32 protein-coding genes and 1 pseudogene (1 of these 33 cut by a window edge) are annotated in these 41,844 nt (G+C 40.6%); 16 read left to right on the forward strand and 17 right to left on the reverse strand.

Annotation, left to right across the window (positions count from 1 at the left end; genetic code table 11):
• From RMY00_RS22575 to RMY00_RS22605, 7 genes are all read left to right on the forward strand, one after another.
• Positions 1-1,332, forward strand: the 3' portion of a protein-coding gene (locus RMY00_RS22575; protein WP_322649675.1) for a glycoside hydrolase family 10 protein. It extends 723 nt beyond the left edge of the window; only the last 1,332 of its 2,055 coding nucleotides appear in the window; the start codon falls outside the window, past its left edge; its stop codon occupies positions 1,330-1,332.
• 230 nt (positions 1,333-1,562) lie between these two features.
• Positions 1,563-7,427 (forward strand): AAA family ATPase, encoded by a 5,865-nt coding sequence (locus RMY00_RS22580; protein WP_322649676.1) that lies wholly within the window; start codon positions 1,563-1,565, stop codon positions 7,425-7,427.
• Between the two features lie 144 nt (positions 7,428-7,571).
• The gene (locus RMY00_RS22585; RefSeq protein ID WP_322649677.1) at positions 7,572-7,736 is read left to right on the forward strand and encodes a hypothetical protein; all 165 of its coding nucleotides are present in this window, start codon (positions 7,572-7,574) and stop codon (positions 7,734-7,736) included.
• 148 nt (positions 7,737-7,884) lie between these two features.
• A complete protein-coding gene (locus tag RMY00_RS22590; protein WP_322649678.1) occupies positions 7,885-9,186 on the forward strand; it encodes an efflux RND transporter periplasmic adaptor subunit in 1,302 nt (433 codons plus the stop codon).
• Positions 9,187-9,629: 443 nt separating this feature from the next.
• A complete protein-coding gene (locus RMY00_RS22595; protein ID WP_322649679.1) occupies positions 9,630-10,088 on the forward strand; it encodes a hypothetical protein in 459 nt (152 codons plus the stop codon).
• A gap of 502 nt (positions 10,089-10,590) precedes the next feature.
• Positions 10,591-13,764, forward strand: a complete 3,174-nt coding sequence (locus tag RMY00_RS22600; protein WP_322649680.1) for an efflux RND transporter permease subunit — start codon at positions 10,591-10,593, stop codon at positions 13,762-13,764.
• A gap of 110 nt (positions 13,765-13,874) precedes the next feature.
• The gene (locus RMY00_RS22605) at positions 13,875-14,615 is read left to right on the forward strand and encodes an SDR family oxidoreductase (protein WP_322649681.1); all 741 of its coding nucleotides are present in this window, start codon (positions 13,875-13,877) and stop codon (positions 14,613-14,615) included.
• Between the two features lie 230 nt (positions 14,616-14,845).
• Here the strand turns inward: RMY00_RS22605 and RMY00_RS22610 are convergent, their stop codons facing one another.
• The 3 genes from RMY00_RS22610 to RMY00_RS22620 are packed head-to-tail and all read right to left on the reverse strand — an operon-like array spanning position 14,846 to position 18,460.
• A complete protein-coding gene (locus tag RMY00_RS22610) occupies positions 14,846-16,675 on the reverse strand; it encodes a PAS domain S-box protein (RefSeq protein WP_322649682.1) in 1,830 nt (609 codons plus the stop codon).
• The gene (gene glsA, locus RMY00_RS22615) at positions 16,665-17,696 is read right to left on the reverse strand and encodes a glutaminase A (protein WP_416212091.1); all 1,032 of its coding nucleotides are present in this window, start codon (positions 17,694-17,696) and stop codon (positions 16,665-16,667) included. The genes RMY00_RS22610 and glsA overlap by 11 nt, the downstream gene beginning before the upstream one ends.
• Positions 17,697-17,701: 5 nt before the next feature.
• Positions 17,702-18,460 (reverse strand): MinD/ParA family protein, encoded by a 759-nt coding sequence (locus RMY00_RS22620; protein ID WP_322649683.1) that lies wholly within the window; start codon positions 18,458-18,460, stop codon positions 17,702-17,704.
• Positions 18,461-18,733: 273 nt separating this feature from the next.
• Between RMY00_RS22620 and RMY00_RS22625 the strand changes: the two genes are divergently transcribed.
• Positions 18,734-19,447: a rubrerythrin family protein gene (locus tag RMY00_RS22625; protein ID WP_322649684.1), complete on the forward strand. Its 714-nt coding sequence runs from the start codon at positions 18,734-18,736 to the stop codon at positions 19,445-19,447.
• Positions 19,448-19,543: 96 nt separating this feature from the next.
• The gene (locus RMY00_RS22630; protein WP_322649685.1) at positions 19,544-19,708 is read left to right on the forward strand and encodes a hypothetical protein; all 165 of its coding nucleotides are present in this window, start codon (positions 19,544-19,546) and stop codon (positions 19,706-19,708) included.
• Between the two features lie 109 nt (positions 19,709-19,817).
• Here RMY00_RS22630 and RMY00_RS22635 read toward each other — a convergent pair whose 3' ends face one another.
• The 5 genes and pseudogenes from RMY00_RS22635 to RMY00_RS22655 all read right to left on the reverse strand — a co-directional run bounded on the left by RMY00_RS22635 (position 19,818) and on the right by RMY00_RS22655 (position 22,720).
• The gene (locus RMY00_RS22635; protein WP_322649686.1) at positions 19,818-20,393 is read right to left on the reverse strand and encodes a TMEM175 family protein; all 576 of its coding nucleotides are present in this window, start codon (positions 20,391-20,393) and stop codon (positions 19,818-19,820) included.
• Between the two features lie 124 nt (positions 20,394-20,517).
• Positions 20,518-20,853, reverse strand: a complete 336-nt coding sequence (locus RMY00_RS22640; protein ID WP_322649687.1) for a XisI protein — start codon at positions 20,851-20,853, stop codon at positions 20,518-20,520.
• Positions 20,841-21,256 (reverse strand): annotated as a pseudogene (locus tag RMY00_RS22645) (XisH family protein). Before RMY00_RS22645 ends, RMY00_RS22640 begins: the two are co-directional and overlap by 13 nt.
• A 31-nt stretch (positions 21,257-21,287) precedes the next feature.
• Positions 21,288-21,926 (reverse strand): Uma2 family endonuclease, encoded by a 639-nt coding sequence (locus RMY00_RS22650; protein WP_322649688.1) that lies wholly within the window; start codon positions 21,924-21,926, stop codon positions 21,288-21,290.
• 158 nt (positions 21,927-22,084) lie between these two features.
• Positions 22,085-22,720 carry a transaldolase family protein gene (locus RMY00_RS22655; RefSeq protein WP_322649689.1) on the reverse strand — a complete coding sequence of 212 codons (636 nt, stop codon included), beginning with the start codon at positions 22,718-22,720 and terminating at the stop codon, positions 22,085-22,087.
• A gap of 194 nt (positions 22,721-22,914) precedes the next feature.
• Between RMY00_RS22655 and RMY00_RS22660 the strand changes: the two genes are divergently transcribed.
• On the forward strand, positions 22,915-23,070 hold the full coding sequence (locus tag RMY00_RS22660; protein WP_322649690.1) for a hypothetical protein: 156 nt from the start codon (positions 22,915-22,917) through the stop codon (positions 23,068-23,070).
• Between the two features lie 60 nt (positions 23,071-23,130).
• Here the strand turns inward: RMY00_RS22660 and RMY00_RS22665 are convergent, their stop codons facing one another.
• The 4 genes from RMY00_RS22665 to RMY00_RS22680 all read right to left on the reverse strand — a co-directional run bounded on the left by RMY00_RS22665 (position 23,131) and on the right by RMY00_RS22680 (position 31,898).
• A complete protein-coding gene (locus tag RMY00_RS22665; RefSeq protein WP_322649691.1) occupies positions 23,131-26,769 on the reverse strand; it encodes an AAA-like domain-containing protein in 3,639 nt (1,212 codons plus the stop codon).
• Between the two features lie 212 nt (positions 26,770-26,981).
• Complete coding sequence (locus RMY00_RS22670; protein ID WP_322649692.1) at positions 26,982-27,905, reverse strand: hypothetical protein; 924 nt, start codon at positions 27,903-27,905, stop codon at positions 26,982-26,984.
• Between the two features lie 572 nt (positions 27,906-28,477).
• Positions 28,478-29,893, reverse strand: coding sequence for an AAA-like domain-containing protein (locus tag RMY00_RS22675; protein WP_322649693.1), 1,416 nt, complete (start codon positions 29,891-29,893; stop codon positions 28,478-28,480).
• Between the two features lie 832 nt (positions 29,894-30,725).
• Complete coding sequence (locus RMY00_RS22680; protein ID WP_322649694.1) at positions 30,726-31,898, reverse strand: AAA-like domain-containing protein; 1,173 nt, start codon at positions 31,896-31,898, stop codon at positions 30,726-30,728.
• Positions 31,899-32,526: 628 nt separating this feature from the next.
• Here RMY00_RS22680 and RMY00_RS22685 point away from each other — a divergent pair.
• Positions 32,527-33,423: a hypothetical protein gene (locus RMY00_RS22685; RefSeq protein ID WP_322649695.1), complete on the forward strand. Its 897-nt coding sequence runs from the start codon at positions 32,527-32,529 to the stop codon at positions 33,421-33,423.
• A 50-nt stretch (positions 33,424-33,473) separates the two neighbouring features.
• Here the strand turns inward: RMY00_RS22685 and RMY00_RS22690 are convergent, their stop codons facing one another.
• The gene (locus RMY00_RS22690; protein WP_322649696.1) at positions 33,474-33,644 is read right to left on the reverse strand and encodes a hypothetical protein; all 171 of its coding nucleotides are present in this window, start codon (positions 33,642-33,644) and stop codon (positions 33,474-33,476) included.
• A gap of 20 nt (positions 33,645-33,664) precedes the next feature.
• On the opposite strand from RMY00_RS22690, the gene RMY00_RS22695 reads away from it, so the two are divergent.
• Positions 33,665-34,174 (forward strand): GNAT family N-acetyltransferase, encoded by a 510-nt coding sequence (locus RMY00_RS22695; RefSeq protein ID WP_322649697.1) that lies wholly within the window; start codon positions 33,665-33,667, stop codon positions 34,172-34,174.
• A gap of 178 nt (positions 34,175-34,352) precedes the next feature.
• Here the strand turns inward: RMY00_RS22695 and treS are convergent, their stop codons facing one another.
• Positions 34,353-37,739, reverse strand: coding sequence for a maltose alpha-D-glucosyltransferase (gene treS / locus RMY00_RS22700; RefSeq protein ID WP_322649698.1), 3,387 nt, complete (start codon positions 37,737-37,739; stop codon positions 34,353-34,355).
• A gap of 94 nt (positions 37,740-37,833) precedes the next feature.
• On the opposite strand from treS, the gene RMY00_RS22705 reads away from it, so the two are divergent.
• Complete coding sequence (locus tag RMY00_RS22705; RefSeq protein WP_322649699.1) at positions 37,834-38,043, forward strand: hypothetical protein; 210 nt, start codon at positions 37,834-37,836, stop codon at positions 38,041-38,043.
• Between the two features lie 215 nt (positions 38,044-38,258).
• On the opposite strand, the gene RMY00_RS22710 is transcribed toward RMY00_RS22705, so the two are convergent.
• Positions 38,259-38,468: a hypothetical protein gene (locus tag RMY00_RS22710; RefSeq protein WP_322649700.1), complete on the reverse strand. Its 210-nt coding sequence runs from the start codon at positions 38,466-38,468 to the stop codon at positions 38,259-38,261.
• A 445-nt stretch (positions 38,469-38,913) separates the two neighbouring features.
• Positions 38,914-39,810 (reverse strand): SDR family oxidoreductase, encoded by an 897-nt coding sequence (locus tag RMY00_RS22715; protein WP_322649701.1) that lies wholly within the window; start codon positions 39,808-39,810, stop codon positions 38,914-38,916.
• Positions 39,811-40,462: 652 nt separating this feature from the next.
• On the opposite strand from RMY00_RS22715, the gene RMY00_RS22720 reads away from it, so the two are divergent.
• Genes RMY00_RS22720 through RMY00_RS22730 form a run of 3 tightly spaced genes read left to right on the forward strand, consistent with a single transcriptional unit; the run spans position 40,463 to position 41,189 of the window.
• Positions 40,463-40,639 carry a hypothetical protein gene (locus RMY00_RS22720; protein ID WP_322649702.1) on the forward strand — a complete coding sequence of 59 codons (177 nt, stop codon included), beginning with the start codon at positions 40,463-40,465 and terminating at the stop codon, positions 40,637-40,639.
• A gap of 17 nt (positions 40,640-40,656) precedes the next feature.
• Positions 40,657-40,899 carry a hypothetical protein gene (locus tag RMY00_RS22725; protein ID WP_322649703.1) on the forward strand — a complete coding sequence of 81 codons (243 nt, stop codon included), beginning with the start codon at positions 40,657-40,659 and terminating at the stop codon, positions 40,897-40,899.
• Positions 40,900-40,919: 20 nt separating this feature from the next.
• Positions 40,920-41,189 carry a hypothetical protein gene (locus tag RMY00_RS22730; protein ID WP_322649704.1) on the forward strand — a complete coding sequence of 90 codons (270 nt, stop codon included), beginning with the start codon at positions 40,920-40,922 and terminating at the stop codon, positions 41,187-41,189.
• A gap of 232 nt (positions 41,190-41,421) precedes the next feature.
• On the opposite strand, the gene RMY00_RS22735 is transcribed toward RMY00_RS22730, so the two are convergent.
• The gene (locus tag RMY00_RS22735) at positions 41,422-41,700 is read right to left on the reverse strand and encodes a hypothetical protein (RefSeq protein ID WP_322649705.1); all 279 of its coding nucleotides are present in this window, start codon (positions 41,698-41,700) and stop codon (positions 41,422-41,424) included.
• Positions 41,701-41,844: the final 144 nt, after the last annotated feature.

Here is a 41,844-nt window from a genome sequence, read left to right on the forward strand (position 1 = left end):
AATAGTAATTGGCCTTCCAAGGCAGGACTTTCTGTTGCCCAACAAAAAGCTGAACTTAGCGAGATTATTAGTAAATTACAAGCCCTAAACTTCAATGCCCTCATCTTTCAGGTGCGACCGGAGGGAGACGCTTTATATGAATCTAAATTAGAGCCTTGGAGTGCTTGGATTACAGGAACTCAGGGGAAAGCACCAGAACCATTTTATGATCCTTTAGCGTTTGCGATCGCAGAATGTCATAAGCGCAATATTGAACTCCATGCTTGGTTCAACCCCTACCGCGCCAGTACTTCCACCGACCCAGCTAAAACAGTCCGTCCCCACATAGCTGCTACCAATCCAGAAAGCGTTTATTTGTGGAAAACTCAACGTTGGATGGACCCAGGACTGAAAATAGTTCAGGATAGAGCTTATAACGTAATTCTCGATGTAGTGAAGCGCTACGATGTTGATGGCATTCACTTAGATGATTATTTTTATCCATATCCCATTGAGGGGCAACCATTCCCCGATGATAAAACCTACGCTGCATATAAGGCAGGCGGGGGGACACTCAGCCTTGGCGATTGGCGACGAGACAATGTTAACAGAATGGTACAGCGTCTCTACCAGGGAATTAAAGCAACTAAATCCGACGTTAAATTTGGTATTAGTCCTTTTGGCATTTATCGCCCTGGACAACCCACTGGTATTACTGGGTTGGATGCTTACAACGTGCTGTATGCAGACTCGAAGAAATGGCTAGCAGAAGGCTGGATTGATTATATTGCTCCTCAACTTTACTGGCGCACAGACCAACCACAACAAAGTTATTCGGCGTTGCTAAAGTGGTGGACAGAGGTAAACACAAAACAAAGACACGTTTATGCTGGTAACAATTTGACGGAACCAAGCAACAAGAGTCGGGAGAGTGATGAAATTGAAAAGCAGGTGAAAATTAGTCGTAGCCAAGCTGGAAACTTATCACTGGGGAATATCTTCTTTAATGTCGGTGTTTTGACAGAAAATAGTCAGGGCATTGCTGATAAATTCCAAAGTCTGCTTTATAACAAACCTGCGTTACCGCCTACTTTGTCTTGGCAGGATACAACACCGCCGCCTCCGCCTATTCAACTACAAGTCAATAACCGCAAACTGAGTTGGGAACCTGGAGACAATCAGCCCGTTCGTTCTTGGACACTTTATCGACAAACTGGCGATACTTGGGCAATTCAACGAATTTTGTCTGCTGGCACAACCTTCGCTACCGTCCAACTAGCGGGAACCTATGCTGTATGTGCAGTGGATAGATTGGCAAATGAGAGTGCGGGAACAGTTATTACAGTGAGTTGAACCAAACCCGGATTTCGTTGAATCTGCAATTGAAAGTGCTTCTACCTCAGCTTAGTCTTTATTGCAGAGGTAGAAATTTGCTCATAGGCGCTTTTTATACTATTGGTTAGTCCATATATTGCCGCGACTAGAACAGCCATCAATTCCTCTCGATAGGTTATCTAACATCAAGTTAATGGGAATACTAATGTCAGTAAGGAAAACCAAATTCTATTATAAGGTATGTATAGATGGTGACTATAAATTCTATCCCCATCATTCCGGGATATCAAATTAACTCTCAACTGTACGCTGGCTCCAGAACCAACGTATATCGAGCTATCCGCCTATCAGACCAACTTCCAGTTGTTATTAAACTTCTGACCTTAGAGTATCCCAGTTTTAACGAATTACTACAATTTCGCCATCAGTATACAATCAGTAAAAATCTCAATATTGCTGGAATTATTCATCCCTTATCGCTAGAAACCTATGGCAATGGCTATATTTTGGTGATGGCAGATACCGGAGAAATTTCTTTAAAAGAATACATTAAAAACTCGAATATATCCTTAGTAGAAGTTTTAAATATTGCTATTCACCTAGTCCGCATTATCTACGATTTACACGAAAGTTGCATTATTCATAAAGATATTAAACCAGCAAATATTCTGATTAATCCTCAAACAAAAAAAATTAAAATCATTGACTTTAGTATTGCTTCATTACTACCTAAAGAAACCCAAGAAATTAAAAGTCCAAATGTTTTAGAAGGAACTCTCGCCTATATTTCCCCAGAACAAACAGGCAGAATGAACCGTGGTATCGACTACCGCAGCGATTATTATTCTCTGGGTGTAACATTCTATGAAATATTAACTGGAAAGTTACCATTTAATTGTGATGACCCGATGGAATTGGTGCATTGTCATCTGGCGAGAATGCCATCGCAGCTAGAAGTCAGAAGCAAAGAAATACCAAAAGTCTTATGGGATATTGTCATGAAGTTAATGGCGAAAAACGCCGAAGATAGATATCAAAGTGCCTTGGGATTAAAGCATGATTTAGAACTTTGTTTAGCCCAACTCCAAGATACAGGAAAAATTAGAGATTTTGAAATCGGTCAGTGGGATGTCTGCGATCGCTTCCTGATCCCGGAAAAATTATATGGCAGAGAAACAGAAGTAGCTAGCTTATTACAAGCATTTGAGCGTGTGACTCACGGCACATCAGAAATCATGCTAGTAGCCGGATTTTCCGGGATTGGGAAAACTGCTGTAGTGAATGAAGTCCATAAACCAATTACCCGTCAGCAGGGTTATTTTATCAAAGGTAAGTTTGACCAATTCAATCGTAATGTTCCCTTATCCGCCTTTGTGCAAGCTTTCCGTGACTTAATAGCGCAATTGTTGTCAGAATCAGACGCACAATTGATACAGTGGCGCAATCAAATTCTTCAAGTTGTTGGAGACAATGGGCAAGTTTTGATTGAATTAATTCCAGAATTAGAACAGGTAATTGGTAAACAACCGCCTGCACCAGAACTAGCGGGAACAGCGGTACAAAATCGGTTTAATTTACTCTTTCAAAAGTTTATTGCTATCTTCACAACAAGGGAACATCCACTGGTAATGTTTCTAGACGATTTACAGTGGGCAGATTTGGCTTCGCTACAGTTAATTAAACTGCTGACGGAAAATCAAAAACATCTGCTTTTGTTAGGTGCTTATCGAGATAATGAGGTGTCAGCTACACATCCATTTATGTTGAAGGTGAAGGAACTCAAGAAAGCTGGTAAGATTGTTAATACTATTACTCTTGCCCCCCTTGACTTGAGTGATACCAATCAGTTAGTGGCTAATACTTTACATTGTACGACACAGATATCGCTGCCTCTAACAGAATTAATCAATCGCAAAACTAAAGGCAATCCCTTTTTTATCACGCAGTTTCTCAAGGCTTTATACGAAGATAAACAAATTAAATTTAATCACCAACAAGGTTATTGGGAATGCGATTTTGCTCAGGTCAATGCGCTATCTGTGACTGATGATGTGGTAGAATTTATGGCTACTCAGTTACAAAAATTACCCCAGCAAACGCAAAATGTCCTGAAGTTAGCTGCTTGTATTGGTAACTCTTTTGATTTAACGACTTTGGGAATTGTTTCACAACAGTCGCTACAGCAGGTGGCAGATACTTTGTGGAAGGCTTTACAGGAAGGATTGATTTTACCGCAAAGTCAAGTTTATAAGTTTTATCTCAGCCATGAGCAAGAAGTTAATACTAACAATATCAAAAATGTTGCTTATCGCTTTCTGCACGATCACGTCCAACAAGCTGCTTATTGTTTAATTCCCGAAGACCAAAAACAAGCTACTCATTTGGCGATCGGTCAATTATTGCACGCTAACACGCCTGCAACTCAACTAGATACATATATCTTTGAAATTGTCAATCACTTCAATATAGGCATTGATTTGATAACTGAGCCTGATAAAAAATTGGAGTTAGCACAACTGAATTTGCTGGCGGGGCGCAAAGCCAAAGCAGCGATCGCCTATAATCTTGCTGTCAAATATTGCACCCAAGGTATTGACTTACTGCCCTTCGATGCCTGGATGGAACATTACAAATTAACCCTGAATCTGCATAATGAACGTTTAGAAGCTGCCTGCCTAAATACAGACTTTGACAAGCTGGCAGGATGGGGTAACGTTGTGTTAGAATCTGCCACTTCTTTGCTTGATACTATCAAAGTCTATGAAACCCGAATGACGGCATTCCGGTCTCAAGGTCAATTTGCTAAAGTAGTTGAGACTGGGTTGCAAGTGTTGAAGTTACTCGATGTAGAATTTCCCGAACAGCCAACTATGGCTGATATTAGCGCAGCAACTCAACAGACAAGGCAACTATGGATGGGGCGCGCACCCCTAAGTTTGTTGGATTTGCCTGCAATGAGCGATCCGCATCAACTGGCAGCCATGCAAATAATGACTACACTAGTGTCCTCTGCGTACATCGGTAAACCCACACTGTTACCATTACTCACATCTAAGCAAGTGGAGATGGCTATCCAGTTTGGCAATTCATCTATTGCTATTTTTTCTTATGCAGACTACGGAGTGACTCTTTGTGGTTTGATTGGAGATATTGATGCTGGGTATGAGTTTGGACAGCTTTCATTAAAGTTACTAGAACAACACCAGATTAACGCTTTTAAAAGTAGAGCTTACTTTATTGTCAACAGCTTTATTCGACATTGGAAAGAACCATTAAATCACAGTATCCCATCTTTGTTAGACGCTTATCAGAGTGGCTTAGAAACCGGAGATTCGGTATGCATGGCGTTGAACTTAGTGTCATATAGTCAGTGTAGCTATTGGAGTGGTCGAGAATTAAATGATTTGGCTGAAGAAATGGAGACTTATCGGCAAGTCATCAGCCAAGGCAAACAAGAAGCAACGTTAAAATATCAAGAGTGTTACCAGCAAGCGATTCTCAATTTATTAGGACAAGCGGAAATTCCCTATTGTTTAGAGGGCAAAGTCTTCAGTGCCGCCCAAATCTTGCCCAGCTTACAAGCTGCTAGCAATCGCACGGGGTTATTTTATCTTCATCTCAATCAAGCTGTTCTGTGTTATTTGTTCGGAGAATACCAAGCAGCCTCACAACAAGCAGCCTTAGCAGAACAGTATAGTAATGCTGTAACTGGCTACTTCGTCGTAGCTGTCAGAGTTTTTTATGATGCTTTAATTCATCTAGCACGCTACACCGATGTTAATGCCCAAGAACAATCAGCCATTTTAGAGCGAATCAATGCCCATCAAAAAAAACTACAAACTTGGGCTACTTATGCTCCATTCAATCATCAACATCGTTGGCAACTTGTAGCAGCAGAACGCTATCGAGTGCTTGATCAATTTACTGAAGCGATGGAACATTACGATTTAGCTATTGCCCAAGCCAAAACACATGGTTATCTGCAAGATGAAGCACTCAGCAATGAACTGGCCGCTAAATTTTATCTAAGTTGGGGCAAACAGAAAGTAGCGGCAGGTTATATGCAAGAGGCATACTACTGTTACGCTCGTTGGGGCGCAAAAGCCAAAACCGAGGATTTGGAAAACCGCTATCCCGATTTACTGCGCGTTATTCTCCAGCAGAGAGTACAATCACTGCATATGCTGGAAACAATATCGAGCAGCGTTAGTCGTCAGATTTCGGTTCATAATTCCACTAATTTGGGTCGTTCTTCTAGCACCGACATCAGTACTTTTGATTTTGCTGCTATCCTCAAAGCCTCCCAAGCTATTTCCGGCACGATTCAATTGGATGAACTACTGCACAAATTAACACAGATTATTCTGCAACATTCTGGGGGCGATCGCTGTGCCTTAATCCTACCTAATACTCAAGGAAAATGGTTGGTAAGAGCCATTGCTACACCCGAAACTACAGAACTTTGTGCCGAACCTTTAGAGGGCAACCCCGACTTACCAATTAAGTTGATACAGTACGTCAAAAACACCGAAGAAATTGTGGTGATTAACGAACTCAAAACTAATTTACCTGTAATTGATGAGTATTTAAGTCAACGACAACCAAAAAGTTTGTTGTGCTTGCCAATTCTTAATCAAGGACACTTAATTGGGATTTTGTATTTAAAGAATCGCTCCACTAGTAATGTGTTTACAAGCGATCGCATCCTCATTCTCAACTTTCTTTGTACCCAAGCGGCCATTTCTCTAGAAAATGCACGTCTTTATCAATATTCACAAATTTATGCTCAACAGTTAGAACAATCTTTAGAAAAATTACGGCTTAGTGAAGCCCGCTTTCAGAAACTAGCAGATAATATTCCTGGAATGATTTATCAGATCCGAATTAAAGCCGATGGTTCAGCTTCAGTACCCTACGTCAGTTCTGGATGTCAAACTCTTTACGAAGTCCCAGCAGAAGATTTCCTGTCAGGGAAATGTAGCCTGCGTGATTTTGAACATCCCGACGATGGAGCAGAGGCCTTTCGCGCAGTTGTTGAGTCAGCACAAAATCTTACCCCATTTCAGCATGAGTGGCGCATTGTTACACCCAATGGAAATATCAAGTGGGTAAAAGCTGCTTCTCAGCCAGAACGCGGCGAGGATGGTGAAATGGTATGGGATGGAATTCTAATTGATATTAGCGAACAGCAAGCTGCACTTCGTGAACGCAAACTTGCTGAAGCTGCCATTGAGCAAAAATCTCAAGAACTAGAAAATGCTCTTCAAGAACTACAACAAGCTCAACTACAAATGATACAACAGGAAAAAATGTCTGCACTAGGTAACTTAGTTGCTGGGGTAGCTCATGAAATGAACAATCCCCTCGGCTTTATTTCGGCTAGCCTTATACAAGCTAAACCTACCTTTACTGATATCACTGAACACCTAAAACTATATCAAAAAGCTCTACCAAATCCTGAAGAAGAAATTCTCAATCATGCTGAAGAAATTGACTTAGACTATAGCTTAGAAGACCTACCAAAAATTATCGACGCAATGGTCATAGCTTCTGATCGATTAAAAAATATTAGCACCAGTTTAAGAACTTTCTCCCGTGCCGATAAAGATTATAAAGTGTCATTTAACATCAATGAAGGCATTGATAGTACAATTTTAATTCTCAAACATCGCCTTAAAGCGAGTGAGCAACGTCCAGAAATTACAGTTGTAACCGAGTATGATAATTTGCAGCCAGTTAAGTGCTTTCCTGGGCAGTTAAATCAGGTATTTATGAATATTCTAGCTAATGCAATTGATGCTTTAAATGAGTCAAGTATAGGCAGAAGTTTTGAGTATCTAAAACTAAATCCTCACAAAATTATAGTAAGAACTGTCATTGAAAATCATCATTTAAAAATATCAATTGCTGATAATGGTACAGGAATAAGTGAAGATGTCAAAGCACGCATATTTGACCATTTATTTACTACAAAAGGAGTAGGTAAAGGCACAGGATTAGGACTAGCGATCGCGCGGCAAATTGTGGAAGAAGTACATTTGGGCAAAATTGAAGTTAATTCTGTTTTAGGAGAAGGGACAGAATTTGTAATTTATATTCCCATTACTGAGTAGATATAACACAATTAACACAATTAATTAATAGGATTTTGGCAAATATCTGTGACTGTATTTTATTATTAAAGTATGTTTTAAAAGGCGAAACCAGTCAAAAATTATGCCAATCGTCTGACCATAATACGAATCATGGCGATATAGATGAATGTCTCTGAAGTTTCAGGAAGGTGGACATTTCATTTAAAACCACCTACCTCGCCACTACCCTACCACTGTTGTAGCGATCGCTGTGGGATGGGTATGCCATCATCACCAAACCCTGCTCATGATAACTGGATAGAAAATGAGGGATTCACCTTTGGGTAGATTTAGAGGGAATGATTAAAACTGTATATTTGGATGGGGTAACACATAATTTGCCACAACACCTCATGCCAAATCAGTAATTTCTATATCAACAGATGAAATATTGATTGAATTCTAGTTAATTTGTTCCTTAAGTTCCTCATAAGCCATGACATCCCCTGAGCCTCAAACTGATTTTGGAGAAAAAGCTCCACAAACCTCATTTGAGCCACCTTCTGGAAAACGGCGGTGGCTTTGGGTTTTAGCTGCATTACTATTGTTAGGGGGCGGAGCAGCTCTAGTTTGGCGTCCGCAAAATTCAGCACCTTCAACTACTAATGCTCAACCTCAAGGGGTAAGAGTCAAAATATCGACAGTACAAAGTGGCATTATTGAGGAAAGCTCAGATTTTATTGCTAGCTTAAAATCCCAGCGCTCAGTCATACTCCAGCCAAAGATTCAGGGTCAAGTTACTCAGATATTTGTCAAATCGGGAGATCCAGTCGCCCAAGGAGCGACAATTCTGCAAGTAGATTCTACATCACAAGCAGGTGTAAGTGGAAGCAATGCTGTGGCTCAAGGATTTTTAGTGCAACTGGAGAATGCCCGCGCTACACTCAAATCTCTGGAAGCACAACGACCATCCTACGTTGCAAATGTGCAATTTTACCAGCAAAATTACGAAAAGTTTGTCGCCCTAGCCCAGGAAGGAGCCGTGTCTCGACAAACTCGCAATCAGTTTGCCGATCGCCTCGCTAATGCTAAAACTAATCTTGATGCAATTGATTCTAGAATTCAAGCACAACGAGCCAACATATTACAGGCTGAAAGAACTTTGCAGCAAGCTAATGTAAATATTCCACAACAAGGGAACATCCAATCCGATAAAATTACCGCCCCCTTTAGTGGCACAGTTGGCAAAATCGCTGTGAAAGTAGGTGATTTAGTTAATACTTCTACACAATTAGTTAATATCGCGCAAAATCGACCTTTAGAAGTCAACATCTCTGTGCCATTACAGCAAGGGCCTCAATTGCGTAAGGGAATGCCAGTGGAGGTTATGAACACACAAGGTCAAAAACTTGGTAGAAGTAGGGTATTTTTCATTGCACCTACTGCTAGCAATGAAACCCAAGGAATACTGATAAAAGCCCTTTTTGATAACCCTAATGGTCAGTTACATGCAGATCAATTGGTAAGGGCTAGAGTGTTTTGGAATCAGCGCCCCGGAATTTTAATCCCCACAACAGCAATGACTCGTGTAGGTGGAGACACTTTTGTTTATGTAGTTGAAACAGAAACATCTCCCCAAGGTGTATCTCAACAAGTAGCTCGGCAAAGGCGAGTGAAGCTAGGCGAAATCAAAGATAATAATTACCAAGTTATTGAAGGTTTACAGCCAGAAGATAAAGTTATTATTTCAGGTTTGCTCAATCTTAGGGATGGTGTTGCGATCGTTCCAGAAACTTAATTAAGGGGAGTGGCAAAGAAGTCCTCAATCTTGTCTTTTACCAATCCCCACCCAAGAGCGTTAACTATAGCGATCGCTCTTACCCTGTGGGTACTCCGTTAGAGAACTCGTAGAGTAGCCCCTATAGGTCTATGAAAGTTTAAGATATAACTCGTTTTGTCAATAGTAATTACGCTGTAAATTATCCATGCTATTGAGTATTTAATTAAGCTTTATACTAAATTTTAAGGCAAGGATGAACGATGCTTTTAAATATGCGTAGGCGTAGCCAGACTTGTCTATGAGACGCTATGGAAACGGCATCACAGGCTGAAAATTTGCGTTTCTGACCTCGGAATGAATGTTAAGCACCATTACTTATTGACAAATGGTTAATTACCTTAACCTGTCAGCAATGAGTGAAAGTAAGCAATTACTTGATTGCATAACGGAGGTAAACAATTATGTTAGTGAAAATCATCCAATCTAATTGGGGTTTAGTTTTAACTTGTTTACTCGGACAAATAATGTTGTTTGCTGCGCCAGTACAAGCTGGAGTAGAGGGCAAAAGCTACGATGTGAATGTTCAGTCGAGTCTAGGAGATAATTTTACTACTTGTTTTGAATTTAACGCCAATGGTAGCAGCCTACGCTTTAGTGGACTAGATGCTACTTATAGTCGTACAAATCTAGGTCAGGATCGGAGAAATTGGCAAGCAGTCACAAATCCACCTTCAGACCAAAATATCGCACTTAACGGTGAAGTAACAGGAGATTTTGTTTCAGATCGGAGGATAAGTGGTAATGCTATCAATTCCAACGGCACTACTTTTACATTTAATGGAACACGCTTATCTGGGACAACATGTCCGCAGTTTAGTACGATTCAAGGGGAAGGTGTAGAAAATCCCTTCTTCAGATAATTTTAATCTAGGCAGATTTAATAAACCAGATGAGCTTTTGGTTAACGAAGACAAATAATTTATCAAAGATGTTTGTAGCCTATGGTCAAGACAATACCTGCGTCATTAGCACTTAAATTCTGTCAAGTTCGGTAGGGCGTAGTTTACCGCCATAAGTATCGCGTTTACATCAAAGAACACTCAGGCATTCAACAATATTCGCCAAGCCGCATCAAACCTTAATCTGCCGCCAAGAAGGGACGTATCCTTACCTCTTGTAAAGTATTTTCATTTCTCCCGCCTGACGTTTACTTGAAGTCGCTGGCGGGATTTTGCCTTGAATGAAGTTGGCATTTTACAACGCGATCGCTAAATTTAACCTTCTGCCTCCTGCCTTCGTTAATATTTCAGGGTTGCTCAATCTCAGGGATGGTGTTGCCATCGCTCCAGAATATTAAAGATGGATGCTAAATTGTAGTATGTTACTGCCAAGCATACTACCAAATACCTACCACCAATCCCCATGTTTGTTGATTTCTTTATTAAGAGACCTGTATTTGCAAGTGTTTGCTCCATTATCATTTTGTTGGTAGGAGCCATTAGTATCCCGACACTACCGACAGATCAATATCCAGAGATCAGCCCAACTCAAATTAATGTTACAGCTAACTATGTTGGTGCTAATGCTGAAATCGTAGAAAATACCGTCACGACTATCTTAGAGCGGCAAATTAATGGCGTTGAAGGCATGAAGTACATGACTTCAAACAGCAGTAATAATGGCAATAGTACGATTACAGTTACATTTGATGCATCGCGCAATAAAGATATTGCAGCAGTTGATGTGCAAAATCGGGTGTCGATCGCTCAACCGCTCTTACCAGAAGCTGTACAGCAAACTGGAGTCACTGTCACTAAGCAGTCTAACAACATTCTCTTAGCGATCGGGCTGTACTCAGATAATAAAGAATACGACAACGTTTTTTTAAGTAACTATGCCGACCTCTACATAGTAGATGCCCTCAAAAGAATCAAAGGTGTAGGTGAGGTGCAGATTTTTGGTGAACGCCGCTATGCGATGCGCTTGTGGCTCAACCCCAGTAGCCTTGCTAGTCGTAACCTCACCCCCCAAGATGTGATCGATGCACTCAATGAGCAAAATTTACAGGTGGGGGCTGGGCAAATTGGGCAGCAGCCAACATTACCAGATCAGATGTATCAAATAGATTTGCAAGCTATTGGCAGACTAAGTGGGGCAACAGAATTTGCCGACATGGTGCTCAAGACATCTGAGGATGGCACGCTGGTAAAGTTGAGAGATGTGGGTCGGGCGGAATTGGGAGCAGAAAATTACAGTACTTTTCTGCGATTTAGAGGCAACGAGGGTGTGGGACTAGGGATATTTCCCAGCCCTGGAAGTAACGCTTTAGACGTTGCTAAGGCAGTAAAAACCGAAATGCTGCGGCTAGAGCAAAGTTTTCCCCCAGGACTGAAATATCAGGTGGCGTTTGATACAACACTTTTTGTGGAAGCGTCGCTAGCAGAAGTAGTTAAGACTTTGATAGAAGCGATCGCTCTTGTAGTTTTAGTAATTTATATCTTTTTACAGGATTGGCGGACTACGCTGATTCCGGTGATTGTCATTCCCTTAACCTTGATTGGTACTTTTGCCTTTATCAAGGTTTTTGGATTTTCGATCAACACCCTGACCATGTTTGGTTTAACTTTGGCAACGGGATTGGTGGTTGATGACGCAATTATCGTCGTCGAGAATATCTCTCGGTTAATTGAGAATGAGCAGATGTCGCCCCGCCAAGCTGCCTCTGAGTCAATGCGAGAGCTGTTTGGAGCAGTGATTGCCACATCTCTAGTGTTAATGGCTGTATTTGTACCCGTGGCATTCTTCCCAGGAGCTACGGGACAGATATATAAGCAATTTGCGCTGACCATTGCTTTTTCAATGGCGATTTCTACCTTTCTGGCCATTACCTTAACTCCTTCCCTCTCAGCCTTGCTGCTGCGCCAGGGACAAAGACCAGGCGGTTGGTTAGGCTGGATTTTTGAGCGGGTTAACAGGTTTATTGATTGGACACGCAGGAAGTATGAACGCATACTCAATGGTTTGACACGGATAAAAGCGATCGTAGTGGGGATATTTATATTGTCCTTGGGGGTAACGGGCTGGCTTTACATCAACGTACCTACAGCGTTTATCCCTGATGACGACCAAGGTTATTTCATCACCATTATCCAAGGGCCAGAGGGAGTTTCACTCAACTACACTAGCGAAGTCATGGCTAAGGTAGAAAAAGAAATCCTCAAATTGCCAGAAGTCACAGGTACTTTTGCGATCGGTGGCTTTGGTTTTAGCGGTAACTCTGCCAATAGTGGTGCGATCTTTTCCACTCTCCAGCCTTGGGACAAGCGTCACGAACCGGGACAGTCAGCACAGGCAATCATTGGTAAGTTGAGTGGAGTGTTTGGGGGAATTTCTGAAGCGAGAATTTTCGCGGTGAATCCACCATCTATTCAGGGTTTAGGCAGTTTCGGCGGTTTCCAATTTGAGCTACAAGACAGAACGGGGAACAGTGGTTTAAATAACTTAGTGCAAGTTATGGGTCAGTTACTCCAACGCGGTAATCAGACGCCAGGATTGCAAGCTGTGTTTAGCACTTTTAGCGCAAATACACCGCAGATGTTAATTGAAGTAGACCGTAACAAAGCTAAATCCCTGCAAGTTGGAGTAAACGATATCTTTAATACCCTACAGTCTTACTTAGGTTCGCGGTATGTCAATGACTTTAATTTGCTCCAACGAACTTATCGAGTGTATGTTCAAGCAGACGCTCAGTTTCGCTCTAATCCTGCGGATATCGGTAAATTATACGTGCGTTCTGCTAATAATCAGATGGTTCCCCTGAGCAATCTTGTGAAAATTACTTCTGCCACTGGGGCGCAAACGATTAATCACTACAACTTGTTCCGCTCCATTGAAATCAACGGTTCCGCCGCTCCTGGTTATAGTTCTGGTGAAGCAACAGTCGCAATGGAGAAATTAGCAAAGCAGGTTTTGCCAGCAAGTATGGGCTATGAATGGTCAGGGATCGTTGCCGAAGAAAAACAGTCTGGCGGTCTAGCGCCCGTAATTTTTGGATTGGGACTTGTCTTTGTCTTTTTGGTGCTGGCTGCTCAGTATGAGAACTATGTTGACCCACTAATTATTATGCTGTCAGTTCCCCTAGCTATTTTGGGTGCGTTGTCGGCGCAGATGTCGCGGGGTTTAGCTAACGATGTATTTTGCCAGGTTGGTTTAGTAATGCTGATTGGTCTGGCAAGTAAAAACGCCATTCTGATTGTGGAATTTGCCAATCAACTGCAAGAGCGGGGTCTTTCAATTACTAAAGCAGCAGTGCAAGCATCACAAGAACGTTTGCGACCGATTCTGATGACTTCCTTCGCTTTTATCTTGGGTATTTGGCCATTGGTAAATCCCGAAGGAGCAGGAGCAGCTAGCAGAAAATCTCTTGGTACTGCCATCGCTGGTGGTACAATTGTCTCTACTTTCTTGACTCTGTTTTTTGTACCAATTTTATATATCGTAATTGGCAAAATTCGCGATCGTTTGAGTCCACGTCGTCAGCCTCATGAGCTAGATGTTAGTCAAAATAGCAAAGTTCCTTCTACCAGCCGTCGGTAAGGAGTTCGGAGTTAGGGCAGGGGGGAGAAACTAGTTGTGTTGAGTCCGGAAATTGGGATAATTTATTTTTTGGAGTTCCCTTAATAACTGAAACAACAACAGGTGAATTTATGGCATCAATAGCCGGTAAAGTTGCAATTATCACTGGTGCATCGCGGGGAATTGGACGAGCGATCGCACTAAAATTAGCTGGTAACGGCGCATCTATTGTCGTTAACTATGCAGGTAATGCAGGCAAAGCACAAGAAGTTGTTGCAGAAATTGAAAAATTGGGAGTAGAGGCAGTTGCTATACAAGCTGATGTTAGCAAAGTAGCCGACATCCAACGGTTATTTGAGCAAACACTTGAGCGCTTCGGTAAAGTGGATATTTTGGTTAACAACGCCGGAATCGCCTTCTATAAACCAATTACTCAGGTGAGTGAAGAAGATTTTGACGCGATTTTTGCTATTAACGTCAAAGGTACTTATTTTGCTTGTCAACAAGCCGCGCAACACATGGCAGAAGGAGGACGGATTATCAACTTTTCTTCATCAACTACGGCGATGATGTTGCCAACTTATAGTGCCTATGTCGGAACCAAGGGTGCTGTTGAACAAATCACGCGGGTACTAGCTAAAGAATTAGGTGCAAAAGCGATCGCAGTTAATGTTATTTCTCCTGGCCCCACCGATACAGAACTATTTCGAGAAGGCAAAACACAAGAACAGATAGACCGTTTAGCCCAAATGGCTGCGTTTGGCAAACTGGGAGATGTGCAAGAAATCGCTGACGTAGTAGCATTTCTGGCTAGCGACGAAGCTAGGTGGATCACTGGGCAAAATATTCGTGTAAACGGTGGAATCGCATGAGATAATCAAAGCTCTTCTCATGAACGCCATATTCTCCGTTTCAAAACCTCAGCCAATAACTTGAGCCTTGCTAGAGAGACAGTCCAGTAGAGTTTATTGACAAATAAACATAATTATGTATTACCCGTAGATTGGATTCGGAAGTTGCATTTGAGCCAAAACATGGAGATTGTGTACAGCAGCCATATCTACTTGTCAACTACTTTTCCTGAACTGCCTCTATAGCACGGCTAACTCCAAAATTCATCTAGGTTCACGTCTGCCATCTCTTGCTGCACCTCCTGAAAATAGCTGCTTTGAGTCAGCATTGCTACTTCTTTTTCGCGTTTCTTATGGTCAATTTCAATCTTTAATTCCTCTAATTGCCGTCTCAATTCATCTTCTCGGCGTTTGCGCTCGCTGATATTCTGTACAATACCCTCGTAGTACAACACCTTCCCTTGACTAGTTGTTACCGCCCGAGCATCAATTTGTGTCCAGATAATACTACTATCTTTGCAGTAAGAACGGTACTCAAAATTCTTTGCAGTGCCTTGTGTTTTTAGTAGTTCTTTAAATTCAGTGCGTTTGTCTCGCTCAACATAAAGCTGCTCACTAATGTTCGTGATGCTCTCTATCATCTCAGCAGGTGAGTTATAACCATAAATCTTTGCCAGTGCCGGATTGACATTGATAAATCGTCCTTCTGGTGAGGATTGGAAGATACCTTCGAGGGCGTTTTCAAAGATGCTGCGGTAGTTTTCTTCGGCAATACGTAATTCTTCATTTTTGGCTTCCAAACTTTCAAAGGAGTTTTTCAATTGTCCTGCCATGCCATTAAAAGAATCTGCCAAAGTATCAATTTCAATAATCGGGCTAGGTGCAATTTGCTGATTGAGGTTGCCCTGAGCCAGTTCATTAGATGCCTGAGAAACGCGCAGAATCGGATGAGTTATCCAACGTGAAGTATACATACCAAGCGCGATCGCTACAGCCAATGCTGCTAAACATAGTAAAATAGTATTTTGGGTATTGGTATTGATTTGTGCCATGAAATCATTTTCAGGAACAATCACCACTGCTAACCAATCAATTCCTCGCCCATCTCGAATCGGCACTACTTCAATGTAATACCGTTCTCCATGCACAAAAAGTTTTAAATTCTGTCGCTTATTGATGTTATTAAAACCACCAAACTGATTTTGCAAAGATTGGGTGATTCCTTGAACTATAGCATTGCTACTCTTAATCGCTGGAAGCCGCTCTATCTCTTTATTATCGCCTTTAACCACAATCTTAAAAGGCTGGGAAACTGTCGAGCTTGCAATCAAATCACCCGATCTCTCAATAATAAAAGTTTGTCCATTTGGGCTGATGTACAAATCTTTCAGAAAATCTGAAATCAGTACTAACCGCATATTGATAGATAGAACCCCTAGCAGCTTTCCATTTGAGTCATAAACTGGTTTTACCGGAGAAATTTCTAAGGAATTGTTATGGCGAGAAAATGATGCATAAATTTTGCTCCAAGTAGACTTACCTGTTGCTTTCGCCGCCTCATACCAGGGACGGGGACGAGGATCGTACTTTAATAATTTTAGGAGTTTTTGTGGTTGTACCTGCTCATTTAATAAATAGGTTTTACGGTTTGGTGCTGATGCCTCTGTCCGAATTTTGAGTTGAACTGTGCCATCTTCCATTTGCTCAACACCAATAAACTCCCCTTGCTCGTTGCCATAGTAGAAATAGTCGATCAACCTTTGCTGATGAACAATTTGCCAAAGATAACGTCCCAATGCTTCAAAATCCTGCGGATTTAAATTGCTACTTTGAATGGCTGAGTAGGTTGCATCAATGAGATGATGGGGTTCTTCGAGGTAGTTTAAAACCCCCTGTTCAATCCGCTTACCAATCTCGCTGTTCAACTGGTTGGCTAAATTATCAACCGATCGCTGTCCATTACGGAGGGAGAGATAGCCTATCAGTCCAACGGCAATTACAATTTGCAGCACAAAAGGTACTACCAAGGTGATACGAAGAGGAAATTTACGGGGTGTTTTCTCAATAGCTTTACCAATCATTAATGCCGTCTCCTCCTACCAGCCATTGTTGTAAATCTCGCTCTGGCTTGGCAACGTTAAATAGATGTAAGCCAAAATCTTTAGATAGGTATTCACACACCTTAATGCCTCGTATACTGTTTCCCTTGGCATCTAAAGGTGGGGAGAACGTACCAATGCCTAACTTGCCAGGAACGACTGCTGTAATCCCGCCACCTACTCCGCTCTTAGCAGGTATCCCCACTCGATACGCCCACTCGCCCGACGCATCGTACATTCCACAGGTAAGCATGATGCTAATCACATCCTGAACATAGCGCTCATCGATTGCCCTTTCCTTCGTAACTGGGTTGATACCCCCATTTGCCAGTGTTGCCGCCAGCATTGCTAAATCTTTAGCGTTAACTAAAATCGAACATTGCTGAAAATAGAGATCCAGTGTTTCGTCAATCTTGTCGCTGATCATGCCAAAGTTCAGCATTAGGTAAGCCATTGCTCGGTTGCGGTAGCCAGTCGATTTCTCCGACAAAAAAACGGGTACATTGATGTCGTGTTCCCTTCCGGTATAGAGTCTGAACATTTCCAGTAGTCGTTTCAAGCGTTCCGTGCTGTTTTTGCCTTTGATCAGATCCGCAGTGGCGATCGCCCCTGCATTCACCATCGGGTTATAGGGACGGTTGGTAGCCTCGTCTAACACAATCGAGTTAAATGCTTCCCCTGTAGGTTCAACACTGACTTTGCTATTTACATACTCGCGTCCATGATCCTCTAATGCCAAGCCAAACACAAACGCCTTTGAAATGGACTGAATTGTGAATAGTTGTTGACATTCTCCCACCTCAAACACCTGTCCATCGGCAGTGACGACACAAATGCCAAACCACTCTGGTTTTGCCAGTGCTAATTCGGGAATGTAGTCAGCAACCTTGCCCTCGTTTAGCGATCGATATTTTTCGTACAGATCGTTCAAATAATTCCGAAAGGGCGACGTAACTGCACTAATGGAACTGGCAAGGGACTGCATATCTCCTAAATTTGGCATTGTGCTTACCCCTCTATAATTTGCTGTGCTACTTTGCGAAACTCCTGACTCACTGAGTGTTCTGGATATTTCACGCAAAACACTCCTTCACTGGCAAGCTGTACCATATCTTCCGACAAAGAAAACATACCAGCAACAGTTTCACCGTAGGTTTCCTCAACTTTTTGCTTCAGTGCCTCTAAATTGAGTTTGCTGTGTGCCTTGTTGATTGCCAACAGCATTTTTCGGACTTTCAGTTGCCGCGCCACATCCACGGTGATCGCAGTACCTTGGTAATCTTGCTTGTCGGGGCGCAAAATCAGGATCAGCACATGGGAGATGGCGATCGAGAGAAATGTCTCTTTCGACAAACCAGGATGGGTATCAATAAATAAATAATCAAGCTTGAGTGCTTTTACCAAGCTACGAAATCCATCATTCAGCAGCTTGACATCATAGCCGTCCTTCAAAATTCTGGCGATTTCATCTGCTTTGACACTGGAAGGCACCAAAAACAGCTTGCCTGGAATATCTACATCAATGTTGACACTGACATCGTAGGCAGCTTCTTCGATCGAACTTTCACCCCACAAATAGTTATTCAGGGTTTTGCCTATCTGCTCTGACTCTAGACAGAATAAATTGTGTATGCCAGGAGAAGGTATATCGGTATCAACTACGCCAACGCGGTTGCCCAGTGAAGCTACTGTGGTTGCTAGGTTGGCAGTAAAGTTAGATTTACCCGTACCGCCTCGATAGGAATGAATTGAAACAACTTTAGGCATTGGTTATGAAACTATTAATTTTAATTGGTTATACCACCATTTGCGATGTCACCAGTGGCAGAATATATAATTTGTCAGTTGCAAAACTTTTCGGTTTTATAATTGTCTAAGTAGGGGAACACAGCCGTGTTACCCTACTAAGAAAACGGATTGCAATATTTGGGCTGAAAAAGTTTGTATAAACCGTTTCTATTTTATACAAATAACGGCTCATATTATCCGGTTGTAGAGTCTGTGTTCTTGCACTAAATTACTTCGCAGGCATCCAAAATTATGGATTTGTCCAACTTTACTACACTCCAAAACTTAGAAGCTGCTTTCGGTGGTGAATCGATGGCAAATCGCAAGTATCTGTTTTTTGCTGAGGTGGCGCGTCAACTTGGGTTTACAGACTTGGCGAAACTTTTTAAAGAAACAGCAGAACAAGAAACCGAACACGCTTTTGCACATTTTAAGTTGCTGCATCCAGAACTTGTGGTAGAAGATTCGGCTGCTTTAACTGATGAACAAAAGCGCGAAATTGTATCTCGCTGTTTATCTTTGGCAATTGAAGGGGAGACTTACGAATATACCACAATGTATCCAGAGTTTGCCGCAGATGCTCAACGCGATCGCGACAATCCTGCGGCTGAAGAATTTCTCAAACAAGTTAAAGAATCTACCGATCATGCCAACACGTTTCGGGAAGCTGCACACCGTTTTGGCTTGTTAAAATCTATCGAAAATTACCACGCCGATCGCTACGCTGAAGCTTTAGAAGTATTAAATGGAGGACAAACAGCAACCAGAGTTGCAGGTGAAGATCCTAAAACTCGCAAATGGATTTGTAAACAATGCAGCATGATTTACGATCCGGTTGCTGGCGATCCTGATTCAGGAATTGCACCTGGTACACCTTTTGAAGAAATTCCCGATGACTGGGAATGTCCGATTTGCGGTGCTAGCAAAAAAACTTTTAAACCATTTGAGGAAAAAGTTGCAGCTTAAGGCGACAATCAATTAGGCACTCTTTTTTGCACATAAACGCGAAGCATCTTTTAAGACGCTTCGCGTTCTTTATTATTTATCCACTAAGGTAAAATCATGAATTTACCAGAAGATAACAGCCAATTTCAACAGCAAAGACCAATTTATTTAGAGTTAAATTTTCAGATTATTTGTGCAGTTGCATTGATTGCTGTTATCGGAGTTTCTAGCGTGACTCCGGCTTTTCCCAAGTTAGCCAAAGATTTAAATATCTCTGCTTAATTGGGTGGGGGTTTTAGTTTAGATAAAGGACAAGAAAGGGTAGGTTTGTTTTTGCTAGTCGATGCAATGGCATTGTCAGCCGATGCAATGGCATATTGAACAAATACGTTTAGGGAGTGATAGTGTTTTCAATGCGACGGTCGGGGATGAGCCACATAACTGCAACCAGAACGTATAGTATACAGGCAAGCCATGAGCTTACAAAGGCAAGGGGAATTGCTACTGCATACAACATCATCGATATTTTTCCTTTAAAATCTCGACCCACTGCGATCGCTAATGTCGAATCGCTGCCATGATAAGAAACTAGGGTGCGGGTAAGAATGAAGTAAGCGATCGAAGACAACAACAACACCACACCATAAAGTGCTACTGGCATAGCAGCAAAGCTATTCTCACCCATCCAGCCAGTGACGAAGGGGATTAGCGATAACCAAAACAGCAGGTGCAGATTAGCCCAAAGGATACGCCCATTAACGTGTCGGACTGCTTGTAAGAGATGATGGTGATTGTTCCAGTAGATGCCAAGAAAGATAAAACTCAGCACATAGCTGAGAAATACCGGAATCAGGGGACGCAGCGCCGCTAAATCGAACCCATGTGGCACTTTGATTTCCAGCACCATAATGGTGATGATGATGGCAATCACCCCATCGCTGAATGCTTCTAACCTCCCTTTCCCCATGTACGCATTCCTTTTTGATTTACTTGAAAGTAAGTTGTGACACTCTGCACTTTATCGTATCAAGTAGCCGCCGTTGATGAAAATTGTCTACGGGTGATTTTTGATATGCTATGGTTACTTTCTCTTAAGCTACTCCATACCCTGTATACGGACGCTTATACGGCGGATGTAAACCGAGAATAATATTTTCTTTCGGCACACCAATTTCTACTAATTCCCGCGCAATATCTACATCAGTCATATTACGCTGAATCCAAATCTTTCCATCTTTAATATCCAAATGGATGATACAGTTGTAAACTCGCTTAAATCCCTCCCAGCCCACTTCTAAAAGCTGGTAGTGGTCATGTTCTGTATCAAACACAAGCTGAGACTCAATGTCTGAATTGCCAATCTCAAAAGTAGCGTGAGACGTTAATATTTGGCGGATGCTTTGACGGTATCGTTCTATTCTTTCCATTCGACAATCACCTCCTGAAGTGGATCATAACTCACCAACTTCACTTGATAAAGCTTGACAGCTTCCTGAGTGAATCGCTCCTGAAAAAACGACTCAAATGTATCGACGGGAACTGCTAAATATAATGTTCTATCTGGTTCACTCATTTGTAATGCAAGGCGATAGTTCAAAAACTGCCCCAGTGCTGAGTGAAAGTTAGTGATGACAGAGCTATTAAGAAAGCTTTTGATTTCAACTGCTATTTTTCGCCCTGCCTTATCAGCTGCAAGGATTTTTCTGCCGCTAAATCAATCTCAAACTTTACACGCTCAATTTTGATTTTTAGCGGATCTGCTGTAATTACCCATTGCTCTTTTAACAATGCTTGTTTGACAGCATCATGGAATAGGTCTTTGGCAGCCATTTCTCCTCACATAGAAGCGATCGCACAATATTTAATTTTCACTGGCTAATTTCCGGCGCAATTCCCGAATAGCAGCACTAGTATTACGTTCGTAGGCAATTTTCAAAGACTCTGTAACTACCTCTGACACATTGATGTTAGGAAAATAGCGGCTACTAGTTTCAACAGTGTAGACATCGCCTTGCAATCTGTAAATCACAAGCTGGTTTTTCTTGAACAACCAAACTTCTGGTACTCCATAAGACAGATAGTCATTTACATCGGTGTAGCTGGTGATATCTATCTCTACCACTAAATCGGGGGATGGATCAACGCCCCAATTGATGCGATCTTTACCTGCGATTGCCTCCCAGTTTTCAATATAAAAACAGTAATCTGGTTCTATACCACTTTCCTGTGGCAGTTCCATTGTGATTGGGGTAAATGCTTCGTATTCTCGTCCTAGATGATCGAGCAAAACTTTGACTACATCTGCAATTACACTTACTTTTCGCCCATATTCTGGTAGCGGTGCCATCAAAAGAATTTCTCCATCTCGGTATTTAATGCGGGGAGAGGAGCGATCGCCTAGTTGTTCATTCAGTGCTTGATAGTCTTGCCAACTTCCAAGTAGGCGTATTACTGCGCCTGGGGACAAATGGATTGTATCGGGTGTGACAACAGCAAACATAGAACTTGAACCTCCATCTCCACTGTAATAGTTAAATATCAACTGCTACGGCTAAAAAATACAGCAGCAACAATAATAAAACCTAAAAGTGCTAAAGGAACCCAAAGATTAGGAATATCTGACAAACTCATATTTAATTACGAATTACGAATTACGAATTATATTAAGCCAATACCTCCTTTAGCAAATTCTTCAACAGTTTTCTGTGAGAATTCGTGAGTTGCGATCGCTTGTAACATTGCCAATGGTAAAGTCAAATGATCCGCCCCAGCTTGCAATGAAGCGGCTGCTTCTTCGGGAGATTTGATACTAGCTGCCAAGATTTTTGTATCACTGCTTTTGAGTACGCTAGCCATATCTCGCACCAAAGCAATACCATCACCTAACAACCGTGTAGCGCGATTTACATAAGCTATGGCAATTTTAGCTCCTGCTTCCCGTGCTACTGCTGCCTGTGCTGCACTGTAAATTGCTGTCACTGAACAGGTAATTTTTGGTGATAGACTTGCCACTACTTCAAAACCTAAGGATGTTGCGGGAATCTTCAAAATTGTTTGTGAACCAATAATCTCGAAAGCTTTTCTACCTTCAGCTAACATCCCAGCTTTATCAGATGCTACAAGTTGATAGTATAACGGGCCATTCGTCAAGGCGACCAATTTTTTGAGCGTGGTTTCTGGTGGGGTATCGCTTTGAGACAACAGCGTGGGATTTGTGGTAATGCCTTTCACCCATCCCCAAAGCTTAACAACTTCAGCTTCAGATGCGATCGCTGAGTCTAGATATAGTGCCATAATCTTTCCTGAATAGATGGTTAAAATTAATTCACCAGATGTGTAACTTAGACTTTCTTACGTAACAAAATATTCTGCACTATTTCCTAGCCCTTGGCATACCATTAATTCAGGACTGCCATTGGGAGGTAGTTCAGGAGCAAAATATTTTCCAAATCTATATCCCGAAGATGTTCATAATTATATTCGACGTAATGAGCTTTTCTTTGATGGCAAAGATTATCCTCAATCTTGGATGGAACGTTGAAAAGGCTGTTCCAGAACATCAATGTCACAGCGAAGCACGAGTCCGTAAACGTCGTCCAAAAGCTGCTTACCGCTTACCCCTTCATGATCAAACCCCGGCATGAATTACGCAAGCAATTCCAAACCGCTTAAATTACAAGTGTTTCGGCTTTTCTTATTGCTATTCAGTTCTCAGAGTGATTGCACAGTGAGCGATCGCGCAGCGACTGTGCAGGAGTTTCGCCTTTCTCAACTGCTGTGTTAGTTTTCAGATAATCCTGCACCAACTTGCAACCATAAGTCAGTGCATTTATATGGAGAATTCGCTGCAAATTCCAAAGAATGAGCGTGTTGTCATCACCCCCTGAAGCTAGAAAACTCCCGTCGGGGCTGATAGCAATTTGCCTAATCGCTGCGGTATGTCCTTGTAGGGTCGTTATTTCTGTACCATCAAGCTTCCAAAGTTTGACAGTACCATCTACGCTACCAGAAGCAAGTATTTTTCCATTGGGACTAAACGCAACTCCCCAAATCGCAGCACTGTGACCAATGAAAGTTTTCAGCAACTTCCCATCCAGTGTCCACAATTTAACGGTATTGTCACCACTTCCAGAAGCTACCATTTTACTGTCAGGGCTAAAAGCAACTCTCCATACTGCCGCCGAGTGTCCTACAAGAGTTCTGAACAATCTGCCATCAAGTGTCCATAGCTTAACAGTACTGTCGCCACTGGCTGAAGCAATGAATCGACCGTTTGGACTAAATACAACTTGCCACACTTCGGCCTGATGTCCTTTGAGAATCTGTAATGCAGGCTGATCGTGCCGCCATATCTGAACAATCTTATCAACAATTGCGATCGCAACTGTTTGACCATCAGGACTTAATAGCGCTCCGATGATTTTGCTATAAGGAACTTTGTAAGTAGCAACATTGGTGCCGTCTGGCTTCTTGAGTTTTATCGTATCATTGTTAATTTTAAGAGCAATTAATTTACCATCTCCACTGAATGAAACCTGAGAGATTGAGCCTCTAGATTCAGTCCAAGTTTTGAGCAATTTGCCTTGGCGACTCCAAAATTTCGCAGTATTTTCGTGGCTGGCTGTGGCTATGGTTGAACTGTCGGAGGTGATAGCAATTGACCAAATCCCGGACTGATGGGCAATGATAGACTTTTGGAATGGGTTCTCAGTCTGCCAGAGTCTGACAACGTTTTCTGCGCCTGCGGTTGCAATAAAGCTGCCGTCTTTGCTAAAAGTTACTCCCCAAACGGATGCAGTGTGCCCTCTGAGTGTCCTCAGTGCTGTACCATCAATGTTCCAAAGTTTAATTGTTTTGTCGAGACTAGCGGAGGCAATAGTCTGACCATCGGGACTAAAGGCAATTTTCCAAATCCCGGCACTGTGTCCTTGAAGAGTTTGATATTGGTGGTAGCTTCCATCTGTGCTATTTCGCTGCCAAAGTTTGACAGTTTTATCTTCACTTGATGAAGCAATAGTCTTACCATCAGGGCTGAAAGCTACCGCTACAACCCAACTACTGTGACCTTGAAGAGTTTGTACTATCTTGGCATTTTGCCAACCTCTAGTGTTTCGTTTCCAGAGTTTTACTGTTTTGTCTAGATTTGTGGCAGCAAGAAGCTGACCATCGGGACTAAATGCTACTCCGCTAAATCCCTCTGTGTAAGCTTGAAAGGTGTTGAGCCTTGTACCGTCTCGCTTCCAAACTATCACCGTTTTGTCCCAACTCGTAGAGGCAAGGAACTGACCATCGGGACTAAAAGCTACTCCCCAAATCAAAGCCGTGTGACCTTTAAAAGTTTTTAGCAGCTCACCGTTAAGCTTCCACAGTTTAATAGTGCCATCTTCACCCGCCGAGGCGAGTGTTTGACCATCAGGGCTAAAATTGACTGTCCTAACTGCTCCCTTATGACCTTTGAGAGTTGCAACTAGTGTACCATCACGTCGCCAAAGCTTGATTGTTTGATCTACACTTGCTGAGGCTATTAGAGAACTGTCAGGACTGACATCCACAGATAGAACAGCTGCTGTGTGACCAGAAAAACGGTTGTACTCATCTGCACCATAAACTGCTTGTTGCAGTGCATTCTCCACTTGAGGTGCAAGATTTATATTTAATTTACCTAATTTTTGCAGTCTTTTTTTTGCTCTGATTGCTTCTACAAGTGCATCCAATTTGCGATTTGAGGCAAACAATCCAACAGAAGAAGATATAAGTGCTTGAATTTCACTGTTTCTAGCTTGAGTTTCGCTTTTTTGAGTCTGGCGATACAAAATGAAAGTTCCTATTCCCAAACTACTAGAAACGAACAACCCAATACTTACTGCAACTAGTAAATATCTCTGTAATAAAGCCGTTCTTTTCTCTTGTGCTAGTCGTGCTTCTACCTCTAAAGCAATTTTTTTCTCTTGTTCGAGTCGTGCTTCTACCTCTTTGGCCCGTGCTGCCTCTAATGCCATTTGCACTTCACGCCTGCCGCATTCAATACTTGCGGCTAAAAATTGATAATCTAAATCGCTCAGACTCTTGCCTTGCGACCAATTTTGAGTATCTTTTAAGGCTTGTCCTCGCAACAGACGCGATTCATCTTTGTAACGCGATGCTACCCAAGCGTTAAATGTTTGCGAGTAGGGGCGGAGATTATCTAGTTGTCTTAACACCCATTGGGCATTAAAAACATTTCGATAGATAGGATTTTTAATTTTGAGATAGCCGTTGTGTTTTTCTATTAAACCGGACAACAACAGTTGTGTCTGTTCTCGACTATCATCACTTGGAACAGAATGAAGAGGCAAAGGGGAAAACTCTTCTCCCCCTTGTAATACCTGTTGATAAATACCCAACAACCGCCCTGCCTGTTGTTCGTCAAATAGCAGGCGATCGCGAATAGTACGCAAATGTTCGGGTTCGTCTTGTGACTGCCAATTTTGAATAATCTGCGATCGCACTAATTGCTCAACCCATAATGCTTCTATACCTGGAGGTAGAGTAATCTTCCCTCTAGTAGTTTCAAAGGCTACTTGAGTAATTAAGTTACAGAGTTTTTGTGTCAAAAAGGGTTGTCCGCCTGTCCAATAAATAACCTCTTGCAGTATTGCTTGTGGTTGACTGACTACTTCTTCTAATCCTAGAAGCAAGGGCGTCGCTTCATCTAGTCCAAAACCCTGTAACTCAATTGCTTCACCAAGGTTAAAGGGCGTGCGGCGTTTATCAGCAATTAAGTCGGAGGGACTTGCTACACCAAATAGTGCAAATCCCAAGCGTTCAAAGTTTGAGTTATACGGCCGTAAATTATAGCACTGACGAATCCAAGCAAAAAAGTCGTTAATTGGGAAACTTAAACTCAATAGGCTATCAATCTCATCAATAAAGATAAAAATGCGTTTGGCTTTGCCGTCTCGCAGAGAATCACTTTTAATATTTGGTAGTAAGATATCTTCAACAAATAGCTGTAGTTTTTGCACCGAGGAAATACCTGCTTGCATTTCCCACCAGCGCTGAAAATCAATTTTTGACGCTAATTTTAAGCTATATAATAAGCTGATAATAATGCCTTTGTACCATTGATCTGGTGTAGTATCTTCAATACCCAAGCGAGTCATATCTAAGTAAACACAGCTATGCCCTTCTTGCTTCAGACGATAACTTGTGCGTTGTAGTAACGATGACTTACCCATCTGACGGGAGTTGAAGACATAACAGAAATTTCCAGCTTTCAAACTGGCATAGAGTTGTTCATCTGCCTGACGTGTAACGTATGTGGGGTCGTCACTACGAAGGCTACCCCCTACTTGATATCTCATATCTAAGTGTAATTATCAAACAAAGACCTTAACATAATGACTAGTAATTTGTAGATAATTTATTAAAAGTAAATGTTATAAATTTTACAGCATAACTTTATGTAATAATTCAGTTTATTCTATGGAAGTAGTCAAATCGTCTTGTTTCCTGCTTTTTATCGAAAGAGAGATAATAACTGCGTTATATGAAAAATACCTGAAAAAAGCTAGCATCAATTCTTAGAAAGACCGCAAATTTCAATTTCTTCTGTTTTTAAGTAGAACTCATCCAGGATAAAGTAAATGACTTCAATCAAAACATTGCTAATAAAATAAACCCCAATAATCTGCACAATTCTAGGGGTATAAGCACTTATCCAAGCAATAGGTTCTATTTCTGGAACAACAAGATTTACTATGCAAACATAGAGGACGTATTCCAAAGATTTTTTGAGGAGGGGAATTAAATGGCGTAAACGCTCGTATAAACGCAGTAGATTGTCAGAATTGGAGTATTTAAGACTTAATGCATCAAGAGTATCAACGATGGTAGCAACAGCCTTAATAATTAGTAAACCAATTGTAATTATGATGTATATTTTTAAGGCAATGTAAATATATTTGGTAACAACTTCTGGGATGTAAAGAAATCTAGCACAGATGATCAAAGAAGATACCCAGATAGCATGAATAATTCTTTTTAAGACTTTAAAAAAAGCCTTAATACTCTCATCGTTAGCTTTTATTTTATCGGCTTGCTTTGCGTAATTGCAGACCCAATCTATACCCTGCTTTAACGGTGGGATGCTAAATTTAACTAGCAATAGCAAACTCACACTTCTTAAGCTTGCCGTAAAAATATTGATCCAAAATTGGGTAGGAAGACTATGAATTAGATTAAGTTGAAATTCCTGAATTTTTCCATCTCGATAAATCACCATCCCATTCACACCAACCAGCACCAGACACATAATCACACAAATTAAAATTAAAATTTTGCTGATGCTGCGGCGCAGGAAAGTGATGTTTGCAGTTCTTCCTTGAAGGAAAGAAACTTTAGTGACCTGCTTGAATATTATACCAATTAGCCAGTTCAACAGCGAGAAAATAATTATTAAAAATATGACTTCGCCCAGAATAATTAGTATATTATTCATTTTATAAATATCAGTTGGTTAATTTATTAAATTTGAGCAGGGAACTAGGACAAACGTACTTAAAATTTGCCTTTATCTGTGTGCATGGATGTAGTCTACAAAGTGAAATCTTGGACGAAGCCAGAATCTCAGCCAAGTATAAGCTCCTAGACCTAGTAGTGCGATCGCAATTAAGGGTAAACTACCTCTTTGTTTTTTTTTGAGAATTTATTATTTAGCAGATGCAATTTATAAATGAAAGAATTATTGCCCAGGTTTATAATTACTATTTACCCATTAAATTCTTTTTATAATTGCTGATGTACTGCTATTGGTATTTAAGCATTTAGATATTCTCAACAAAGAAGTGAAAATGCAAGGAAAGTTAAGAAAGTTAAGAAAGTTAGCAAAAAATTATTTTAAACTGAAAATAGATTATAGCTAAATACTTGATATCAAACAGCTGTTAACTGCTCTTGTTGAAAACACGGAACTAAAATTTTCTCGAATTTGCTCCTGTACTACTGTGATGCTTAGGTTGGGCTGCGCCTACGCAGTACCTGATATTGAGTGAGTGCCTAATAATTGCTTTATCAAACAATTGTCGATAGCTGTTTTGCAAAATATGTCTGGTATAGTCCGTAACGGGGTAAGACGCGATCGCCCTCAAAGCGAATTAATCCCAAACCTTCAAGCTTGTAAGTGTCAATAGGATTAAGAGAAATACCTTGCTTTGCTGCCAGAATTTCAGCATAAGTCTTTGCCAGTCTGGGATTTTTTTGCAGTTGGATCAACTGTCGCCATAAATGATCGCGGTAGATGCCACCATTGGCGATCGCTTCCTCTATTATTTCTTGCAGGGTCATTTCTTGAGACTTAAGATAGTATAAACTAACATGAATTAGTGCTGGATGTCCCCCTATTAGTGACATTAGTTGAGCAAAATCTTTAGCTTTAAATGAATCTAAACTATACCGCCTAGCTAAATCTTCTACTTGTGGTTGAGTAAAATCGTTCAGACGAATAGGTAGACCAATATTAAAAGGAGAAAGGTTAATATCCATAGAGATGTACCCTTCGGTTGAGTAAACCATTACTAACCTCAGTTTTTGCCAGTTGGGATTGTGTCGTGCTTCCTCACACCATGATCGCAACAAAGCAAAAAACTCGTGACAAATGTGAGGATATTCAAAAAAACGGTCAATTTCATTCAACACTAAAACCACTGGGCTTTGACATTGTTCGAGCAAATAGTTTTCTAAATAGAAGCCGCTACTCAAGTTGTAGCCAATTTGTTCATTCCACTTTTCCTTGAGGTTGGGATCAATACCTAATTGAGTTGCAATTTTCCAGCAAAGACGACGCAACAGTTTATTTAAATCAGTTAGACACTCACTATCGAATTGGTAGCAATTCAGATTCACAGTCTGATATCCAAGTTTGTGTGCAAAGGCACAAAGCCGCAACACAAGAGAACTTTTACCCATCTGTTTGGGGGATCTAATCCGAATCACGCAGCCACTAGTAGTTACTTCTCGATAAACCTTTTTCTCTAGTAGAGGACGTTCAATATAAAAGTGAGAATTTAAAGGTACGGGGCCATCCGGGTATGACAAAAGATTTTCTATCTGTTCAGTTTGTGTGTGATGTTCTTCAACAAATGAGGTTAATTCAGAACGTTGAGATAAATTTTTTTTTATATTTGCAATAGGCAATAATTCAGATGTTTCAGTCTCATTTAGTCTGTTGACTATGGCGTAGTCTTCGCTGTGTAATTCTAAATTAAAAGCGCTAAAGCAGAGTTTTATAGTTTTTTGATCTACACTTTCACTTAAAGACCATAATTTACTCAAAGTTCTAGTAGAAACATTAATGCGTGAGCTTATTTCTTCTAAACTCAAGTGTTCGCCTTTATTTTCTACTATCTCCACAGAAAGAATTGCTGATTGTAACCGTTTAATTCCTGTGGATGTTAGTACAACTCCTCGTTGACGTTTAGTTTTACACATTGCTGTTTTAAGTACTTTGTTATCAATGAGTGTCACAACATTTCTTTTTACATACTGGAGCTATAATCCTACGTAGTAATTTTTGATACGCTTTTGTTTCATTTTTTCTTAAAATCCATAGGAACTCTAATCAACTAAGTTACATTATATAAGCTTGATAGTAAACGCCGACATCAATTATCTATTTCTCCTACTTTTCCTACTTTTCCTACTTTTCCACTCGGTGTTTTAATGGTTGTCTTGCAAAAACTCTCTGAAAAAATGAAGACCTTGTATTTGCATAAATTTTTACAAATGTGATTGAATAAATAATGTAATATTTTTAATTTATAACAGTTAAGACAGTTAAGCAAACATTTAAATAACCTTCATATAGCAGTTTAATAACTTTACACTGGTTTTATAATGTTTACTAAGCCCCGACTGTGCAATAGAGATAACCCACAATGGCTTTCAAAACCATGAGCAATTTTATGACTTTCCATAATTGATGCCAAAATTACGGTATTGAAGTTAGTTAGAACTTAATAAAAGAGCGGAATATTTTTAATAAGCTATAGGACGAGCGCGGGCAGTGGTGTATATCAAGCGCTACAGCACAAATATCAAGTAGTTGAAAGCATTTATATTCCAACAGATTAGTACTAACAATTTCTCGACCAAATAATCATAAGTAATCACAATCTATACTGTGTCTGCTGCTCAGAGAATTGCATATCAAGAAATATCAAAAAATATAAGTATTTTAGCGATCGCTTTTTGGAGAAAAACTTTTTGGTTTACTGTTTAACCGCACATGATATGACAGATGTATTCTGATTACTAGCTCCTATCAAGAAAAGAAAAGATTTTCTAACTGTCTTGATACCCATTGAGGAGTGAAAACATTCCGATAGATCGGATTTTTAATTCTCAGATAGCCGTTATAATCTTCCACCAAACCAGATAGCAACAGTTCTGTCTGTTCTTCACTATTATCGGTTGGTATCAAGTTATCTATCGGGTTCCTATTCCTTAGTTCCTCTACTTGTAACACCCGTTGATAAATATTTAATAGCTTTCCTGCTTTGTGTTCGTCAAAAAGTAAGCGATCTCTTATGGTACGGAGATGTTCAGGTTCATCTTGGAATTCCCAATGTTGAATAATACGCGATCGCACTAATTGTTCTACCCAGAATCCTTCAGCACCGTTCGGTATAGTAATCGTTCCTTTATAACTTTCCAAAGCAACTTGCACAACTAACTGACAAAGCTTTTGCGTGAGAAACGGCTGTCCTCTTGTCCAATGAATAATATACTGCAATATTGGCTGTGGCTGACTCACTACTTCTTTTAGACCTTCAAGTAGGGGCATAGCTTCATGTAATTGAAAGTCACGTAAGTTAATCGCTTGACCAATGTTAAAGGGAGTTCGATGTCGATCAACAATTAGGTTAGATGGACTAGCTACACCAAACAAAGCAAAACCCAAACGTTGAAAACTTGGGTTGTGTGCTTGCTGCTCATAACAGTAACAAATCCAGATAAAAAAATCGTTGACTGGAAAATTCAAACTTAGCAGGCTATTAATATTATCAATAAAGATGAAAATACGATTATTTTGAATTTCTCTCAGCAACACCTGTTCAACAAATTGATACAGTCTTTGTACAGGAGCAAGCTCTGATTGTTGCTCCCACCAACTTCCAAAGTTGACATGTTTTGTTAGATTTGACTTGTGAAACAAGCTGAAAATAATGTTTTTATACCATTGTATAGCTGTAATTTGATTAGTACCTAATAGAGCTAAATTCAGATAAACACATGTATGATTTTCTTTTTCTAAGCGATGAATAGTCCGGTATAGTAGAGATGATTTGCCTGTTTGGTGGCACTTGAAGACATAACAAAAATCTCCTGTTTTTAATCCAGTATAAAGTTGTTCATCTGCTTGACGGACAATATATGTAGAGTCATCATACTTCAGGCTACCACCGACTTGATATCTCATAATCAAGTCAATCATTATAAATGAGGATATTTCTACTTTTAGAAACGATACTATTAACTATAAATAATAATCTCATACTATTTAATTATGATTTACATTATTTTTACTGTTGTTTAAATTTCGCTTGTCTTACATTTGCTTGCATTTTTTAACAGCAATCGCATTGTTTCAATAAAAATTATGTGTTTTTAGATAACTAGAGAGCGAGCGCTCAAAAAATAGTGCCAAAGTTAATCACTATATTGCAGACTTATCTTCTCTTAGCTAAAAATAAAAATCAAGGAAAGTTAAGACATTTAACTAAATTATTGAGATTGGCAATAGATTTTTTCCCATACCCAGGATAACAGCAGTTTTTGGGGTTTGTCAGAATAAACAAGTGCAAGCCTATTCCCGAAATTATCAGACCAAAGCCAATTCTACCGTTGAGCCAGACGCTTGGAGGGAATGCTCGAAGAACTAAGACGTTTTTGGGTTTGAGACTTAGGGGTAATATTTGAGCGCACCTTGTTGTTAAATACAAAACCAGTAGCAGTAGTTGGCTACAAATGCGACAATGAGCAAAGTTATATTACTGGTAGTACTGATTATGGGTGGTGTACCAGTCGAAACCCGATTGTTGTCAATCAACAGGATTATAAGGATGAAAAAATTCAAGACTCAAGTATTTTTCAGCTTGACAGGTGCATTTTTGGCAGTAGGATATTCCAGTTTGCTAGCTACAGAAATTACCATACAGAGTAGGTCAAACCTCAGAAAGCATTTATTAACACAATCAGAAATCAACCCTAATGTCAATGAGTATCTGGATAAAAATAAACCGGAAAGTTATAACGCTTTGAAAAAGCAGTTAGATGCAGCGATTGAGGATGCAAAAAGACCGAGTGAAGAGAAAGTGGTAAAAAATCTTTGGTCATTGTCAAAAAGTAATAAGCAAATAAAATGGAGAGAAAATAACGGTAAAATTGAATATCTGATGGCGAATTGGAAATATGTCAAAAACCCAAGTGAGGATTGGAAAGTAGGTAAAAAAAAAAGTATAGAAGCACGGACTTGGTTAACAGCCGTTCCTCAAGTTAAAGAATTTTGTCAAAACTGTAAGGGAATCGGCATAAATATTCCCGGTGATATCATGCTTTCTCTGAGGTTACAGCAGTATTTAGGTTTAATTTTAAATAGAAACTCAAATAAGACGCATTTTGTAGAAATGTGGGTGAAAGCCGAAGATTTAAGTAGACCATGTGTTGATCCAGAAATTAATGATTCTAGTTGTAATGTTTTACGTATACCGATTACTGTTAATTATCCGATTTTGCAAGAGATATACACAACTTCTTATGCAGTTGGTAGTCAAGAACATTATCCTTGGACAGGTTTAGGTTACACCTATGATTGGGGAAATCCAAAAAAACCTCGTGAGGGAGCTAGTGAGTTTCTGATCAACGGAACTAAAGAAAAACCGATAGAAGTAGAGGTTGTTTCTGTCACATCTACGAAAGAATATTGTAATAATCAATATTTATTGTCAGATATGAAATAATCTCACACAGAGGCGCAGAGAAAAGCGATAATTGCTTTGGCACTACAAATTCACTGCTTGCTCCGGCGTAGCCCCAAAAAGTGAGTAATCAAATCTACTTGCTCTAGATCAGAATTTAGAATATCCATTGTCAGATTAGGTGGTAAACCGCACATTTTGACTTGCTCAATGTCACTACTGAGAAATCCGAGTAGGAGTCGGGATAATAAATAGTTAGACATCAATAACAAAGTGTTCGACTATGAAAGTTCTTGAAACAGAGCGTTTAGTTCTTCGTCGGCTGACAGTTGAAGATAGCGAGTTCATTCTTGAGATATTGAATGACCCTTTATGGTTGCGTTTTATTGGTGATAAAGGTGTGAGAACCTTTAATGATGCTCGTGAATATATTTTGAAGAATCCAGTTGCTATGTATAAGCGTCTCGGCTTCGGGCTTTATTTGGTTGAGCTAAAGGGGAAGAGCGTTTCGATTGGAATTTGCGGTTTGATAAAAAGAGATTCTTTGGAGGATGTGGATATTGGGTTTGCCTTTCTTCCTAAGTTCCGGGGAAAAGGATACGCCTATGAATCTGCTTCTGCTGTCATGATGTATGGGAGAAAAACCTTCGGCTTAAGTCGTATTGTAGCTATCACTACACCGGACAATTATAGTTCAGCAAAGCTGCTCAAAAAACTAGGACTAAGCTTTGAGCGAATGATTAAACTATCTGATGATAGTAAAAGTGTTAGTTTGTTCATTTCTGATGTCTAATAATTACGGTGCAGCAGATTGAAGAATTAATTACGGTAGCTGGAGTAGTAATTAAGCCTTTCAGCACCGTAAAAGCACAGACCTATCTAGGGCTTGCTGAAAAAGTCAGACGTGGAAATGCGCCAATCCTGATCCAAATGAATAGCCCAAAGCTTTAAAATATTCTAACCTTAACTACTCAAGCAGTTTTACTTAATAATTGCAGAATAAATTGGAGTGGAATTTCTACCCAATCAGAGCGATTATTTAGTTCATAGCCTAGTGCATCAATGGCTTGTTCTAGAAGATAAGCAAAAAGTAACACATCTAGTTCTTCTGTTGTGTTTGGAAGGAAAGATTCTTGATTAACAGTTTCTAAATAAGAGTTCAAAAAGCTAGTACTGACCCAGGTATACCAAAACTGTCCCCATTGTTCTATAAGGGGGAAATTTTCAGGCAGGATCATCCCAGATTTTTTTTGATAGCCTAGAGCTTCGTTAACTGCATAGTTGAAAGATAGCAACATTCCTGCGACATCTTGTAAAGGCGATCGCTTGATGCGTCGTTCGCTTAAACTGCGATCTGCTTTGCCTTCAAAATTAGTAATCAAGAAGTCTTTTCCTGTGTAAAATACTTGCTCCAGTTGGTAGTTTCCATGATAACGAGTCCGCAATGCGGTAATTTTTTGTCTGACAACTAACTGAAAGCGTTCTAAAATTTCCTGTTGGCTATTAAGAACTTCTAATGCTAATGGTTGAGTATTGTTCGGCAAGTACTCTATTCGTTCTTTTAACAACCGAAATATTTGTCCGGTTAAGTTACGTGCATTTTGATATATCGAACGTTGATATAGTGATGAAAAAGATTCTGGAGCAAAGTCTGAACTATCTGTATTTGTAGCCAGCGCTATATGGAATTGGGCTGTGGATTTACCCAGCAATTCAACACTTTGTAGGTAAGAAGTGATAGTTGCAATTGCCAATTCTGGAATCTCAATTCTCTGTAAATCCAACAAAGAACCTGATGGCAGAGGCACTTCGGTAATAGTGGCGTGTTCTGTAGTCACTAAATCAAAGTATTTTTGCAAACTATCAAGGGTGTAGTCCCAACCACTGCGAATATCTGGAATAAACTCTTGTAATATGCCTATAGTTGTAGGTAGAGCAGTTTTATTGCCTGTTTTATTTGCACGGCGGTACTCTAAAGCACCAGCTAGGAAAACTGAGTTTTGCAAGCCTTTTTTCTGGTATAGGAAACGCCGCATTTCTAAATCTGGGTGCAAACCCTCCTCGACTTTACGGAAGAGTTTCAACAACAAGTGATCGCCATATACTATATAAGTATTGGTTTGTTCTTCTTTATTCAGAATAGTCGGCTCATGATTGGTTAACTGTCGGCGCAATTCGGAGAATGAATCAGTAGTAGTGCCAAATAATTCTCCGGTTATCCCTTTATAAGAGTGATGATTACTGATCGCATCATCTAGCAGTGAGGTAAGAAAGTTCTTGTCTGCTAAAGCATCAAATAAAATTCCAACTTCTTGAGTACTGGATGGATTTGTGTCTGTTTTGCCTTGTACTCCAAGCCGTGCAATCACAGCTTGCGGCATTTCTGCCAAAAGATGGGTTGCTTGCTCACCTTCTGCATAAGCGAGAAATAACAGATAAGTTTCTTGGTTTCCCTGAGTATAATCTACCTGTAACCAAACAATTTGAGCTATCTGCTGGTTATAGGGTAAAGAAATCGCTTCAATGATTTGTACTGATTGTACAGTCCGAGTTTTGCCGCCAAACCAGCTACAGGTATAGAGGTAATCCCGCAGCGTTGATTCTAGAATGCTTTTTGACTCTCGTTGCGAAATCACATTTTGCCATGAACTATTTACCACCAGATAGCTCAAGTCTGCTTGGGGTTTAAGAGAATGCGTCAAGCTAGGTTTACGTTGTAAGGTGAACCAGTAAAACCCGTAAGGACTTAAGCTGAGGAAATAAGGTGATTCTGTAATCGCTGGAAACTCAGTGGAACCAAAAATTTCTACTGGTAGTAGCCCATTGAAGCTTGATAAATCTAACGCCACCGTTTGCACATAACGAGATAAATTTGCTACTACCAAGATTTGTTCTTCAGAAGCAATCCGGCTGAAGGCAAAAACTTTGCGATTATTAGACTGTAGCAATTCAAAACGCCCTTCACCCAATGCCGGAAACCGTTTGCGTGTTGCAATTAAACGTTTCATCCAATACCAGAGAGAATTGGTATTAGTCCGTTGTGCCTCGACGTTGAGTGCTTCGTAGTGATATTCTGAGTCAACGATCACGGGTAGATACAAGCGTTGCGGGTTGGCGCGACTAAAACCGGCGTTGCGGTCAGAACTCCACTGCATAGGTGTGCGAACACCATTGCGATCGCCTAGATAAACGTTATCTCCCATGCCAATTTCATCACCGTAGTAAAGTACGGGGGTTCCTGGTAGAGATAACAGTAAACTATTGAGTAACTCTATTTGGCGGCGATCGTTGCCCAAAAGTGGCGCTAATCTGCGGCGGATGCCTAAATTTACCCGCATCATTGGGTCTTGTGCATAGGCCCCATACATAAAATCGCGGTCTTCATCTGTCACCATTTCTAGAGTCAGTTCGTCATGGTTGCGGAGGAACAATGCCCACTGACAGTTATCAGGAATCGATGGAGTTTGCTGGAGAATATCTACAATCGGGAAATTATCTTCCATCCGCACTGCCATAAACAAGCGCGGCATTAGGGGAAAATGAAAGTTCATGTGACACTCATCCCCTGCACCGTAATATTGAGCTGCATCTTCAGGCCATTGATTCGCCTCAGCTAGCAACATCCGGTTAGGAAATTTTGCGTCGATGTGCGATCGCAACTCCTTCAAAAACGCATGGGTTTCGGGTAAGTTTTCGCAGTTTGTTCCTTCCCGTTCGTAGAGATAAGGTACAGCATCCATACGAAGTCCATCTACACCCATCTCCAACCAAAAATCTAGAACATCAAATACTGCCTGCCGCACCAAGGGATTATCATAATTCAAATCAGGCTGATGCGAATAGAAACGATGCCAGCAATAAGCTTGGGCAATTGAATCCCAAGCCCAGTTAGATGTCTCAAAATCTTGGAAGATTATTCGCGCTTCTTGGTATTTCTCAGGAGTATCGCTCCAAACATAAAAATCTCGCTCCTGGCTGCCTTTTGGTGCGCGACGTGCTTTTTGAAACCAAGGATGTTGGTCAGAGGTATGGTTGATAATTAACTCAATAATTACACGAATACCGCGTTGATGAGCAGCGCTCAGAAACGCCTTAAAATCTTCCAACGTGCCATAAATAGGATTGACACTAGTATAATCGGCAATATCGTAACCATCGTCCCTGAGTGGTGAAGGGAAAAAAGGTAACAACCAGATGGCAGTAATACCTAAATCTTGTAAGTAATCTAGTTTTTCTGTCAGTCCTTGAAAATCACCAATACCATCACCATTACTGTCGGCAAATGTGCGAACACCTAGTTCGTAGATTATTGCATTTTTGAACCATAATGGGTCATCTTTCAAGTTAAAATTTGACATTTTTTAAGAGATATGCGAATGCATATCTAAATAGAACTATATTTTTACTTGATACAATCGCTGAGATGATCAGCTTATTTAGCTTATACGAGTAATGTATACATTTTCTTACTTAAATCATAAAACTACCATTAGTGGTAAAAATTCTATCAAATCAATAATTGAGTTGTTCGCACGTCCGGCTATGCTGGCTGTTAGGGCTAAACTGAGCGCAGTTCACGCTCCAGAAAGCGGTGTTCACTGTCATTTGTTACCAGCACGAGCGCAAGCGCGTAGCTCTATGCGGCTTCTTGATCGGCTTTGATGCGGCGCAGCAAAAATGACGCTCCTACGGACGCTCGTTCCGACGTTCGTTCCTCACTAACGCTGCGCTATCGCAATTAAAAAACTTAGATATAGCAAGGTTTTCAGGGTTTACATCTGCATCAAATTTTTCCGTTAAATGGTATCACGCCGGGAGTCGTGCAGCCAATACTTTTCGGATAAACCCAATAATCTCTCTTTTGGTCTGGGGAAAGGTTAAAGGGCAAAGGGGAAAGGTAAATTCAAACCCTTTCCCTTTTCCCTTTCCCCTTTAACCGAAAAGTATTGGTCGTGCAGCAACATGAGTGCAACTGGTTGACCTCGACCCGAACGGAAGCAACGCGATTTTGTGAGGTCAGGAAAAAAAGTGCGATGCCTGCGGCGGTGGGGAGCGATCGCAGGAATATCGGACAACGCCTCTGTCAAACAACGCAGTTGCTGGTCAAATATGAAATATAAGGTGAGATTTAATAACTGAAGTCTTGAAATATGAAAAGATAGTCACATAAGGAAAGCGCTGAGTTAGCAGCGCAGTTAGGAAATCGGTAGGTTTATACAATAATGCTAGTATGCTGGCACTAACTGTATAGACTGATCAAAAAGCTAGGTTAATAGCGATAAAAAATATCCCTATTAACCTAGCTTTTCATCCTTGTATTTGCCTAGCTTGCCGCCGAAGGCATTGCTTTCCCCCTCCCATTCGCCTCTCCTTGATCTAATACCCGATGTGGTCAAGCCAGAGTCAATGCAACAAAATACGCGGTTAGCTATAGGGAAGGGGTAAAGGTATGGAATTTTCCCTTGCCCTTCAACATGCAAACATGCATCCCAATATTTTGGCATTTGTTACTTTTGCAAGATGTCTTTTGAATTAAGCAATCCCAACGCCGCCTGTTACACCATAAACTTCCCCGGTGATGTAGCTGCCTTCTTGGGAAGCAAGCAACACATACACAGGAGCAATTTCTACAGGTTGCCCAGGTCTTTTGAGCGGAACTTCAGAACCAAATTTCTCGATCTTGTCCTGGGTCTGACCACCACTCGGCTGTAGCGGTGTCCAGAATGGGCCGGGTGCGACCGCATTAACACGCACTCCCTTGTGGATCATCTGTTTGGCGAGAGATTTGCTGAAATTCTCAATGCCGGCTTTGGTCATCGCATAGTCAAGCAAACTCGCTGAAGGTTGATATGCCTGAATCGAAGTGGTGTTAATAATTGATGCTCCGGGCAAAAGATGTGGAACGGCTGCTTTGGTAATCCAAAATAGCGCGTAGAGGTTTGTCTTCATCACTTTATCAAAATGCTCAGTCGTGATATCGTTAATTGAAGGGTAAGATGTCTGTGCGCCAGCATTGTTCACGAGAATATCTAAACCGTTCAAAGATTGCACTGCATCTGTCACCAGCTTTTGGCAAAAATGCTCGTCGGTGATGTCACCCGGAAGCGCAACTGCTTTGCGCCCTGATTGTTCAATCAATTGGATCACCTCTTGAGCATCAGCCTCTTCGCTCTTAAGATAGCCGATCGCCACATCAGCACCTTCTCGCGCAAATGCGATCGCAACAGCGCGCCCGATACCAGAATCAGCTCCCGTGACTAATGCCTTCCGACCTACAAGCTTTCCACATCCAACGTAGCTCTGCTCACCGTGATCCGGTTGGGGCTGCATCTTTTGAGCAAGTCCTGGTATGGGCTGCGGTTGTTGGGGAAAGGGCGGAGCGGGATATTGCTGCCGGGGGTCTTGCATCTCTAATCGATCGTCTTTCATCACTTGGTTTTTTTGATAGTTTTTGCAATTCAAGACTCAAGTATTAAGTATTGAGGAGAACGATTCCTCACCCTTTTAGTAGAATAATGTTCCAGAGTATGCAAGACTTAAGTGCGGGCTACTCTCCATTGGTTTGGTTCCATACACCAGGCGCGATCGCTATGTTCAAAATCTGTTCAAAAGTGAGATAATTCAGGGATTACACTCTAGACTTACAGGTTTTAGCCACCCCCATACGAGCAATTCTTCTTGAAAGCTGACACGGAAGCACTTTCATTCCAGCGATGCTGTACCACTTCGTGGATCTTGCTACGCAAAGCGTCTCTAAGAGTTGGCTGGCTGCGCCTACGCATTCTACTTTGAGCATCTCTGTTTCATTTTTTGTACCCTCTCATTTACAATAATATGTCTTCTAGAAAACTCCAGTTTTCAAGATGGATGAGGTTTAGGTAAATTCTCATGCAATGTGCTTCTCCCTTGAATACATAGTACTTTCAAGCTGCATTGTTAATCGCGCTACTCAATTGCTACTCAAAAGCACCATTTTTACTCTGATTTTTTGTGATCAGCAGGTGCGATCGCGCTACTCAAATGCTACTCATTGGGAACGATACCATAGGCGATACAGCCTCTAAGTGACAAAAACGGAATTATGGAAATTAATCGAGAGGCGATAGATGTTTCTGAGCTATCAGAGAAAAATCAAAATTTACTGATAGCACTATTAGAACGGATAGAAAAACTAGAATATAGAGTTGAGGAATTAGAAAAAACTAAGGAAGAATTTGACGAGTGGAAGGACGCTAAAAGCGCCCTTGCAGACTATTAGAGGACAAAAACGGAATTATGACTACACCTGATGTGATTAAAAATTTTAATTGGATAAAAAAACCTACCCGCCGCAAACAAGCTGAAGAAGCCCATCAACTTTTTGTAAAAAATGCTAGCAGCATTGAAAAAGGGCATATTTTTGCACGGCGGTATCACGATCTTATTGATGAAATATCAATTGAGCAAGCAGCACCAGAAGAATTGGACTCTACCAATATTGATTATCAAGATCCACGCAAATACCCTGATTGCGGCTGAATGTGGCGAAATGGAGAATTATGACTCAGCATACTGAATCACTAGTAATTAATCGGTTAAATACTATTTCCTATCACCTTACTTATTTTGGTGAAAACCTTAGCAAGATTGATCAAGTTATTGATTTACTAGAAGATTTACAAGAGGATTTAAATGAAACGGGTGATTTAAATCATATGAATGATTATGTTTCTGGTTCCCTTGCAAGGCTAAAATCATTAAAAATAGATTTGTCCAATGACATCTCAATGATTAAAAATCAATTGTCTTTATTTGTCAAATTTGAATGAAAAATGGGGTTGCTCGGAACAGGCTCAAGTAGCCCAAGTGACAAAATGGAGATTTTGTACCCTGCTCCCTACTCCCCACAAATCACTAGAGTGAATCCCCAGTGAGTAATCTGGGTAGGTTAGGTGGGTAATGCTCATTGCCAAACATGAAGTACATTAAATCGCAATATCCTAAAATGAATGAGCAGTGTTGCTACGACAAAGCTATAGCTGATTTGCTCAGAGATAGACGTTAATCATCTTCACGATTTAATATTCCTTTGCCTATTAAATATGCCTTTATCTCAAGTAAGTCTTTATCTTGAGAATCGAATCGTCTATCCTGTTCTTTAAATAATATTGTTAAATTATCAGTTAAAGTCTTTAGATTATTTTTTAAATGTCCAAAATCCCGCTCGGCTGCATATTTTCGTTTGATGCTATTAGTAAAAAATATGATAGCCCAAGTCACATTTCCACCTAAAGCTAATACAAAAGTTAAAATCACAATTGGATCATTAGGTAGTTTCATATTAGGAATAAATGTATTCAGTAACCTTAACTTTGGCAGTCGTTGTCACCACTCCCGTGCAAATGCCTACAACCGCGTTTTGACTGGAATTATCATCTAAAAACTTCTCACTAGGAGCAAGCGTAAAATCATAGTTACTGGCAG

The organism is Nostoc sp. ChiVER01 (genome assembly GCF_034531155.1).
GTDB lineage: Bacteria > Cyanobacteriota > Cyanobacteriia > Cyanobacteriales > Nostocaceae > Nostoc.

What these genes read in the sequence shown, in the direction of transcription:
- RMY00_RS22580 (WP_322649676.1), top strand. Translation starts at nt 1,563, where the DNA reads ATGGTGACTATAAATTCTATCCCCATCATTCCGGGATATCAAATTAAC.
- RMY00_RS22585 (WP_322649677.1), top strand. Translation starts at nt 7,572, where the DNA reads ATGAATGTCTCTGAAGTTTCAGGAAGGTGGACATTTCATTTAAAACCA.
- RMY00_RS22590 (WP_322649678.1), top strand. Translation starts at nt 7,885, where the DNA reads ATGACATCCCCTGAGCCTCAAACTGATTTTGGAGAAAAAGCTCCACAA.
- RMY00_RS22595 (WP_322649679.1), top strand. Translation starts at nt 9,630, where the DNA reads ATGTTAGTGAAAATCATCCAATCTAATTGGGGTTTAGTTTTAACTTGT.
- RMY00_RS22600 (WP_322649680.1), top strand. Translation starts at nt 10,591, where the DNA reads ATGTTTGTTGATTTCTTTATTAAGAGACCTGTATTTGCAAGTGTTTGC.
- RMY00_RS22605 (WP_322649681.1), top strand. Translation starts at nt 13,875, where the DNA reads ATGGCATCAATAGCCGGTAAAGTTGCAATTATCACTGGTGCATCGCGG.
- RMY00_RS22610 (WP_322649682.1), bottom strand. Translation starts at nt 16,675, where the DNA reads ATGATTGGTAAAGCTATTGAGAAAACACCCCGTAAATTTCCTCTTCGT.
- glsA (WP_416212091.1), bottom strand. Translation starts at nt 17,696, where the DNA reads ATGCCAAATTTAGGAGATATGCAGTCCCTTGCCAGTTCCATTAGTGCA.
- RMY00_RS22620 (WP_322649683.1), bottom strand. Translation starts at nt 18,460, where the DNA reads ATGCCTAAAGTTGTTTCAATTCATTCCTATCGAGGCGGTACGGGTAAA.
- RMY00_RS22625 (WP_322649684.1), top strand. Translation starts at nt 18,734, where the DNA reads ATGGATTTGTCCAACTTTACTACACTCCAAAACTTAGAAGCTGCTTTC.
- RMY00_RS22630 (WP_322649685.1), top strand. Translation starts at nt 19,544, where the DNA reads ATGAATTTACCAGAAGATAACAGCCAATTTCAACAGCAAAGACCAATT.
- RMY00_RS22635 (WP_322649686.1), bottom strand. Translation starts at nt 20,393, where the DNA reads ATGGGGAAAGGGAGGTTAGAAGCATTCAGCGATGGGGTGATTGCCATC.
- RMY00_RS22640 (WP_322649687.1), bottom strand. Translation starts at nt 20,853, where the DNA reads ATGGAAAGAATAGAACGATACCGTCAAAGCATCCGCCAAATATTAACG.
- RMY00_RS22650 (WP_322649688.1), bottom strand. Translation starts at nt 21,926, where the DNA reads ATGTTTGCTGTTGTCACACCCGATACAATCCATTTGTCCCCAGGCGCA.
- RMY00_RS22655 (WP_322649689.1), bottom strand. Translation starts at nt 22,720, where the DNA reads ATGGCACTATATCTAGACTCAGCGATCGCATCTGAAGCTGAAGTTGTT.
- RMY00_RS22660 (WP_322649690.1), top strand. Translation starts at nt 22,915, where the DNA reads ATGAGCTTTTCTTTGATGGCAAAGATTATCCTCAATCTTGGATGGAAC.
- RMY00_RS22665 (WP_322649691.1), bottom strand. Translation starts at nt 26,769, where the DNA reads ATGAGATATCAAGTAGGGGGTAGCCTTCGTAGTGACGACCCCACATAC.
- RMY00_RS22670 (WP_322649692.1), bottom strand. Translation starts at nt 27,905, where the DNA reads ATGAATAATATACTAATTATTCTGGGCGAAGTCATATTTTTAATAATT.
- RMY00_RS22675 (WP_322649693.1), bottom strand. Translation starts at nt 29,893, where the DNA reads ATGTGTAAAACTAAACGTCAACGAGGAGTTGTACTAACATCCACAGGA.
- RMY00_RS22680 (WP_322649694.1), bottom strand. Translation starts at nt 31,898, where the DNA reads ATGATTGACTTGATTATGAGATATCAAGTCGGTGGTAGCCTGAAGTAT.
- RMY00_RS22685 (WP_322649695.1), top strand. Translation starts at nt 32,527, where the DNA reads ATGAAAAAATTCAAGACTCAAGTATTTTTCAGCTTGACAGGTGCATTT.
- RMY00_RS22690 (WP_322649696.1), bottom strand. Translation starts at nt 33,644, where the DNA reads ATGTCTAACTATTTATTATCCCGACTCCTACTCGGATTTCTCAGTAGT.
- RMY00_RS22695 (WP_322649697.1), top strand. Translation starts at nt 33,665, where the DNA reads ATGAAAGTTCTTGAAACAGAGCGTTTAGTTCTTCGTCGGCTGACAGTT.
- treS (WP_322649698.1), bottom strand. Translation starts at nt 37,739, where the DNA reads ATGTCAAATTTTAACTTGAAAGATGACCCATTATGGTTCAAAAATGCA.
- RMY00_RS22705 (WP_322649699.1), top strand. Translation starts at nt 37,834, where the DNA reads ATGTATACATTTTCTTACTTAAATCATAAAACTACCATTAGTGGTAAA.
- RMY00_RS22715 (WP_322649701.1), bottom strand. Translation starts at nt 39,810, where the DNA reads ATGAAAGACGATCGATTAGAGATGCAAGACCCCCGGCAGCAATATCCC.
- RMY00_RS22720 (WP_322649702.1), top strand. Translation starts at nt 40,463, where the DNA reads ATGGAAATTAATCGAGAGGCGATAGATGTTTCTGAGCTATCAGAGAAA.
- RMY00_RS22725 (WP_322649703.1), top strand. Translation starts at nt 40,657, where the DNA reads ATGACTACACCTGATGTGATTAAAAATTTTAATTGGATAAAAAAACCT.
- RMY00_RS22730 (WP_322649704.1), top strand. Translation starts at nt 40,920, where the DNA reads ATGACTCAGCATACTGAATCACTAGTAATTAATCGGTTAAATACTATT.
- RMY00_RS22735 (WP_322649705.1), bottom strand. Translation starts at nt 41,700, where the DNA reads ATGAAACTACCTAATGATCCAATTGTGATTTTAACTTTTGTATTAGCT.